Origin of the sequence: Nocardioides albidus, from assembly GCF_006335005.1 — a bacterium.
GTDB classification, from domain to species: Bacteria; Actinomycetota; Actinomycetes; order Propionibacteriales; family Nocardioidaceae; genus Nocardioides; species Nocardioides albidus.
On the sequence record NZ_VDMP01000021.1, the window covers coordinates 81,760 to 131,508 of the forward strand.

Here is a 49,749-nt window from a genome sequence, read left to right on the forward strand (position 1 = left end):
GATGTCCTCGGCCGCGCGGGCCGTGAAGTCCTCGAAGGACAGGCCGACCCTCTCGGCGGTCTCGGCCGTCATCTCCGTCTCGATGAAGCCCGGGGCCACGGCGTTCGCCGTGACACCGAACCTTCCGAGCTCCAGCGCCAGGGTCTTGGTGAAACCCTGCAGGCCAGCCTTGGCCGCCGAGTAGTTCGCCTGCCCACGGTTGCCGAGCGCCGAACCGCTGGAGAGGTTCACGATCCGGCCGAAGCCGGCCGTCACCATGTGTCCCTGCACCGCCCTGCTCATCAGGAACGCGCCGCGCAGATGCACCTCCATGACGCTGTCCCAGTCGGCGACGCTCATCCGGAACAGCAGGTGGTCGCGGATGATCCCCGCGTTGTTGACGAGCACCGTCGGCGCGCCCAGCTCGTCCGTGACCCTGGCGACCGCCGCCTCGACGACGTCCTCGTCGACCACGTCCGCACCCACCGCGATGGCTCGCCCGCCTGCAGCCCGGATGTCCTGCACCACGGGCTCACAGGCGGCGCTGTCGAGGTCGAGGAGGCCGATGGCCAGGCCGTCAGCGGCGAGGCGACGGGCGACGGCTGCGCCGATTCCTCGCGCAGCGCCCGTCACGATCGCGACCCGGGAGCCCGGCACGGATGACGTCACGAGAGCCGCTCGAGAACCATGGCCATGCCCTGCCCCCCGCCCACGCACATGGTCTCCAGGCCGAACTGCTTGTCGTGCCATTGCAGCGAGTTGATCAGCGTGCTGGTGATCCGCGCTCCGGTCATGCCGAACGGGTGGCCGACCGCGATCGCGCCTCCATTGACATTGAGACGGTCCTCGTCGATCCCGAGCTCGCGTGCGGACGCGATGACCTGCGCGGCGAAGGCCTCGTTGATCTCGACCAGGTCGATGTCGCCCATACTCAGGCCCGCGAGGTCCAGAGCGCGCTGCGACGCCTCGACAGGACCGAGCCCCATGATCTCGGGTGACAGGCCGCTGACGCCGGTGCTGACGATCCGGGCCAACGGAGTCAGTCCGAGCTCCCGGGCCTTGACGTCCGACATGATCACCAGCGCCGCCGCGCCGTCGTTGAGCGGGCAGCAGTTGCCGGCCGTGACCGTTCCGTCGGGCCGGAAGACCGGCTTCAGCCCCGAGACGCTCTCCAGCGTGACCCCGGCCCGCGGCCCGTCGTCGGCGTTGACGATCGTTCCGTCAGGGAGGGTCACCGGAGTGATCTCACGCGCCCAGAATCCCTTGGCGATGGCCTCCTCGGCCCGGTTCTGGCTCCGTACGGCGAAGGCGTCCTGGTCGGCACGGCTGACTCCGGCCACCTGCGCAACGTTCTCCGCGGTCTGCCCCATCGCGATGTAGACGTCCGGCAGGTCGTCGCCGATCGTCGGGTCCGACCAGACCTGCCCACCTGCCGCGAACTTCTCGGTCCGCGCCTGGGCCTCGGCGAACAGCGGGTTCTCGGTGCCGGGAGGGCCGTCGGCGCCACCGTTGGAGGTACGGCTCACGGTCTCGACGCCGCCGGAGATGAAGACGTGGCCCTCACCCGACCGGATGGCGTGCAGCGCCATCCGGGTGGTCTGAAGGCTCGCCGAGCAGTACCGGTTCACGGTGACTCCAGGCAGGTGGTCCATACCGGCGAGGACCGCGACAGCCCGTCCGATGTTGTAGCCCGCCTCGCCGGCGGGCTGCCCCACGCCGAGCATCAGGTCCTCGACATCGCGCGGGTCCAACTCGGGGACCTTCGCGAGGGCCGCGTCGATCATCTGCACGGTCAGGTCGTCGGGACGCATCTCCTTCAACGACCCCTTGAAGGCTCGGCCGATCGGCGAGCGGGCGGTGGCGACGATGACGGCTTCTGGCATGACATGCTCCTTGGATCGATCGGCCGGGTGAGTACCCGGCTTCTGGAGGCGCTCGGCGCCGCCGGACGGGCGACGCGATGCGGACGGGACCAAGGGTGGCGCCACCGGCCTCGCCCGCCGTAGGGGAATCGCGAAGAGTTTGGGGGGCGGTCGTGGCGATTACGTCAAACGCCCACGCGCGAGTGTGACGCGCACCGCGCCGAGCACCGCTATGCCACGTCTGCGACGACGCGAGAGGCCGCCGCGGCCGCCTGGACCAGCGCCTGCGCGCGCTGCCGGATATCGGCAGGCGAGGTCAGTCCGGGCCTGCCCCAGAGCGTCAGCATGTAGGCGATACGGCCGTCAGGGCCGAAGACCGGCGCACTGAGCGAGCGCAGCTCGACATCGCCGTCCGGATCCTCAGGCCGGTTGTAGCCGGGGAGTGCGGAGAAGAAGGCCTTCCGCAGATCATCCGGGGACGTGCCAGGGTCTCCCGCGTTGATCCGCGTCGCCACCGACTCGAGATGGGCGCCCTCCCGGTGTCCGACCGCGATCGCGTAACCACGCTGACGGACCAGCTCCGGCACCCCGCGCAGAGCGGCCAGCTCGGCGGCATCCATCCCGTCGGCGACCCGGGCGATCCACCTCTCGCACAGCTCGTCGTCACCCCACGCTGCGAAGCAGCTGCCGATCGGTGCCATGAAAGGCAGACGCTGACCCACGCGCGTCGGCGACACGGCGATGTCGGTGTGTCCCGCTGCCGCGGCGAGGATCATCTCGTCGCCGACCAGGGCGATCGCGGTCACCTCGGTGTCCAGGTCGGCGGCCAATGACTCCATCTGCGGGCGCGCCAGGTCGATCAGGCCGAGGTGCGACAGCAGGTCCGAGTCGCCCGAGACCAGGGAGGAGGGGCGGAACGAGCCGTACCCGCCGCGGAAGAACAGCAGCGGATCGCCGGACGATCCGAAGTCGAGATCCACCACGCGTCCCACGACGATGTCGTGGTCGCCGCCGTCGTGGATCCGGTCGGTAACGCAGTCGATCCACACGACCGCGTCCTCGAGCACCGGGTTCCCGGCCGGCGATCGGTGCCACTCGAAGCCGGCGAACTTGTCGCTCTTGCGCATCGCGACCGCACGGCACAGATCCTCCTGGTCGGCACGGAGCACGTTGATGCAGAACCGGTCGCCCGTCGCCCGCAGGGCGGCCCACGAAGAGGACGTCTTGCTCGGCAGGAAGGCCACCAGCGGAGGATCGAGAGACACCGAGGTGAACGATCCGACGGTCATGCCGACCGGTTCCCCCGCGGTGTCCGGCGCGGTCACGACGACCACACCCGTGGGGTACTGGCCCAGCACCTCGCGGAAGTGGCGTGCCTCGATCCGGGTTCCGCCTTGCGTCCGGTCCGACATGGACCCTCCGTCCATTCAGCGTGCGCTAAAGCGAGCGCACTTCGATTTGATAGTGCACTCTCATTAGAGCACCGGTGTCGTGCCGCCGCAAGGATCCCGAGTTCGGAAAGGGTCTAGACCGCTCCGACCGGTGTCCGGCGCGCGAGGTTCTCCAGCGCCGGCCCCCTCCACTTCCTCGACTCCTCCAGGGCTGCGCTCACCTCGGGATCGCCCACGTGCTCGCTCATGCCTCGAGCCGGGTTGAGCCGGGTCTCGCGGGACCACGAGCGGAGCTCCGGGATCGCATTGCGTCGCGCGGCACTCTCCAGATAGGTGTTGGTGAACGACATCAGGTCGTCGATGTGACCGGTGTAGACGACCGGGAGAGACAGATGCTCCTTGAGCGCGTCGTCATCGAGCAGGGCCTCGATCACGCCGAGCGTGGCAGCACTCCAGCAGGCGAACCCGGGTGTCACGTACTGGACCGTGATCCGCCCGCTCTCGAACACGGGCTGGGGGTCGATAGTCCGCAGGCCGGTGGCCGTGCAGTCGACGTAGATCCTCCCGGCGGGCTGGGCGACGCGCGTACCGTTCTCGAACTCCATGCCGGCGCCGGTCAGGCGCCGGACCCGCCCGGCGCGCACGACGTCGTCGATCCGGCGCAGGCCGTCCATCTCCGCGGGGCTGATGGTCGCCCCTCGGTAGCCCGTGGGTGCGACGGAGCGGTCGACCCGGAGGAACAGGCCGGCCTCCTCGAGCCGCAAGGCCATCTCTGCACCGCTGGCCGACTCGGCCGCGGCCCTCATCCAGGCCGCCCCGTATCGCGCCTGGGCGAGCACGAGATCCAGCGGTTGGGTCCATTCCCGGTTCACCGACCACACGTCGCGGGAGCGGACCCACGTGATGGAGCCCGGAGGGACGCCGTGCTCGAGCAGCCATGTGCACACGTCCATGGCGGTCTTGCCGGCGCCGAGGACGGTGAATCCCGCGGGCACGGATCCGAGCGTGACGAGGTCGTTGGGAGGAACGACCTGGACACCCGGCTCGATCTCATACGGCGGCCGGCGGGTCGCCGGGATCTCGGGCTCGATGAAGGTCGCGTCGACCAGCCGCTTCCTGACCTTGACCTTCACCTTCTCGCCGGTGAGCAGGGAGACGATGCGGTGATCACCCGGGGCCACCTCTCGGTACTCGGACATGGCGAGGAACCTCACCTGGCCCGAGGGCAGCAGCACCCGGTCCATCACTTCGGAGAAGTAGCTGCAGATCTCGGCCGCCGACGACAGCTCGTACATGCCGGCGTTGACCCCGGCGAGATCGATGCGGTCGCCGCCCAGCATGGTCGACGAGACGCCGTAGGCGGCAGCGGGCTGGTGCAGGCGTACGAAGGGGTAGGCGTCGTGCCAGTGTCCGCCGGGCTTGTGCCGACGATCGACCATGATCACGTCGGCGTCCGAATGCTCGATGAGGGCGTCGACGAACGCCATGCCGGACGCGCCGGCTCCCACGACGAGGTAGTCGGTCTCAAGCTGCATGGTGGTGATGTCCGTTCCGAAGTGGTGAGTGACGACGCTGGCCGGACGGACCTACGCGACAGGACTCGAGGGCTGCTCCGGATGTTGACCGGCGTCGAACCGCCGCGAGCGCCGTCGTATGAGTGCGCCGATCACGAAGCACATTGGCGTGGCTCCGATCATGAGTGCGTTCGGCAGCGGGTCGGTGTAGCCGCTGAGATAGCTGAAGTTGGAGATCATCAGGTACAGCGCGATGGCGAGGCCGACGAGGCCCAGGGCGGGTGCCACCAGGACCCGCAGGGCACTGTGGCCGCGACGGTCCCGGAGGAAGTAGGCCACGACCGCGAGTGCGCAGACGGCCTGTGCCGCCACGACACCGATCACCCCGGAGGCGTAGAGCCACGTGCCGAGCTGGAGGTAGGGGTCCAGGCCGGCGATCATGGCCACGATCACGACCACGTAGGTGATGGTGGTCAGCACGAGGCTCGCGATGTGTGGCGAGGACATGCGTGGGTGCGTGCGCCCGAGCGCACGCGGCAGCATGCCATCGCGACCCAGCGAGAACATGTAGCGAGTGCACGCGTTGTGGAACGCGATGACGGTCGCCAGGAAGCTCGTCACGATGAGGATGCGCAGGGCGGTCACGAGACCTCCGCCGACATACTGGTCGGCCTGGGCGAAGACCATGTTCAAGAAGTCGTCCCTCTGCGCCGCCTCCAGGGCGCCGTCGACCCCGTAGCCGTAGACCACCACCCAGAAGCTGAGCGTGTAGAACAGCGCGAGGAATCCCACGGCGAGGTACGTCGCGCGCGGCACCGAGCGCTCAGGACTCTTCGCCTCCTCGGCGTAGATGGCCGTTCCCTCGAAGCCGATGAAGGCGCCGAACGCCAGGAGGAAGAGGGTCCCGGATCCGTCCGCGAAGAAGACGTTGTCCACCGACAGCGGCGCCACCGAGGGGCTATCGGCGCCGCCCTGGAAGAGGACCGCGACGAGCAGCACCACGATGACGCCGATCTCCAGGGTCAGCAGCACTCCCAGCACCTTCGCGCCCACGTCGATCTGGCCGTAGCCGACGATGCCGACGACCGCGGCGAAGAGGAGCGACCAGACCTGCCAGGGCAGGTCGAGGTGCAGGATGTCCGTGGCCGACTGGTCGGCGAAGACGCCGAGGTAGCCGATGAAGCCGATGACGCACAGCCCGTAGGCCGCCATCGTCATCAGCGCGGTACCGGCACCGGGGCGCGGGCCGAGCCCCTCGCCGACGTAGGCGTAGAAGGCGCCGGCGTCCCTGACGTACTTCGACATCGCGGTGAAGCCGCAGGCGAACAGGATCAGCACCGCTCCGGTCGCCAGCATGGCGCCGGGAGCGCCGATCCCGCCGAAGCGGAGCGAGAAGGGGCCGGTGCTGAGCACGACGGTGAGAGGCGATGCGGCCGCAATGACGAAGAAGACGATCTGGAGCGTCCCCAGCCGTCCCCCGGCGAGACGACCCCTCGCGGTGTCGGCGCTCTGCTGCGCCGCACCGCCGCTGACGGATCCGGTTGTCATGAGAACTCCTCGAGTGCCGACAGCGCGTGGCCGCATCCCGTGACCCGTGCCACGGTCAAAACTGATAGTGCGCCCTCAGAATAGGGTGCGCTATGGGAATGCTCCAGACTTTTCCGCGATTCTTCGCGGTTCTCCCGAGGATTGCGGATCCTCGCAGATCTGACACCTGATCTTGTCGGGTTGACCGTCGCGCTCGGGCTCGTCGTCTGCGTAGCGTCGCGGTGATAGTGAGCGCGGTGCGTCCGAGCACCGACAGCGGCTGTGCGCTCGGGCGCCCGAGCGGAGGTGCGGGAAGATGTCTCCAGTGACCGACGTCGTGGGGTACGACGAGGTCTCCACCGCGGTCCGCCTGCTCGGTGACCGATGGTCGCTCCTCATCGTGCGCGAGATGTGTGCCGGCAACAGCCGGTTCACCGAGATCGCCGAAGCGCTGCCCGGCCTGTCGAGGAGTCTCCTCTCGAGTCGCCTGCGCTATCTCGAGCGCCACGGCATCGTCGAACGACGCAACTCGACCGATGAGGACCGCCGACGCAAGCAGCACTACGCGCTGACCGAGATCGGTGCGGGCCTGGCTCCATCCCTGCAAGCCCTCGGAGAGTGGGCGACCACCTGGGACGCGCGCTTCCGCGGCGACGACGCACAGGGCGCCGCAGATGTCGTGGATGCGATGACGGAGAACATCGAGGTCGCCGCCCTGCCGCGCGATCGCATGATCATCCAGCTCTTCCTCGCCGACACGGCCAAGGGCGCGGCCTACCTCCGCGCCAGCAGAGGGGTGGTCCGCGGTCGGCTGGGCCGCGCCGAGGAGACCCCCGATCTGGTGGTCAGGGCCACGCCCGCGACGTTGAACGCTCTGCACTGGGGCCACATCACCTGTGCTGAGGCGATCTCGCGACGCGACATCGTCTTCGAGGGTCCCACGGCGAACATCAGGGCTTTCCCCGACTGGTTCCCGAACCGGCCCGCCCTCGCGGGGCCGATCACACGGGCTGGGTCTGCACGTCCCTGATGGTGCGGAGGATCCGACCGCGCAGATCGGCGAACGTGCTCATCTCACGGGTGTGGATCTGGTCGCGCTCCGCGCCGAGCGGGACGTCGACGACCTCGACCAGGCGCGCCGGGTTCTTCGACAGCACGGCGATCTGGTCGGAGAGATAGACCGCTTCGTCGATGTCGTGGGTAACCAGGACGATCGTCATCCGGTGGTCCTGCTGGAGACGGCGGGTGAGGTCCTCAAGGTCCATCCGGGTCTGCGCGTCCACCGAGGCGAAGGGCTCGTCCATGACGAGGACCTCCGGCTCGGTCACCAGGGCCCGCGCGATCGCCACGCGCTGCTGCATGCCGCCCGAGAGCTGCCATGGGTACTTGGCCTCGACTCCTGACAGGCCGACCTCGGCCAGCACCTTCGCGACGCGGCTCGTGCGCTCGGCGCGGGGGACGCCGCGCGCACGCAGAGGGAGCGCGACGTTCTTCCCGATCGAGGCCCACGGCATCAGCGAGCGGGTGTACTCCTGGAACACCAGGGACATCTTCGGGCTCGGCTCCGAGAGCGGAATGCCGTCGAGGGTCACCTGGCCATCGGTGGGGCGCATCAGCCCGGTCAGGCAACGCAGCAGGGTGGTCTTGCCGGCGCCCGAGGGTCCGACGATCGAGAAGAACTCGCCTGCGCCGACGGTGAGGCTGATCCCGTCCAGGACGGGCGTCGACCCGTCGTACGTCTTCGAGAGGTCGGTCAGCGCGAGCCGAGGCTGGGAGGTGTCTGACATGGGGTTCCTTAGGAAGAGGCGCGCGAGACGCGCATGCCGGTGTGCCAGGAGAGAACACGGTTACGAATGGCCACGAACACGGCGTTCGCTGTGAAGCCGAGAAGGGCGAGCAGCAGGGTGCCGGCCCACATCGTCACCGAGTCGAAGGTGACCTGCGCCTGCATCGTTAGATACCCGATGCCACGGTAGGCGGCGAGCATCTCACTGGCGACCATGAGGACGAAGGCGGCCTGCAGTCCGATCTGGATCCCGCCGAGGATCGCGGGAGAGCCCGCGCGCAGATAGATGTCGACCATGGTCTTGAGCGGTCCGAGCCTCATCGCTCGGGCCGCGTCGACGAGGGTCGGGTCGGCCTGTCTCATGCCGTCGGCGGTGGCGACGCAGACCGGGAAGAAGCTGCCCACCGCGATGATCGTCACCTTGGCGGAGTCCTCGATCCCCAAGATCAGCACCAGCGGTGGGATCAGCATGATCGGAGGAACCGATCGCCAGAAGTCGAGGAGCGGGCCGAACATCTCCCCCATCCATCGGATCCTGCCGAGGATCGCTCCGCAGGGAATGCCAGCGATGACAGCCAGGAGGAGGCCCAGGCCGAGATTCTTCAGGCTCGGCAGGACGTCGCTGGAAACGAGGTCGAACAGCCACAGCTCACGGAAGCGCGTCAGGATGACGTCCAGAGGGGGGAAGTACGGGCTGGCCGCGTTCGCCGACCACAGGGCGTAGGACACGACGATCGCAACCGGAACCACCAGGCCCAGTGCGACGCGGGAGCGGAGGGACATCTCACCGACCCCCTCGGTGCTGGCGCAGGAGTGCCTCACCGGCGGTGAGGATCGAGTTGAAGGTCAGCCCGAGGAGGCCGGACCACAGCACGAGACCGAAGACACGGGCCGGATCGCCGGTCTGCTGGGCGACCAGGATCAGCTGGCCGAGGCCGGGTGCTCCGCCGAGGATGCCGGCACCGATGACGAGCATCAGGATGAAGGCGGCCGAGATGCGGATCCCGGTCGCGAAGTAGGGCACGGCGCTCGGCAGCACGATCGTCGACAGGGTCAGCCGCCGGGGCAGGCACATCGCCCGGCTGGTCTCCAGAATCACCGGGTCGATGTCACGCACACCGACCTGTGCCTGCACGAGCACCGCCCAGACGCCACCCAGGAAGCCCATCGCGATGCCGAGCTCCGGGGCCGGTCCCAGCACCATCAGCAGCAGGGGCAGCCAGACCACGGCCGGGATCGGACGAAGGACCTGCGAGATCGGGTCCAGCAGGGCGCTCACGACCGGCGAGAATCCCATGGCCACGCCCGCCGCGATGCCGGCAACCACGGCGAAGGCGAGCGCGATCGCGACCAGCCACAGCGTCGTACCGAGGCTGGACCACAGCTGCGAGCTGCCGGCGAGCTCGAGCGTCGAGGAGAGCGTCCGGGACGCCGTGGGCAGCCCGTCGGTGTCGGCCATCGGTCCGGTCGTCGTCATCCACTGCCAGAGCCCGAGCCAGACGACGAACCCGGCGGCTGCCAGCCCGACCTGGCGGAGCTTGACGCCACCGGTCGGGCGCCACAGCAGCGTGCTCGTCGCCTCGCTCATCCAGCCTGTCCTTCGAGGACGGGCGCGGCCATCAGGTCCTCGGCCGTGCGCTTCTTCTTGAGCTGGCCGAACTCGAGCATGACGTCCTGGACCCGGTCGAGGCTCTGGAAGTCCGGCTTCTCGAAGAACCACGACACCTTCTGCGCTGCGTACGTCGCCGGGTCCACGCCCTGCTCGCGGGCGATCGCCATACGGACCTCGTCCGGGTGCTCGTTGGCGTAGCGATCGGACTCGGCGATGGCGCAGGCGAAGCGGGCCACGACGTCGGGCTTCGCGTCGATGAACTTGTTGCTCGCCGCCATGTAGGACATCGCGCCGTCGTGGAAGACGTCGACCTCCAGCCAGGAGAGGTTGCGCAGGCCCTTCTTCTCGAAGCCGGACATCAGCGGCTCGAAGCTGTAGGCCGCGTCCACCTTGCCCGCCTGGAGCGCGGGGTAGGCGTCGACCGCTGGCATCAGCACATAGTTGACCTTGTCGGGGTCGCCGCCGTCGTGCTTGATGACCCACTGGACCATGAGCTTGGTGAACGCCGGGTCCTGGACGGCGACGGTCTTGCCCTCGAGATCCTTCGGAGAATCGATGCCGCTGTCGTCGTGCACCAGCAGGCCGTTGATGCCGGTCGTGTAGCCCTCCTCGCCGGCCTGCATCTTCTCGTAGTAACCCGGCTCGATGCCCGCGAACTGAGCCACCCCACGGATCGCCTGGCCCTGGTCGATCGCGCTGAGCATGCTCGCCGTCGCGACGAAGGCGAAGTCGACATTGCCGCCCACGAGCGAGGCGATCGCACCCTGGGCGTTGGGGACCAGCTCGATCTCGGGATCGAGTCCGTGCTTCTCGAAGAAGCCCTGGTCCAGGCCGGCATAAAGGGCGCCGTTGGTCAGGATCGGCAGCCCGGCGACACTGACCTTGGTCGTCGAGTCGGCGTCCGGCTTGCTGCAGTCGTACGTCGACGACGCGGTGCCGCCGCTCGACCCACTCCCGCCGCCGCATCCGCTGAGGGCAGCGGCGGCGAGGCAGGACGCAAGGAGGGCGGATGTCAGCTTCAAGTTCATGCGAGGCTCCTCAAGCAGGGGGAGATCCGGGGAGGGAAGGGATGGATCCCGAGATGGTCGTGCCGGCTCGTCCTCTTGGAGCTCACGCGTCGGCCGAGGTGGCGGTCGGATCGAAGACCTCGACGACCTTGCCGTAGTTCGTCATCGGCACGCCCAGGCTGCGGCCGAGCCGGTAGGGCTCGAGGAACATCGTGCGCCACTCGGTCGGCTTGCCCGCGAGGAAGTCGTACATGAGCGAGGTCTTGTAGTTCGGGTCGATGCTTCGCGCGAGCTTCAGATTCTCCGCGAGGACGTCGAAGTCGGCCGGGAACGGGCAGCCGGCCGCCTCGGCCACGGCGATGATCTCGCGGGTGAGCGTCTGGCTGAACTCGAACTTGACCGGGTCGTCGAGGATCTCGGCGTTGCTGGCTCGGAAGTAGACCATGCCGGCCGACCCGACCGAGACCCGTGCGAACTTCAACAGGGCTGCCTGCAGCATGTCCTCGGCGATCTCCGCCGTGGCCCCCATATCCTCCAGGTCCTGTCGGATCGCCGGCGCCAGCTCGATCGCAGGACCCCCGGGACGAGCACCGAGGACGATGCGGAAGAACGCCTCCTTGTGCTTGCACCTGCCCGGCGCGACGAGCTCGCACGCGACGTATGCGACGCCCTGGGCGACCGTGGCCGGCTGCGTCATCGCGTCAGCGATCTCGTTGCCGATCGTCAGTGCGTTCATCAAGGGCAGGATCACGGTCTCCGGGGTTGAGATCCGGTCCAGGAGCGGGTAGATCGACTCCAGGGAGTAGGCCTTGGTCGCGATGATCACGACGTCCGGCTTCTCGTCGTACTCCTCCTCGCTGGCCACGGCGACGGGGACCCGGTCGGTCTTGTCGTCGGGGGCGTAGTGGACCTCGAGCGCACCGTTGGCGCGGATCGTCTCCAGGTGCTTGCCGCGGGTGAGCAGAGTGACGTCCTTGCCGGCACGCGCCATGTAGGCCGCAATCACCGATCCCATGGCGCCACCGCCAACAACCAGGTACTTCACGTCTCATTTCCTTTCGGGATGACTGCGTCTCGCTGTGATCGCAGGTCAGTTGACGAGGAGGGTCTCCGACTTCGCGTAGGCCTCGGGGGTGAGGTCCTGACCGATCCCCGGGAGATCCGGCACGGCGTAGTAGCCGTCGACCGGCTGGTAGTCGTAGAGGCAGGACGCGACGTTGTCCGGCATCAGACTCGTGTTGTTGTGCTCATGGATGACGAAGTTCGCAAGCACGGCCTCCAGCTGGAGGGCGGCCGCGGTGGAGATCGGGCTGCCGATCAGGTGCAGTTGCACGCCGATGTCGTAGACGGCTGCCATGTCGGCGATCTTCTTCGTCTCGGTGAAGCCGCCGCTCGTGCCCAGATCGGGCTGAGCGATGTCGACGACCTGGTTCTCGATGAAGGGACGGAATCCGAACGCCGTGTAGAGCCGCTCGCCGGTCGCGATCGGGATCGACAGCTCGCGCTTGACCTTGGCCATCGCCTTCCAGTTGAGCGGCGCGGTCGGCTCCTCGTAGTAGAGGATGCGGAACCGCTCGAGCTCGCGGCCGAGCTGGACCGCCGTGCCGGCGTCGGTGTGGCAGTGCAGCTCGATGATGATGTCGAGGTCGTCGCCGCCCGCCTCGCGCACCGCCGCGATCCGGTCGACGGCCGTGCGGACCTGCTCGGCGGTCAGGACGCCCCGGGTGTTCCATCCCATCCACGTCCCGGCCAGGTCGAAGCCGATCGGGTTGACCTTCACGCAGTCGAAGCCGTCGGCGAGGGCCTTGCGGGTGGCCTCGGCGTACTCCTCGGGCTTGACCATCGCGCCCATGCGGGGCGACCAGTCGAACTGGATCTGCGAGGCATAGCTGCGCAGGCGGGTGTTGGTCTGCCCGCCGAGGAGGCGATGGACCGGTACGTCGAGTGCCTTGCCCTTGATGTCCCACAGCGCGATGTCGATCGCGCTCATCACGGCGAAGATGAGGGTGCCACCGCCCATTCCCCAGAAGGTGGACCGATAGAGCCTCTCCCACACGGCGGTCGTGTCGAACGGATCCATCCCGAGGACGAGGGCACAGAAGTCGCGGGCCAGGCCGACCTGGCCGTGCGCGGCGTTGCCCATCGGCAGGCCGATCTCGCCCACCCCATGGATGCCCTCGTCGGTCTCGACGCGCAACACGGTCGGACTCCAGGCGATCCCGAACTCGCCGGCGCCGGTGTCCAGTCGAACGATCTTCACAGCAGTGATGCGCATGGTCTCCCTTACCTGTCGGACAACTGACAACCTATGACCTACATTCAGCCTGTGTCAACGGTCACAGCCGAGATCCGACGCTGGATCCGCCTCCGGACGGGCCTGCCTGAGGTGCTGCTCCAACGCAGACCCGTCCGGTCCCGGCTAGCGGCGCCCGGCCGTCGGGTCCGCGGCACCCAGAAGGTGGACGGTGTTGCCGAAGACCTCCTCGCCGCGGCCCATCTGCGCGTGCGAACGAGGGATGTCGGTGAACGGGAGGACGCGTCCGACGACCGGATCGACGCTCCCCGCCCGCACCAGCTCGTTATAGGCGTAGGCTTGCGCGTCGTTCGTGCCGTGCGAGCCCTGGAGTCGCTTCTGGCGCGTCCAGTGGTAGCGCAGGTCGACCATGGCGTCGAAGCCCGTGGTGCCGGCGCAGATGACCACCATGCCGCCAGGCTCACAGAGGAAGATCGACGTCGGGATCGTCGCAGCCCCGGGGTGCTCGAAGACGATGGCGGGGTCCTCCCGTCCCCCGGCGACCGCCCACAGATCCTTGCCGAACGCGCGGACGCCGGCCGTCCAGGCCTTCTGGCCGGCCGCGTCGTCGACGAGCGGAGGGATGCCCCAGTGGTCGTACTTGCGGCGGTCGAGGTAGCCGATCGCGCCATGCTTCATCGCGTACTCGCCGCGATCGTCACCGGACACGACGGCGACCGCCCGGCCACCGGCCGCCTGAACGAGCTGGCAGGCCTGGGTGCCGAGTCCGCCGGAGCCGCCCCAGACGAGGACCAGGTCACCGTCCTGCACGGTGTTGCCCTGCCAGCCGTGGAGCATGCGGTAGGCCGTCGTACCGACGAGCGTGGGAGCCGCCGCCTCGGCCCAGGAGAGGTGCTCGGCCTTGGGCATCAGCTGATGGGACTGCGCCCGGGCGAACTGGCCGAAGGACCCGTAGTTCGTGTCATAGCCCCAGATGCGGGCGCTGGGCGCGATCATCTGGTCCTTGCCGGCGGCGATCCAAGGATCGTCCCGGTCCCACACACCCGGGTGCACGACGACCTCGTCGCCGACCTGCCAGTCGGTGACGTCCGCCCCGACGGCGTACACGATGCCCGACGCGTCGGAGCCGCCGACATGGAAGTCCTCCGGCTCGCCGCGCTTCTGGCGGGTCGCGACCTGGTCCACGGGATAGCCGCGCGCCGCCCAGACGTTGTTGTAGTTCACGCCGGCCGCCATCACGGCGACCAGCACCTCGTCCGGGCCGATCCGGGGCGTGGGCACCATCTCCGGGACGAACGCCGTCGCGGGATCGCCGAAGCGGTCCTGCCGCACGACCTGCGCGTGCATGCGCTCCGGTACGACGCCCAGCGGCGGAAGGGAGCCGATCTCGACCGGCGCGGCACCCGGAGTGACCACGGAGACGCGCTCCTCGTCGCCAACCATCATTCGAACCTCTCCTCTCAGTTCCTGCGCGCGTCGCGCAGGAGGCGGGGACCGCGGCCCGGCACGGGGCTGCGGTCGTCCACAGAGAGTGCCGAGGTCGATGCGGTGACCTCTATGGGAAGAGAGAGGACTTATCGCGAGACTGGTTGGGGTGTTCCTGAACCGCCGGCCTCAGACCGCCAGTACGCGGGAACGAGCCCGGCGTCGATCGGCGGCGAGCATCGCGAGGATCCCCACGGCGGGACCGATCGCCAGCGCGACCAGCGCGGCGCGCCAAGAGAAGTGCTCGACCAACTGCGGGACGAGCCACAGCGACACCATCGTGGTGACATAGCCGAAGGCCAGTTGGAGGGACAGCGCCCCGCCGACGTAGTCGGGGTCCGCTGTCTCGGTGACCATGGCGGAGAACTGGGCCGAGTCGGCGATCACCCAGAACCCCCAGAACGCGCAGAGCAGGACGGTGACGGTCAGCGGCAACACGTCGTACGTCGTGGCGAGCACCAGCGCCGTGCCTCCCGAGCAGATCAGCGCGGTCAGCGCCGCGCGAGGACGACCCCATCGGTCCCCCAGCACGCCGCCCAGGAGACAGCCAGCGGCTCCGGTCCCGATACACACGAACGCGAGCAGCGCGGCGAGACTGTCGCCGTCCGGACGCTGGGCGACGGACGGCAGCGCGGCGATGAATACGCCTACACCGGCCCACATCGCGTAGAGCTCCCACATGTGCCCGACGTAGCCGAGGTTGGCCAGCACCACGTCCCGGTTGCGCATCGACCGGAATCCGGCCGCGAGGCTGACCGGACGTCGAGGGAACGGGTGCGCGCCCTCACCCCGGACGACGCAGACGACGAGGCCACCGGCTGCCGAGAGCAGGCTCGTGGTCGCGATGACCACGCGCCAGTCCACGCCGCCGACGGCGCCGACGAGGTGCGGGAGTGCCGAGCCGATGGTGAGCGCACCGATCATGACGCCGAGGGCCTTGCCGCGGCTGCGCAGGTACCACGTCGAGACCTCCTTGAGCGCAGGGGGATAGACGCCGGCGAGGAAGATCCCGGTCAGGATCCGCAACGGGAGGGCTGATCCGACGCCGTCACAGAGGAGCAGTCCCGCATTGCATGCCGCGGCCCCCAGTCCACCGATGCACATGAGCATCCGTCCGGGCACGGCGTCGACGAGGCCGGTCGCTGCGGAGAGCAGAGCTCCGACCACGAAGCCGAGCTGGACGGCGATCGTCAACGCGGACGTCTCCGCGGCCCCGAGTCCCCACTCGACCCGGAGCTGAGGCACCACGAAGGTCGCCGAGAACCAGGCGCTCATCGAGAGCAGGGTGCTGGCCGCGATCAGGCCCACGGCCACGACCGGTCGCATGGAGATCCCGGGGGCTCGGGACATCCTCAGCTCTGCCCGGAGAGGTGAGCCGCGACGACGGCGTCCAGGCGGTCCTGGAGGTCTCGCGGATGGTCCGGGTAGGTCGCGGGGCGCTTCTCCAGGAAGGCCGCCACTCCCTCCTGGCCGTCGGCGAGCGGTCGGATCGCCGCGGCGAGCGCCGGCTCGAGAGCCATGCCGACGTCGAGACCTTGACTCCGGGTCACCCGCAGCCCGGTCTTCACGGCGCGCACGACCGCCGGGGACGCCGACGCGATCTGCTTGCCCAGCTCGACGGCGCGGTCGACCGTGTCGGCCGGATCGCAGACCGCGGCGACGAACTGGCAGGCGAGTGCCTCGTCGGCGTCCATCGGCACTCCCGTCGCGAGGAGCTTGAACGCCGTCGGATAGGTGAGGACGTCGAGGATCCGGCTCAGCTGGCCGCCGACCGGCACCAGTCCGATCTTGGCGCCGACCGCACAGAAGCGGGCATTGCGACCGGCGATCCGCAAATCGCAGTTCAAGGCGAGGATGAACCCGGCGGCGTACGCATTGCCGTTGATCGCGCCGATGACGGGCGTGCCGAGCTCGGGTGGAGTGGTGAACGCAGCGTTGGCGACCGGGTCGCCCGCGGTCTCGGGATCCTCGAGCACCTCGCGGAGATCGTGACCGGCGGAGAACGAGGAGGTCCCGGCACCGGTCACCACGATGCACCGCACCGCAGGATCGGCGTCCGCCTCGTGCATCAGCTCCTTGAGGCGGGCGGCCATGTCTCCGCTGAAGGCGTTGCGCTTGGGCTCGTTGCAGAGGGTGAGCACGCGAACCGGCCCGTCGTCGTGAGCGTCGACCCTGGGGACGGTGACCGGTTCTACGGTTGTCATGTTCGTGTCTCTCCAGTTGCAGCGCGGCCGATGCCGCTCGGTACTGTCGGCACGTGATCGTGCCTACTTGCCGTTGGCGCCTGCTAGCGCAAGTCCGACAACTTCCGATGCCATCCCTTGCGTACTTCCTGAACTCCCGCCGAGCCGAAGGGGCGTCCGCTCATGGATGAGGGCCACGCCGCGATTCCGCTGCCCGCGACCGAGCTGTCCCCTGACGCGCGTCGACTGGTGGAGCGCCTGCTGCTGCGCCGCGAGGAGTTGGCGCGGGCGATCGTGGCCGCCGTCCGGCACGAGGTGGTCGACTACAGCGGCCTCGGACGGCTGACGGTCTCCGACGACATCCTGGCGACGGCCCTGCTCACGATCAGCGATCTCCTCGAGGGCCTCTTGGAGGAGGACACCGCGATGCGCGCGAACGTGGAGGCCATCCGGCGCAGCGCGTCCCGACGGGTCCACCAGGAGGTGAGCCTGCCGGCACTGCTCCACAGCTATCGGATCTGGGGTGCGAAGGTCTGGCAGGCGGTGCTCACGGAGGCCGAGGCGGACCCTGCCCTGCAGCAGGGCGCGCTCGAGCTGGTCACACCGATCTTCGCCTACGTCGACCTGCTCTCGATCACGTTGGCGCAGGTCTACGTGGAGGAGTCGGCCGGCGCCTTCCGCGGACGCGACGTGCTGCGCAGCGACGTCCTCGAGAGCCTGCTGCTGGGCAAGGCCCTCTCCGACCGGGCCCGGGTCGAGCTCGCCCGGCTGCACCTCTCGGGGGAGAGCGAGGTCGTCGTGATGCTCGTCCGGCTCACCGATGTCGCGCCGGAACGGCTGCGGGCGGAGTCCCTCGATGTGCTGCAGGCCTGCCGGGACCTCCTCGCCGCCGAGGTGAAGATGCTGCTCGGCGTACGCGACAGCGACGTGCTGTGCCTGGTCCGGCTGGCCAACCGGATGGAGGGCGATCGCCTGGTCGCCGCGGCTCACGAGCTGGCTGCGCGCAACCCGCTCTGGAGGGTCTGCGTCGGACGCCCCCACCAGGGCCTGGACGGCATCCCCCGCTCGTTCCGCGAGGCCCAGGACGCTGCCGCGGTCGCCGCCGCACAGCACCGGCGCGGCCGGGCCGTCCTCTTCTCCGAGGTGATCCTCGACCGGATCCTGGTCCACAGCGAGTACGCCGAGGAGCTGCTCGAGGAGGCGATGCGGCCGTTGGTGGCCTACGACGAGCGGCACTCCGCGGACCTGGTGCCGACGCTGCGCGCCTACGTGACCAACGACCTCAACATGACGCGCACGGCCAAGGACCTCCACGTCAACCCGAACACCGTCGCCTACCGGTTGCGGCGGATCGCGATGCTCACCGGGTACGACCCGACCCACTCGAGCGGAATGGTGACGCTGGCGTTGGCCCTGCGGCTGCTCGACGCCTGAGGGGGCGCGACCACCCGCTGATCAGACGGTCACGGAGATCGTCTCGCCCGGGCGTACCGGCAGGAAGCGATCGCCGAGACCGGCCGCCTCGAAGGCCGCCTGCATCGAGTCGGCACCCTCGGTGAAGTGCCGCCAGCCCTCGGTGTGGCACGGGACGATCCGCTTCGCCTCGACGAGTCGGGCGACCTCGACCATGCCGTCGTTCGGCATCGTGATCATCTCCCCGTCGTTCACCCCGTCGAAGCAGGCGCCACCGCCGTACATCACCACGACGTCGACCGGAGCGATGCGCGCCGCGACCTCCTTGGAGACGTCGAGTGAGTAGTTGTCACCGGTGAGATAGACGGTCGGAGCACCGGGCGCCTCGAGCAGGAAGCCGAGGACCTGTCCCATCACCTGGCACAGGGGCTCGGGACCATGCTGCGCGGGGAGGCCGGTGATCGTCATCGCGCCACCGCCGGGGAGCGGGACCTGCATCGACTCGAACTCGGCGAGCCCGTTGACCTCACCGCCGAGTCGTCCGGCACCGTCCGTGGTGGTGACGACGGTCGCGACGGCGAGCGCGACGGCGCGGCCCGCCGCGTCGAGGTGGTCGATGTGATGGTCGTGGGTGATCAGCACCAGGTCGACGGCGCCGATGTCGCTCGCCGCGATCGCCGGCGTCGTCGTCCTGACCAGTTCGACGCCGTCGTGGTGGTAGGTCTTCGGCGCGTCGAAGGTCGGGTCGACGAGGATGCGCAGTCCGGCGTAGTCGATGACATTGGTCGCTCCGCCGACCAGGGTGTAGGTCAGGTGCACGGTTGTTCCTCCGGTCCGGGGTTCCATCGATGAGGGGATCTGTCAGTTGTCGGACAGCCTACGACTCACCGAACCATGGCCGCACCGGTCTTGTCCAGCGCAGGCGCTACCGGTCGGCGCCCGGCTCCACGAGCGACGGGGGCAGATTGACGATCGAGTGGATCAGCGCGAGGGCGCCCGCCTCGTCACGACGTCGAAGCGCCTGCGCGAAGAGCTGATGGGTCTGGGCGCTCGCCTTGAGCGCGTCCGGGTAGGCCTCGGCCGTCTTGTCGAGATTCGAGCGGATGCGCAGCTTGAACAGGTCGCGGATGCTGCCGTACATCCACTCGTAGAGCGGGTTGTGACTGAGCTTGCACAGCGCCAGGTGGAACTCGTAGTCGTCGTCGAGATAGGTCCCGAGATCGTGCTCGCCCGCGCGAGCCAGCAGACTGTCGGCGAGCTCGACGAAGCGGTCGAGCTCCGCGTCACTCGCCCGCTCGACCGCCAACGACGTCGACGCCCTCTCGATCAGCTCCCGGAACTCGGTGACATGCGGAGTCATGGAGTCGCGCGCGACCAGGGGGCTGACCTCTCGGGAGAGCGACTCGAGCGAGCTGTCGCGCACGAAGGTGCCCTCGCCGACCCGGCTCTCGACCAGACCGAGCGTCGCGAGCTTCTGCAGTGCGGCCCGAACGGACGCGCGGCTGACGCCGTAGCTCTCCGACAGTGCATGCTCGGCCGGCAGCCTCACCCCGGGCTCGAACTCGCCGGCCAGGATGCGCGACATGAGATCGCTGAACACCTGCTGCGCGACGCTGTCGCGATTGATCTTCTCGATCGGGCGTACCACGTTGTGTCTGCTCCTCGGGCGACCGCGCATGTCCGTTGTCCGACAGGAGAGTACGACCTCCGCCGCCCCCAGGGATCGCTGGCTCCCCCGTCGGGCGCCGTGCGATGGTCCAAGTCTAGAACTTTCCGCGCGGACGACGGCGCCGTTGAATGCAGGCATCCATGCCGGACGGTGCGCCGGCCTGCCCTTCGAAGGAGTTCCCATGGACGACATCACCCTCCCCGACACCGCGGTCGACGACTGGGGGGTCCTGAGCGACGGCTACGCACCCTGGCCGCTCGGCGGCCTGGGCGAGACCGGCAGCGTCGCGGCGACGGTCTCCTTCGTCCGCAGCGGCGACCAGCGGATCATCCACGATCCCGGCCTGATCCGGAGCCGCTCGGCCGTCCTCGGCCCGCTCACCGAGCGGGGATTCTCCGCGGCGGAGGTGACCGACGTGGTCATCAGCCACCACCACCCCGACCACGCCCTGAACATCGCCATGTTCGAGAACGCGCGCACCCACGACGTGTGGGGCATCTACAAGGACGACCAGTGGCACAGCCGGATGGCGGACGGCGCCGAGGTCGCGCCGGGCGTCAAGCTCATCCAGACCCCTGGCCACACCGAGCAGGACATCACCACGCTCGTCCTCACCAAGGACGGCCCTGTCGTCTTCACCCACCTGTGGTGGACCGCCACGGTTCCCGAGGAGGATCCGTTCGCGGTTAACGCGGACCTTCTCCACCTCCACCGCGAGCGGATCCTGGGCCTGGACCCGATCCTCATCGTGCCCGGCCACGGCCCGGCGTTTGAGCCCACCAGCAGCACGCCTCGCTGAGCTCATGGCGACGACGCCCGGTCGGCTCCCCTCGGGGAGCGACCGGGCGTCGTTGCGACCAGCGGGAGTCAGCCGAGAGCTGCGAGTACCTCGGCCGCCGCGCGCCGTCCGGAGCGGACGGCGCCCTCCATGTAGCCGTTCCAAACCTCGGCAGACTCGGCGCCGGCCCAATGGATCCGGCCCACCGGCTTGGCCAGGGCTTCGCCGAAACTGGTCCACGCGCCGGCCCCGAGGCGTCCCCCGTAGCAGCCCCGGGTGAACTCCTCGGCCATCCAGTCCTGCTCGACGTAGTCGATGGGGTCTGCCGCCTCCGGGCCGAAGAATGTGACGAGCGACTCGATAGCCAAGTCCTTGCGCTGCTCCGGCGTCAGGTCGGCGACCGCGCGCGCCTCTGCCCCCTCGAAGAAGCCGACGATCACCCCACAGGAGCCGTCATGCGGCGAGTTGTCGAGAGTGACGCTGAGCCCGCCGTCGTCGAAGTTGCTGGCGAGGCCGTTCAGGCCCGCCTCACGCCAGAAGGGCTTCGGGTAGGCGATCTGCGTCTTGATGACCGAGCCCATCGGCATCTGCTGGGTCAGCGCGTCGCGCTGCGCCGGCAGGGCGGGCTCGTAGTCAATCCGCCCGGCCAGAGCCGGCGGAACCGTCACGATCACCCTTCGAGCAGTCACCTCTGCACCGTCTGCATGCACGTGGACGCCGTTGTCGGTCTGCACGATCCGGGTGACGCGCCTGCCGAGTCGAACCACGTCGCCCAGACCTTCGGCCAGGCGTTCGGAGATCTGGTGAGTGCCGCCGACGACACGCTGCTCCTGCGCGCCGCCCGTCGTACTGATGAGGACCTCCAGGCTGGTGTTCGACTTGACGTAGAACAGGAAGTGGAGGAGGGAGAGCTCCGCCGGCTCTGCGGCGAAGACACCACGCACCAGCGCCTGCCAGTGCGCCACCGCCTCAGGCTCGGTGGTGTTCGAGCGGACCCACTCCGCGAAGGTGGTGGCGTCCAGCGTGGCCGCCTCCTCGGTGAGCCACGGGGCTGAGAGCGAGACGGTCTCCGCCAGCTCCGCGAGCAGTCCGGCCATCCGGTCGACCTCCGGGGCGGCCGTGGGCGTGAGGCCAAGCTGACTCAGGTCGGTGGCCCGGGTGACCTGACCGCGGAAGAGGGTGATCGGAACGCCGTCGTCGTACGACGCGAAGGTCTTTAGGCCGAGCTCGCCGACCAGCCCGAGCACCTCGGTGTGGCCCTCAGCGATCCACTGCCCGCCCATCTCGACGGCGACGCCGTTCTTGAGATGGCCGCCCAGGTTACGTCCGGCGACGCGGTCTCTCGCCTCCAGCACGATCACCCTCTGGCCTGCTGCCAGGAGGTCCCGTGCGGCCGTCAGCCCTGCCAGCCCAGCACCTACCACTACGACGTCGCAATCCATCTTGTCCTCAATTTCGGTCGGTTGTCCGACTTACGTTAGGAGGATCACGTTGTCCGTGCAAGAGTTCTCCGGCATTCGAAAAGAGAAGGAGTCCCGTGGCCTACGTCAGAGCAGCCGAGCGCGAGGAGCAGATCGTCGCCGCGACCCTCCGGGTCCTGAGAGCGACCGGCGTCGCGGGTCTGACCCTTCGCGCCGTTGCGACCGAAGCGGGCGTCCCTCTGGGAACGTTGCACTACGTGTTTCCGACGAAGGAGCTGCTCCTGCGGTCCGTGATCGACACCGTGATCCGCGATCTTGCGGCCGTGCTGCGCACGGACGTGGATCTCGATCGCGGCCTCGAGCACGCACTGCGCCAATCGATGATGAACTACTGGCGCCACCTGGTGGAGTCGGATACGAGCGGTCAGATCGTGCAGTACGAGCTCACGACCTACTCCGTGCGTTCAGAGAGCGCCCTGGCTCGCCTGCAGTACGAGTCATACGTGTCGGTCGCGAGCGAGCTGTTTGAGCAAGCAGCGACCGCCGCAGGCGAGGTTTGCGCCATCGCCTTCGATGAGTTGGCCCGGCTCTCCGTGGCGGGCACCGACGGTCTCATTCTCCAGTACCTCGCCGACCCCGCCCACGACCGCGCGATGATCGACTTGGAACGACTTCTCAAGATGTTGCACTCCCTTGCAGCCCCGCAAGCAGGCGGCTGACAAACTGCGAACCGAGATCTGACCTGCCGCGGTCGTCGCGATGCCCGGCATCTCGGCTGCCCGACACGTCCCAAGGCGCTGACGTGCACATGCCCCGCGCCTGAGCACGCACACTCGAAGAGACGTTCAGCTCGGTGCGTTCGTTTCGCTCCTGGCAGTCGCCGCTGTCCGGGAGGACGGCGGCCCGACTTACGTAAGCCATGGCCCTGGCGTTGGAAGTCGAGCAGGTTCTAGATCCCGAGTCTCGTCGTAAGACCTCGGAGCCGCCAGCACGATCGCACCAGCACGCTTCGGATCGTTGTCGTCTCGCCCCTCATGACGTCCATTGACGAGTTCACCCACCACTTCCGGCAACGCCCTTCACAACCTCCCCACCGAGCGGCACGCATGCTACGAAGGTTCGTAGTTCGGTCCGTCCCCTTGGGACGGGCCGTGCGTCATTTCTGGCGTGATTGACGAGTTGTGACGGGCGGTGACTCGGGCCATGCACGGTGGGGTGAAGTTCTACCGCGGCTGCGCGAAGGCAGCCCGGACCTACGTGGAGGCAGACCGCTCGCGGGCCGATGACTACTACCTGACTGAGGGTTCCGGGGTGGCGCAGCGCTTCGTCGCGACGCGAATTCCTGACGGTGGCACGACCGTCGCCGCGACCGGCGACCTCGACGGGGACGGGTACGAGGCATGGGTCGCGGGCTACGACACCAACCGGCATCCGAAGGGCCGGCTGCGCACGGACGAGAAGGGGCTGCGGTTCGTCGAAGTCGTTGTCAATGGTCCGAAGACGTGGTCGCTGGCCGCGTCGCTGCACCCTGAGATCGGTGACGTGTACGACGCCGTGCAAGAGCGGGCAGCGGTCGAGATCATCGGCTGGCTGGCGGAACACTCGACGACCCGGATCGGACCACGCGGACTGCAGGTCCAGGTCCCCGTCGAGAAGCTCGAGGCCGCGGTCGTGCGGCACTACACCTCCCGCGCTGGCGACCCGCACCGCCATCTGCACCTCCAGATCAACGCCCGAGTGTTCGCCCAAGGACGGTGGCGAGGTCTGCACTCGGTCGGGGTCGTGGACTCGATCGAGGCCATCAACGGCATCGGTCACGCCGCTGTCATGTGCGACCTCGAGTTCCGTCAGGTTCTTGCTGCCTACGGGTACACGCTCGCCCCCGACTCCGGCGAGATCGCGGAACTGGCTCCGTTCGCCGGCGAGTTCAGCCACCGCGCGGCGCAGATCGGCCGGCACGTCGACCGGTACGAGGCCCAGTGGCGCGCCGAGCACCCCGGCCAAGAGCCCGGCACCGGGCTGCGGCGGGCCTGGGACCGGCGGGCGTGGGCCGAGGCGCGGCCGGACAAGGTGGTCCCGACCGACGGCTCCGAGCTGGTCGCCCGGTGGCGCGAGGAGCTCCACGACCTCGGGTTCCGACCGCCCATCGTTGCCGCAAGGTTGTCGACTGCCTCGGTCGGAGGGATCGATCGCGACGGCGTCACCGATCTGGTGCTCACCCGGCTCGGGTCACGTCGCTCGTCGTGGAACAGCGCGGACGTCCGCGGCGAGGTCGAACGGATCGTCGCGACCGCCGGCGTCGTCGTAGAACCGGTCGTGCGACGCGAGCTGGTCGAAGACCTCACCGCCCGAACCGTCGGCGCCTGTCTTCGGCTGGTGGACCGTGAAGACGTTCCCGATCACATCCGCTCGCTGACCTCCGAGCGGGTGCTCGCGGTCGAGACGGACCTGATCGGCCTCATCGCGCGGCGCGCTGACCAAGGCGGTCAGGATCCGTCGGCGACGCGACCGGTCCGGATCGGTCCCGTCGTCGCCCGGCGGCGCCTCGACGCCGGTCAGCGGCAGGTGGTCGCGACGCTCGTTGGTCGCAGCCCGTTGGTAGTCGTCGAGGGCGCCGCCGGCGCGGGCAAGACCACCACACTTGCGGCGACCGCTGCAGTCCTCGGGATGGAGGAGCGCCGGATGATGGTGGTGACGCCGACCCTGCGCGCCGCGCGAGTCGCCGAGGCCGAGGTCGGCACCCCGGCGTCGTCCGCAGCTTGGCTGGCCCATCAGTACGGCTACCGGTGGGACGCCGATGGCCGCTGGACACGCGAACCATTCGACGCCCGTGCCGGCCGACATCTCCTCGACCCACGAGCACGACTGACGCCCGGCGACCTGCTGCTCGTCGACGAGGCCGGGATGCTCGACCAGGACACCGCCCACGCACTGTTCACCATCGCCGACGAGACCGGCGCCCGGCTCGCTCTCATGGGTGACCGCCACCAGCTACCCGCCGTCGGCCGCGGCGGTGTTCTCGACCACGCCACCCGTTGGGCACCCGCCCATGCCCAGGTCGCGCTCGACACGGTCCACCGGTTCACCGATCCGGCCTACGCCGAGCTGTCCCTGCTGATGCGCACAGGCAACCGCCCGGTGCACGTCTTCGACGAGCTCCTCGACCGCGGCGCCATCGTCATCCACCGTAGCGACGTCGAACGCACCGCCGCCCTCATCGGGGCCGGGGCCGACGGTGACACCGTCATCAGCGACACCCGGGACCAGGTCGCCGACCTCAACGCCGGCATCCGCGACCGCCGCCACGCCGACCACCGCTCCGGCCACGGTGCCGACACCAGCGACGCTCCGGTCGGTCGCACCCGGTCCGGCGAACCACTCTGGATCGGCGATCAGGTCACCACCCGACGCAACGACCGCGACCTCGACGTCGCCAACCGCGACCGCTGGACCATTACCGGAACCGATCACCATGGCACCCTCCAGATCCGAGGCGACCGAGGCACCCGAGCCCTCCCCCGCGACTACGCACAGGCCCATGTCGAGCTCGCCTACGCCACCACGGTCCACGGCGCCCAGGGCGACACCGTCGACCACGCCCACTTCGCCCTCAACGAGACCACCGGCGCCGCCGCGACCTACGTCGCCATGACCCGCGGCCGGCACTCCAACACCGCCCATCTCGTCGCCGACAGCGTCGAGGACGCCCGTCAGCAGTGGCTCACGACGTTTGCCCGTGACCGGGCCGATCTCGGCCCCGCCCGTGCGCGCGAACGTGCCCTGGACGACATCGACCGCTACGGCCCCACCCCACGCCCAAGGCGACCCGAGTATCAGCTTCCCCTACCCGTCCGGCAGGTTCCCCCCAGCCCGACCATCGGCTTCTGAACCTCCCCGCACCCGTCACCGGCACCGTCACCGGCACCGCGTCAAGACCATCCGCAAAACGACTTAGGGGAACCTGCTGACCTGCGCAAACACCAGGTTCCCCCCAGGTATCCCCCTCCTCGAGGCGCAAAAGGGGGGTACCTGCGTCGTCATCATCGGCCCGTCCGGGATCGCACCCGTCGAGATCACTCGTCAGGAACTGATCGCTCCCAGTGCCTCTCCGGACCTAGGTGACTATCCACGACACCGAAGGGACCACCTGATGAACCCGATCGACATCCCCACCGAGTGGAACGACAGCGCGCTGCTCACCTTCGAGGAGTTCTGCGCCCTCATCCACATCCCCCAACGCACCGTCCGCGACTGGCGCCGACGCGGCGTCGGCCCACGCTTCTGGCGCTTCAACGGCACCGGCCGCCTCTACACCACCGTCGCCGAGGTCCGGCGCTTCACCAACCCCGTCAACGCCGCCCGCTAGGAGCACCCGATGTCCACAGCCCGTCACGACCACGACGACCACGCCGACGACGAGATGCTCACCATCGATGAGGCCGCAGCCTTCCTCCGCGTCCCCGTCGCGACCATGCGCTACTGGCGCTACTGCGGCACCGGCCCGTTCAGCTTCAAGATCCAACGCCACGTCCGCTACTGGCGCACCGACCTCGTCCTCTGGCGAGCCGAGCAGGGTCGCCCACCCGCCGGTTCTCCACAGGCCGGCTCAAGTTCGCGACACGCCGCCGGCGACCACTGACACTGGAAGCAAGAAGGGAGCAGCCATGGCCGGCAACATCGCCAAACGGCCCGACGGGAGCTGGCGCGCCCGCTACCGCGACGAGCAAGGACGCGAGCGCTCACGCCACTTCGACCGCAAGATCGACGCGCAGCGCTGGCTCAACGAGATCGCCTCCACCGTCATCACCGGGACCTACGTCGATCCCGACGCCGGAAAGGTGACGTTCCAAGAGTTCTACGAACGATGGTCGGCCCGGCAACTCTGGGTGTCCTCGACCCGGACCAACGCCGACCTCGCCACCCGATCGGTGCCCTTCGCCGACCTGGCGATGCGAAGCATTCGTCGCTCGCACATCGAGGAGTGGGTGAAGGACCAGAGCAGTCGTCTCGCGGCCACGACCATCAAGACACGGTTCGTCGTCGTCCGCTCGGTCTTCCGGGCCGCGGTCACCGAGCGGGTGATCACCGCTGACCCGTGCACAGGCGTCGTCCTGCCCCGACGCCGCCGGGCAGACGCCGCGATGAGGATCCCCACGGCCGAGGAGGTGGGACGTCTGCTCGAGCACGCCGACAGCGAGCGGGTCTCGACACGCAAGGGCTTCCGCGCCTACGTCGCGCTCTGCGCCTTCGCCGGCCTGAGGAAGGCCGAGGCCGCCGCAGTACAGCTCGGCGATCTCGACCTGGCGCGCGGGCAGCTCGCGGTCACCCGGCAGCTCCAGCGGGAGGGGTCGACGTACGTCCTGCGTGCTCCCAAGTACGGCTCGGAGCGAACCGTCTACCTGCCCGACCAACTCGTGGGCATCCTCGCCCGTCACGTCCGCGACCACGTCAGGGAGCGCACCACGGAGCACTGGCTGTTCACCGTCGGCGACGAGCCGATGTACGACAACGCCATTCACTGGCGGTGGCGGGCCACCCGCTCAGCCGCCCACCTCGCCCGCATCCGGCTCCACGACCTGCGCCACTTCTACGCCTCCGGCCTGATCGCGGCCGGGTGTGACGTCGTCACGGTGCAGCGGGCACTCGGCCACTCCAGCGCGACCACCACGCTCAACACCTACAGCCACCTGTGGCCGACGGCCGAAGACCGCACCCGGGCGGCAGCCGCTGACCTGATGCGGCAGGCGCTGGCGACGCCCGCCGGAGGCGCGTCTGAGGGCCCAGCGGAGGGACCTCTCTCGGATTTTGCGGACTCTTTGCGGACTAGAGAGGGTCCGCAACGCTCTGACCTGCGCAAACAGGCCGATTCAGTAGTACCAGGGGAATGGCGACCAGTCGGGGTCCCTCTTCTCGAGGAACTGGTCGCGCCCCTCCTGTGCCTCGTCGGTCATGTAGGCCAGGCGGGTGGCCTCGCCGGCGAAGAGCTGCTGGCCGACGAGCCCGTCGTCGAGGAGGTTGAAGGAGTACTTCAGCATCCGCTGGGCCGTGGGGCTCTTGCCGTTGATCAGCCGGCCCCACTCGAGGGCGGTGGCCTCGAGCTCGGCGTGGGGGACGGAGCGGTTGGCGGCGCCCATCCGGACGGCGTCGTCGGCGGAGTACTCCTGGCCGAGGAAGAAGATCTCGCGGGCGAACTTCTGGCCGACCTGGCGCGCGAGGTACGCCGAGCCGTAGCCGCCGTCGAAGGACCCCACGTCGGCGTCGGTCTGCTTGAAGCGGGCGTGCTCGGTGGAGGCGAGGGCGAGGTCGCAGGTGACGAACAGGCTGTGGCCGCCGCCGGCCGCCCAGCCGGGTACGACGCAGATGACGACCTTGGGCATGAACCGGATCAACCGCTGGCACTCGAGGATGTGCAGCCGAGCGAGCTTCGCCTTGTCGATGGCGCTGGGCTCCTCGGCACCGGTGTCACCCGAGCCGATCTCCTTGTCCTCGTACTGGTAGCCGGCACGTCCGCGAATCCGCTGGTCGCCGCCGGTGCAGAAGGCCCACTTGCCGTTCTTCGCGCTCGGGCCGTTGCCGGTCAGCAGCACGCAGCCGACGTCCGCGGACTGACGGGCGTGGTCCAGGGTGCGCAACAACTCGTCGACCGTGTGCGGACGAAAGGCGTTGAGGACGTCGGGACGGTCGAAGGCGATGCGGACCGTGCCGTGCGCCTTCGCCCGGTGGTAGGTCAGGTCGGTCAGGTCCTCGAAGCCCGGGACGACGTCCCACTGGCTCGCGTCGAACGTCTCGCTCACGCCCTCGATCGCACTCATGGGCCGAACCTATGACATCGGTCGTGTGCCTGAGACCCCGGATATCCGGGTTGTGGGGCACACGACTCCACGCGGGTCGGCGAAGATGCCTGGAATAGCGGGCGGTCACGTGCTCTTGTGGGGACATGACCCTTGAAGGTGAGTACGAGCCGAGCAGCCAGCAGTGGGTCCGCGACCAGGTCGCGGCGTACGAGGCGTCCGGCGGCCGCGAGGCCAACACGCTCCGAGGCAGCGACGACCCGATCGTCGTGATCACCTCGGTCGGATCGAAGTCCGGCAAGCTCCGCAAGAACCCGGTCATGCGGGTCGAGAAGGACGGCGTGTACGCCGCGATCGCGTCCAAGGGCGGCGCCGCGGACAACCCGAGCTGGTACGCCAACTTCGTCGCCCACCCGCTGGTCGACCTCCAGGACGGGCCGGAGCCCAAGCCCTACAAGGTGCGTCTGGCCGAGGGCGAGGAGCGTCAGCGGTGGTGGGACCACGCCGTCGCGACCTGGCCCACCTACGCGTCGTACCAGGAGAAGACGGACCGCGAGATCCCCGTCTTCCTGCTGGAGCCGGTCGCGGACTGATCTCGCGCGGCCGAGGTGCCAGGAAAGTACCCACGAGATGCCAACCCTGGACCACCGAGGTGCCAACCCAGGTCACAGCCCATGCACTCGGATTGGCACCTCGGCGGTACTTGCCTGGCACCTCGGCGGTACTTCCGTGGCACCTCGGCGAGATCAGGTGTTCGCGATGGTGACGGCCAAGCCGCAGAGGTGACCGAGGCGGGCGATCTCGGAGTCGGCGAACTCCGGGCCGCCGCGCCGACCGATGACGACGATCTCGTTGCCGTCGAGACGGGCCGCGGCGAAGAGGGTGACCTCGTCCTCGGGGGCCTCCAGGCGCACCGGGGCCTCGATCTCGACGAACTCGAAGTCGTCGGGCGCGGCGCTGGTGCGGTACACGACGCCCTTGGCGCGGTGGACCCGCGCGGCCCAGTCGACGCGGAAGGTCGCGGGCAGGAGGTCGATCAGCTTGTCGAAGGCTCGCTCGGGGGACGCGGTGAGCTCCTCCACCGCCTCGAGGTCCATCACCAGGTTGCCGCCGGCGGGATAGCGGCTGATCCAGAGCACCTCGACGTCCTCGAGGACGTTGCACGCCGAGACCACCGAGTCGGGCATCATCCCGGGGTCGAGCTCGAGCAGGACGTCGTCGACCGCGGTGCCGTCGTCGCGCTTCTCGACGATCTCGATCGCCTCGATGTCGCCGCCGGCCATACCGATCGCCGTCGCGACGCGACCCAGCGAACCGGGGACGTCGGGCAGCAGCACGCGCAGCAGGAACGGCATGGCCTCGACACTAACCGGCCCAGGTTTCGGGCCGGTTGCGGGCCCACCGGTTGGGCCGGCGACCGCTGCGGGCACTACGCCGGCGGCGCGAGACGGTGGCGCAGGCCGGTGGCGCGCTGCGCCGTCGTCGTCACCGCGGCGCGTACGGCGGCCTCGGACCCGACGACGAGCAGGCTCTCGCGCGCCCGGGTGACGGCGGTGTAGAAGAGCGCGCGGGTGAGCAGACGCGAGTCCTCTTCCGGCAGGAGGACGGCGATCCGGGTGGCCTGGCTGCCCTGGCTCTTGTGGATCGTCATGGCGTGCATCGTCTCGATCGCGTCCAGGCGCCCTGGGGCGAACGGGCGCGGGGCGCCGGCGCCGGCGATCCACGCCCGGGGCCGGCCCGCGGGATCGGTGACGACGACGCCGGTCTCGCCGTTGTAGACGTCGAGGGCGTAGTCGTTGCTGGTGACGAGGAGGGGGCGTCCGGCGTACCAGGCCGAGCCCAGGGGCGCGCCGATCTCGGCCGCGAGCCACTGCTCGACGTACCGGTTCCAGACCCGGACGCCGTAGGGGCCCTCGCGGTGGGCGCAGAGCAGCCGGAAGCCCTCGATCTCGGCGAGGGCGGCCTCCGGGCCGTCGGCGACCGCCGCCGCGCGGACCCGCAGCGCCGCGGCCGTGCACTCGGCCCGGAGCGCCGTGACCGGGTCGTCGGTCTCGATCCAGGTGACCTCGCCGGTGCCCGCGCGCAGGACCTCGAGCACCCGGTCGGCCGTCTCGTCGAGCGCGGGCGAGTCGTCGCGCAGGGCCGCGGCGAGGCCCTTGATCTCCTCGGTCGAGCGATGGTTCTCGGTGAGTGCAACGACCGGAGGGTCGGGGTGTACGGCGAAACCCGCGACCAGGTCGGAGAGGACCGCTCCGGCGCCCACCGAGGTGAGCTGGCGGGGGTCGCCGACCAGGACCAGCCGGCTCTCGGGGCGCACGGCCTCCAGCAGGCGGGCCATCATCGTCAGGTCGACCATCGACGCCTCGTCGACGACCACGAGGTCGTACTTGAGCCGGTTGCCGCGATCGTGGCGGAACCGGGTCGCGTTGTCCGGGCGCCAGCCCAGCAGCCGGTGGAGGGTGACCCCGGTGGGCGACGGCAGCTGGTGGGGGCCGTCGCCGAGCGCGCCCAGGCCGCGCAGTTCCTCCTCGACGGCCTGCTCCAGCCGGGTGGCCGCCTTGCCGGTCGGCGCCGCCAGGGCGACCGACATCCGCCGCTGGTGGGTGAGGGCGAACTGGTCGGCCAGCGCCAGCACCACTCGCGCGACCGTCGTGGTCTTGCCGGTGCCGGGACCGCCGGTGAGCACGGTCGTGCGGTGGCGCACCGCGTGCTCGACCGCCGTGGCCTGCTCCGCGCTCAGGTGGGCGTCGCCGACCCGCCGCAGGGTCGCGGCGAGCACGTCCTCGTCGACCGCCGGCGGGCCGAGCTGCCCCCCATGGTCCAGCCGGGCCCTGAGATCGTCGGCGACCTGCCGCTCGAGCCGGTGGTAGCGGTCGAGGTAGACCAGGTCGTGCTCGACGTGCAGCACCTCGGCGGCGGCCAGCGCGGAGCCCTCGATCGCCGGCACCCACTCCTCGGGCGCGGGCCAGGCCAGCCCGGTCCCGTCGAGGTCGGGGAGCGCGTCGAGGTCGAGGCCGACGGAGCCGGCGCGGACCGATCGCACCGCGAGGGCGGCCGCGAGCAGGACCCGGTCGTCGTCCTCGCCGGCCAGGGCGGCGACCCGCTCGGCGACCCGGACGTCAGCGGCGTCCACCACGCCGGCGGCGTTGAACGCCCCCAGCAGTCCGTCCACGCCGCGCGCCAGGCGCGGGTCGTGGGCCGAGGTGGGCTCGAACAGCTCGGTCACGGCCTTCTCCCGTCCAGCAGGTCGGACAGCGCGACCACCAGCGCGACCGGCGGCTGCCAGGTGAAGATGCCGCACGGACGGCCGTCGACCCGCGGGGTGTCGGGACCGCACATGCCGCGCAGGTAGAGGTAGGCCACCCCACCGAGGTGGCGGGCGGGGTCGTAGCCCGGCTGGCGCCAGCGCAGGAAGCGGTGCAGTACGACGGCGTACAGCAGGGCCTGGAGCGGGTAGTCGGAGTGACCCATCGCCTCGTCGAGGGCGGCCGGTCGATAGGACCCGGCCGTGAGCGGCCCGTCGACGGGGCCGAGCCAGTTGGTCTTGTAGTCGATGACGACATAGCGCGGGTCGTCCGCGCCCTCGCCGTCCGGAGGGCGGAGCCGCAGCACGACGTCGATCGAGCCGGTGAGGTAGCCGCGCAGCACCTGGCCGCCGAGCAGCGGGTTGTCGAGCGCGTCGGCGTAGGCACGCACCGGGTCGCCGTCGGGCAGGTGGGTGCGCAGCAGCCGGGCGATGTCGCCGAGCAGCACCTCCTCGTCGGGGCGGTGGTCGGGCTGGTGCTCGGGATGGTCGCCCCCCGACAGCGGAAGCTCGAAGTCGAGCTCGCAGAGCCGGTCGACGGTGCCGACCCGGCGCAGCGTGGTGTCGTCCATCAACGGACCGAGCGGCGTGTCGAGCACCGCGACGAGCGCGTCGGCGAGCTCGTCGGCGTCGAGGGGGACGGGCCACCAGGTCACCTGCTCGGCGATGTGGCCGAGCAGCTCAGCCTTCAGGTCGGGGGCGCCCGGGTCGGCGTGCTCGAGGACCGCGTGGACCAGCGAGCCGAAGGTCGCGCCGACGGGGAGTCCGGCCATGGGGGAAGGTACGTCGGCCCCGGAGGTTTCGAGGCTCGTCGCTGGTGCTCCTCGCTCCTCGACCACCGGGAGCACGTCAACGGACGGAGTCAGCTGCTCGTCGTCCTTCGGCTGGATCTCCGGCTCGCTGCCCACCGCGGGCACGGGCGTCCCGAGGTCGACATGGCTGAGGGCGGAGTACGACGTACGCCGCCAGCCGGTGTCGACGGACCGGGTGAACTCGCGGGCGCCGAGGTCGGCCGGCGCCTCCCTCGGGACCGGAGGGAGGTCGGCGACGGGCTCGGCGACCTCGGGGACGAAGGCGCCCCGGTCGCGCCAGGTCGCGAACAGGGTGGTCGCGGCGTCCTCGTCGGGCACCGGCGGCCCGACCGGCACCTCGCTGCGAAGACCGGGTCCGTCCGCGTCTGGCTTCCGCATCAGCAGCCGGTGCAGCGGCGAGGCCTCGGCATTGCGGGTCGGGGCCCACCACGCGACGACCTGGCTCTGCGCGCGGGTGAGGGCGACGTAGAGCAGGCGCAGCCACTCGCCGTTCTCCTCCTCGGCCCAGCGGCGGCAGTGGTCGGCCCAGCGCGGGCCGGAGCCCCCGACGTCGAGGCAGCGCCGGCCGTCGGCGTCGTGGAACAGCGGCTTGTCGGGCTTGCCGACCCAGCGGTCGGCGAGCGAGGGCAGGTAGACGACGGGATACTGCAGGCCCTTGCTGGCGTGGATCGTCACGAGCTGGACGGCCTCGGCGTCGGAGTCGAGTCGTCGGGTGCGCTCGGCACCGCGACCCTCCCGCGCCTCGAGCACCTGCTGGCGCAGCCACGCCAGCAGCGCGACCGCGCCCATCTGCTCGCGCAGGGCCGCCTCGTGGAGCACCTCTCCGATGTGACGGACGTCGGTGAGGGTGCGCTCGCCGCCGACCTGGCCGAGGAGCCGCTCGGGCATCCCGCCGGACATCGCGGCCTCGACGACCGCCGCGACGCCACGCCGGGCCAGCGCCTCGGACCAGGACCGCAGCCGGTCGCCGAGATCGTCGCTGAGCTCGTCACCGCCCGCGTCGAGGGTGGCCGCGTCGTAGCCGAGGAAGCAGGTGAGCGCGGCGGCCCGCACCCGGGGCGTGCGGTGCGGCTGCTCGAGGGCCTCGAGGAGCGAGAGCCACTCGACCGCGGCAGGCGTGGCGAACACGCTGCCCCCGCCGGCGATGACGGCGGACACGCCGACCTCCTGCAGGGCGGCGCGGGCGGCGGCCAGGTCGGCGTGGCGGTAGCAGATGACCGCGATGTCGTCGGGCCGCAGGGCCCGGCCCTCGAAGGTGGCGTCGCTGGCGATCAGCGCCCGGATGTCGTGGGCGAGGTCGCGGGCGATGTGAGGCCGGACCTGGTTGACGGGGAGGGCGGTTCCGCCGCGCTTGCCGAAGGTCTCGCGGCGCACCACCCGCACCCGGAACGGGGCCGGCCGGGGCGCGCCGGCGAGCCGGGACTGCTGGTGATGGGCGGCGACGTCGTGGACCACGATCCGCGGGTCGCCCAGCTCGGCTCCGCCGAGCAGCCGCCCGAAGCCGGCGACGAGCGCCGCGTCGCTGCGACGGTTGACGGCCAGCGTCTGCCGGGTGGTGGCGGTGTCCGCGGCGGTGAGGTACGTCGTGACGTCGCCCCCGCGGAAGGCGTAGATCGCCTGCTTGGGGTCGCCGATGAGCACCATGGTCGCCTCGCCCGTGAAGGCGCGGTCGAAGACCTTCCACTGGACCGGGTCGGTGTCCTGGAACTCGTCGACCAGCACGATCCGCCAGCGCGCCCGCATCCGCGCCCGGGCCGGTGAGTCGGGGTCCTCGAGCGCGTCGGCGAGCTGGTCGAGCAGGTCGTCGTAGGACAGAACGCCCAGGCGTCGCTTGCGCCGAGCCATCTCCTTGCGCACGGCCGCGGCGAAGGCGACCTTGCGTCCGGCGGGATCGTCGCGCGGCAGGTCGGCGGGCTCGAGATCGGCCTGCGGGTCGGCCACGACGCGGCGCGCGATGGCGAGGGCCTCGGTGTGCGAGAAGGCCGGGGCGGTGCCCGCGGGGAGATGGGCGAAGGCGCGCAGGTAGAGGTCGTCGACCACCTCCACGAGGAGGTCGTCGAGATCCTCGACGAGCCGGGCGCGCGCGTCGGTGTCGCCGGCGACGCCGAGGGAGTCGAGCACGAGCGAGCAGAACTGGTGGATCGTGGCGATGGTGGCCGCGTCGAAGTCCGCGAGCGCCTGACCGACCCGGCGGTGCCGCGATCGTCGCTCCTCGGGCGAGCAGTCGAGGATCTGCTCGATGACCTCGGTGGGATCCTCCTCCGCCACGCCGGCGAGCGCGCGCTCCGCCTCGACGAGCTGGCGGCGTACCTGCTCGCGCAGCTCCTGACTGGCCGCCCGGCCGAAGGTGACCACGAGCAGCTGCTCCAGCGGGACGCCCTCCTCGGCGACGTAGCGGGTCACCAGGGCGCCGATGGTCCAGGTCTTGCCGGTGCCGGCGCTGGCCTCGAGGAGGGTGGTGCCGGTGGGCAGCGGGCCGCGGATGTCGAACGGCGACATGCTGTTCGAGTCGCGGTCGGCGGAGAGACCGGGGTCCCCGCGGCGTTGGTCGGGGGAATCTGCAACCGATGAGTTCATAGCGGTCCCACCCGCTCGGCGCCGGTGAGCAGCGGCTCCCACAGCGTCCAGGCGTACGCCGGGAGGCCGGCGTCGATCAGGACGGAGACGGGCGCGGCGTGCCCCCAGATCCGCCGGTGCACGGGATCGTCGTCCTCGCCCTTGATCCCCCACGCGTTGAACGGGTCGGTGGTCCAGGCGCCGGCGGCCGCGTCGATCGGGTCGATGTCCATGCCCCGCAGCTGCTTGGCCCGGGCCTCGGCCCAGGCGTGCGCGGTCCTGAGCGGCAGCGGGAGCGGTCGGGCGGCGCCCTCGTCGTAGAGCGCGACGAGGGCACGCAGCCACTCGACCGCACGGTGGTCGAGGGGACCGGCGAGGGCCCGTTGAGGGCCGCTGCGGGCGCGGGCGACGGCGTGGCCGGTCCAGTTCTCGTCGGGGTGGGCGGCGGTGAGGGCGACGACCCGCAGCCAGGACGTGAGACGCTGGCGCGGCCCGGGCCGGGAGTAGCTGACGTCGACGACCTGGTTGCCGTGGACGCGAGGGACGGTGCCGGTGAGCCGGCGTCCGTCACCGAGATCGACGTCGACGTCGACGCTGCGGGCCGGGGTGGCGCGCAGGCCGACGCTCTGCTGCAGGAGGGCCTGGCAGTCGCGGACGACGTCGGTGAGGGCGCCGTGGCCGAGCCCGAACGGGGGCAGCGAGCCGCGCAGCTGCTCGGCCAGCATCACGGCCTCGCCCGTCGCGGCCGGGTCGTCGGAGGACAGGACGGCCTTCAGCAGCCGGTCGCCGATGGCCCACCTCTCGAGGCTGTCGAGGTCGACGGGGATGGCGTCGGCGACCTCGCCGGGCTCGAACGGCGTCGCGACGTCGAGGCGACCGCGCAGGAACGCGCGGGCCGGGCGGTGCACGAAGTCGACCAGGTCGGCGAGGGAGACGTCCTGCGCGGGCCGCGCGGGGAGGGTCTCGGCGAGGAACGGCGGGACGGGCGTCCGCTCGCGCACGGACGCGCGGGCGCCGGCCAGGGAGGCGCGGTCGAAGCTGAAGGGCCCGCTGCCGACGAGCGCTCCGGGGCGGTGGTTGCGCGGATCGAAGCCCTGCAGCGGATGGCGGACCACGACCTGCGCGCGCACCGGCTCCGCGGCCGTGCGGTCGAGCGCGTCGATCAGCTCGCCCAGAGGGACGGCGGGTGGCCGCTCCTGGCCGGTGTGCTCGGCGGCTCCGGTGTAGGTGATGACGAGCCGCTCCCCCGCCGCGAGGATCGCGTCGAGGAGGAGCTGCCGGTCCTCCCCGCGCAGGTCGCGCTCGCCGACCCGCGGGCCGCGCGCGAGGACGTCGTCGCCGTGGACTCCGCTGGTGCGGGGGAACACGCCGTCGTCGAGCCCGATCAGGCACACCACGCGGTGCGGGACGGAGCGCATCGGCACCATCGTGCAGACCGTCAGCGTGCCCGTGCGGAAGTTGGCGCGTGTGGGCCGTCCGGAGAGCCGCGCGTGCAGCAGTGCGCGGACGTCGGCGAGCCGCAGCGGCACTCCGGGATCGCCCTCGTCGGCGCTGGCCCGGGCGCGCGCGAGCTCGCGCTCGAACTGCGGCAGCTGCCAGGCGTCGTCGGGATCGACCTCGCACAGATCGCGGACGCCCGCGGTGATCGCGGCGAACCACTCGTCGGCGGCGCTCGCCACCTCGAGGGCGGACAGGCACGAGCCGAGTCGCGCGACCGCCTCGCTGAGCCGGCCGACCAGCTCGATCTCGCCGCTGGCGATGTCGTCGACGGGCAGCCCGCGCCCCACGTGGCGGTGGTCGTCGTCGCTCATCGCGACGCCGAGCAGGAGGCGGTCGAGCCCGGCACGCCAGGTGTTGTGCTCGAAGCCGTCCATGGCGTACGCCGCCCGCTGGGTGGCGTCGATCCCCCACCGGACCCCGGCCTCGGCGACCCAGCGGGTCATCCGGGCGAGGTCGTCGTCGGTGAACCCGAACCGGCGCCGGCACACCGGGCGGGCCAGCAGGTCGAGGACCTGCGAGGCGGTCACCCGCCCGCCTGCGAGCTCGACGAGCACGACGGCGACGGCCAGCAGCGGGTTGGTGCTGCTGGTGGCACGGTCGGCGAGGCGCACCCGCAGCTGGTGGGCGGGATGCAGCCCCGAGCCGGGGCCGCTCGCACCGGCGCCCTCGCCGAGAAGCTCGCCCATGCCGAAGCCGGCCGAGATGAGGGGGGCGTAGGTCTCGACGTCGGGACACATGACGACGATGTCGCGCGGCTCGAGGGTCGGGTCGTCCTCGAGCAGTCCGACGAGCAGCTCGCGCAGGACCTCGACCTGGCGCGCCGGGCCGTGGCAGGCGTGCACCTGCAGGGACCGGTCGTCGGCGCGCAGCACCCGCCGGGCGCGGACCTCGGCCGCCGGCGCGGCGTTGGCGCGCAGGTCGGTCTGCAGCCAGCCGAGGAGGTCGTCGGGCGCCTCCGGGTCGGGCGCGGATCCGGCGTCGTGCGCCTGGCCTGCGCGGACCCGGGCGCTCAGCACCGTCGCGAGCTCCCGGGAGTCGCGGCCGAGGGAGGCGAGCAGGGGATGGTGGGCGAGCTCGGCCGAGGCCGCGATGGCCCGCGGCCCGACCTCGGCGCCCGCCTCCGCCACGGCCTGCCACAGCGCGGCGGAGGGCTGGGCCAGCCAGAGGTGGACGTCGCGGTGGGCGGCCAGCGCGACGAGCAGGTCGATCTCGGTCTCGGGCAGCCGGGTGTGGCCGAACAGCGAGAGCCGGTCCGGAAGGTCGAGTCCCTCGGCAGAGCCGGACCGCAACGCCGCGCAGACCCGGTCGTGTCGCTGGTCAGGCCCTTCGACGTGCCCGGCCGCGGCCATCCGGGCGAGGAGCCGGCGCCAGAGCTCGGCCTCCCAGGCGAGGTCCGCGGCCAGACGCCCCCCGGCGCCGTCGGTGTCGCGGCCCGCACGCCACTCGCGCACGAGCGCAGGCCGCTGGACGGCGTACGACGCGAACAGCTCGGCGAGCCGGCGCGCGACGGACCACCGGCGGCTGCGGCGCAACTCACCCTCCTCGGCGTCGAGGCCATGCCCGAGGTGGGTCGCCAGCGCCGCGCACCACGGCTCGCCGAGGGACTCGTCGATGGTCGCGAGCAGCGGCCACACGAGGGCGTCGGGGTGCCACGGGTCGTCGCGGTCGCGGCCCAGCAGCAGTCCGACCAGCGAGGCGGGCTGGAGGAAGCGCACGCCCGCGCACACGCCGTCGCCCCTGCCCGGGCCGGCGCCGAGGCGGTGGGACAGGCGCTGGGTGAGCCAGCGCTCGACCCCCTTGGCCGGCACCACGACGACCTCGCTGGCGAACGGATCGGCCAGCGGCGTCGCGAGCAGCTCACCGAGCTCGTCGGCGAGCAGGTCGGTGCGCGCGGCGCGGTGCAGGTGGAGGGTCATCGCGGCCGAGGTTAGTCGTCGCCCTCGACGGAACCGTCCCGGTGTGCCGGCCAGCTCCCAGCGACCTCGCTATCCGCCCGGATAGAGGTACGGCGGGTCAGGCCGCTCGGTCGGCTCGACCCGCGCGTCGTCGAGCCGGGGCAGTCCCTCGTCATCGAGGGCGAGTCGGCCGGTGACCCGCACCCACGCGTTCTCCTCGAGCTCCTCGAGCTCCTCGAGCGAGGCAGCGTCTCGCGGGCGCATCTGCACCTGGGCGACCGTCGCGTCGACGACGCAACAGGCCACGACGAACCGGGTCAGCAGGAAGCCCGACCGCTCCGGCTCGGTCACCAGTCCGACGAGCTCGACCTCCTCCCCCTCGCGGTCGGCGAGTGCGGCTCTGGTCTCCTCGGACCCGCTCGCTGCCACCAACTGCTGGAAGGTCAGGCTCTCGCCCTTCGCCGGCGGCGCCACCGAGGCGAAGGTGGCACTGGAGTACGCCGAGCGGCGCTCGGCCGCGAAACTCGACAGCGGGTCGATCGGGACGGCCAGCACGACCAGCACGGGCAAGCACCGTCCGGCGACCACGTGGGCTCGTCGTCCCCCGCGTCGTCGGTGACCCGCACCGGACGCCCGCCCGGCTCGACCTGCCAGATCGCCAGCCTCCTCCCCTGCCGCCAGGAGAAGGCGATCCGGGTGCCGTCCGGCGACCAGGCCGGGTGGTAGGTCGCGCCCTGGTCGTCGAGGGCGGTGCGCTGGTTGCCGCCGTCGACGGCGACCGCGTCGATCGAGGTCGTCGCGCTGATGCCCGCCGCACCGGCCGAGGCCTGGAGGGACGCCTCGTAGTAGAGCTCCGCGTCCGCATCGGCGGTCCTGGAGAGTGTCCCACAAAACTGAACGCGTCGATAGGTGTATTTAAAGGTTCACCAAACCGTGGGCATGTCGCCGGACCGTCGCGAGGGGCTCGTCACGAGACGGGCACACCCGACGACGAGACGTCGCGCACGAACGCGTGAACCCGGTGCGTCTACGGCGCACCGAGCGACGACAGCACGAGGTCGAGCGCGGCTCGCGCCTGCTGGGCGTCGATCACCCCGGCGAGCCAGCGCTGGCTCAGTCCCTCGACGGCACAGGTCAGGGCCTGAGCGACCAGCCGCGGCTCGAGGTCGGCGCGCAGCGAGCCGTCCACCATCGCGCGCAGCACGCCGACCGCCATCTGCTGGTCCCACAGCGAGGTGACCCGGTCCAGGGTCGACTGCAGCTCGGGGTACTGCGCCGACAGCGTCGCGACCTCGTTCCAGAGCACGTTGAGGTTGCGGACATTGGGCGCGTCGTCGAACTCGGCCAGGAGCGCGGTCCGCAGCGCGTCTCGCCCCTTGCTGTCCGCGTCGCTGAGCAGCAGGTTGACCGAGGGCGCCTGCTCGTTGGCGTATTCCAGGGCAGCCGCGACCAGCGACTCGCGGTTGGGGAAGTAGTAGTAGAGCAGCTGAGCCGTCACCCCAGCGGTCCTGGCGACGTCCTTCACCGCGAACGAGGCGATCCCCCGACCTCCGATGACCTCGCACGTCGCCGCGAGGATCCGGTCACGGCTCGACGCCGCGGAAGCCCGGCTCATCCGGCAGGTCCGGCCAGGAGGACCGGCACGATCGTCGCCACCATCCGCCGGGCCTCGTCGCGCGCCAGGGTCCCCGACAGGACCCGCTGGCGCAGCCCGTCGGCGATCGCGGTGAGCGCCTCGGCCACCCCCGCCACCTCCACCGGATCTCCCCCCTCACCCCGGGCACGCTCGATCAGGCGAGCCACGCTCGCCTCCCAGAGCTGGGTCGAGTGCACCAGAGCCGGAAGCAGCTCCGGATCGAACACCGCCGCCTCCATCGCGGCGGTGCGCACCCGCCCGCGGCCCTCGCCGCCGTCCTCGGGCAGCCCGATGTGTCGCTGCAGCTCGTCGACCAGGTGCGCCACGGAGTCACGACCGCCCGGCGAGCGGGACTGCGAGGTGTACCGCTCCAGTGCCTCCACCAGGCCTGCGCGCACCAGTGCCTGCCGGTTCGCGAAGTGGTAGTAGATCAGGCCCGGAGAAACCCCTGCGGCCGCGGCAACGGCATCGATCCTGATCCCGGCCACTCCCTCCCGGCCGATCGCCTCGACAGTCGCGTCGAGGATCTGCGCACGGGTCACCGCACGCTTGGAAGCAACCGAGGCGGAGCCCATGGCACCCATGGTAGGAGCAGGGCTACGGCCGGGGGCTGAGCGTCGACCTCCACCGTCTCCGGCACCGAGGAGACCTCCGGCTCACGGCTGAGCACCAGGTAGGCGACCGCCGCCGTGACCCCCGCAAGGACACGATGGCGAGCGGGCCGACCAGCAGCGAGCCGGCGAGGGTCCCGGCCACCTGAGCGGTCACGCTCTCCCAGAAGCTCAGGCCGAAGGTCGCCGGCAGCCAGCCGAAGATGACCACGCCGAGGCAGAGGTTCGACCCGATCACGATGTTGACCACGTCGCGTGGGCGCCCCGTGCGGTCCTGGTCGGGGATCGTGTCGACGCCGTGTTGCTCGATCGCGATCGAGGCGTCCGCGTGATCAGTCATGTCACTCCGGCTAGCCAGATCGTGGTGAGATGCGCCACACTAGGAAGGAACTGAACATGTCACTAGTAATTCTTCATTGCGCGTTCGAGACGTCGTCCGGTACGCCGACCCCGTCGGGTACGGTGCGGCAGATCGTTCCGCCGACCAGCGACCCCGAGGTGTCCGAATGACCTGGCGCATGCCCGCTGAATCCGCTCCGCACGAGCGCACCTGGATGGCGTTCCCGTGCGAGGGGCCGACCCTCGGCGAGACCGCACAAGCGGCCGAGGAGTGCTACCGCGCGTGGACCGCGGTCGCCCGCACGATCGCGGAGTTCGAACCGGTCACGATGGTGGCCGACCCGCGTGAGACCTCGCGTGCGCGCGATCTGCTGGGCTCGGACGTGACCATCCTCGAGGCGCCGCTCGACGAGTTCTGGATGCGCGATGTCGGCCCGACCTTCGTCCTGGACGCCGACCGGCCCGGCGTCCTCGGCGCCGTGGACTGGATCTTCAACGGCTGGGGCGACCACGAATGGTCGCAGTGGCACAAGTCCGCGGGCATGGCCCGGATCGTCGCCGAGGCCAGTGGCGCCGAGCTGATCAGCTCACTCCTCGTCAACGAGGGCGGCGGCATCCACGTCGACGGCGCCGGGACCGTGCTGCTGACCGAGACCGTGCAGCTCGACCCCCGCCGCAACCCGTACGCCGACCGGGCGCGGGTCGAGGCAGAGCTGGCCCGGACCATCGGCGCGACGCACTTCATCTGGCTGCCGCGCGGCCTGACCCGCGACTACGAGCAGTTCGGCACGAACGGCCACGTCGACATCGTGGCGGGCATGCCGGCCCCCGGACGGGTCCTGCTCCACCACCAGCCCGACCCCGACCATCCCGACCACGACGTGACCCGCGACCTGCGCACCTTCCTCGCCCAGCAGACCGACGCCGCCGGACGGCCGCTCGAGATCATCGACGTGCCGGCCCCCGAGTGCCTCACCGATGCCGAGGGATTCGTCGACTGGAGCTACCTCAACCACCTCGTCGTGAACGACGGGATCGTGGTGTGCGGGTTCGGCGAGGAGAAGGCCGACGCGAGGGCACGGGAGATCCTCCAGCAGGCCTACCCGGGCCGCCGAGCGGTGACGGTCGACTCGCGAGCGATCTTCGAGCGCGGTGGCGGGATCCATTGCATCACCCAGCAGCAGCCCGCCCTCCTCCCCACCGCCCTCCCGACGGGCGTGGCGCGATGATCGAGGTCGTCGAGGCGAGCATCGCCCAGCTGCGCGCCGCCCTGGAATCGGGCGAGACCACCAGCGTGGAGCTGGTGCGTGCCTACGAGGCGCGGATCGACGCCTTCGACGCACCGGAGACGCCGACCGCCCTGAACGCCGTCGTCGTGCGCAACCCCGACGCCCTCGCCGAGGCCGCCGAGTCCGACGCCCGGCGAGCGCGCGGCGAGTCGCGCGGTCCCCTCGACGGCATCCCCTACACGGCCAAGGACAGCTATCTCGTCCGGGGCCTGACCGCGGCCTCGGGCTCCCCTGCCTTCGCCGACCTGGTCGCCCAGCGCGACGCGTTCACCATCGAGCGACTGCGAGCCGCCGGCGCGATCTGTCTCGGTCTGACCAACATGCCGCCGATGGCGAACGGCGGCATGCAGCGCGGCGTCTACGGCCGCGCCGAGAGTCCGTACAACGACGCCTGGCTCACCTCGGCCTTCGGCTCAGGCTCGTCCAACGGGTCCGGCACCGCGACGGCGGCGTCGTTCGCGGCCTTCGGGCTGGGCGAGGAGACCTGGTCGAGCGGGCGGGCGCCGGCCTCCTGCAATGCGCTGTGCGCCTACACACCCTCCCGAGGCGTGATCTCGGTTCGCGGGAACTGGCCGCTGGTCCCGACCATGGACGTCGTCGTACCGCACACCCGCACGATGGCCGACCTGTTCGAGGTCCTCGACGTGATCGTCGCCGACGACCACGAGCAGCGCGGCGACTTCTGGCGCGCGCAGCCGTGGGTCGAGGTCCCGGCATCCTCCGACGTCCGTCCCCACTCCTACCTCGACCTGCGCGGCTCGCTGGCGGGCAAGCGCCTCGGCATCCCCCGGATGTACGTCAACGCCGACCCCGAGGCGGGCACCGGTACGACGATCGGCGGCGCGACGGGCGAACGGATCGAGACGCGGGCCTCTGTCATCGCGCTGTGGGAGGCCGCCCGCCGCGACCTCGAGGCCGCGGGCGCCGAGGTGGTGGAGGTGGACTTCCCGGTCGTGACCAACTACGAGGGCGACCGGGCCGGCGCCCCGACGATCAGGACCCGCGGCCTGGTCTCCCCCGAGTTCCTGCAGCACGAGATCGTCGACCTCTCGGCCTGGGCCTGGGACGACTTCCTGGCCGCCAACGGCGACCCGAAGCTCCCCGGCCTCGCCGGAGTCGACGGGGCGCTGATCTTCCCGGCCCCGGAGGGTGCGCTCCCCGACCGGTACACCGGCTTCGACGACGACATCGCGTCGTACCCCGCACAGGTCCGCGAGCACCCGTACGCCTCGTTCATCGACATCCCCCACCTCGCCGACGGCGTGCGCGGACTCGAGGAGACGAGACGCCTCGACCTCGAGGAGTGGATGGACGACCTGGGCATCGACGCCGTGGTGTTCCCCGCGATGGCCGACATCGGCCCCGCCGACATGGACGTCAACCCGGCATCAGCGGATCTCGGCTGGCGCAACGGCGTCTGGGTGGCCAACGGCAACCTGGCCATCCGCCACCTCGGCATCCCCACCGTCACCGTGCCGATGGGCACCATGGCCGACATCGGGATGCCGGTGGGGTTGACCTTCGCCGGCCGCGCCTACGACGACACGGCACTGCTCGAGCTCGCCGCGGCCTTCGAGGCGACCGGCGTGCGTCGGACCGTGCCGCCGCGCACGCCGCCGCTCGGCTGATCCGGCGGGCCGCACCGTCGTCGACGGCTGGCTCCTGAGCGCCCTCAGGAGTCAGCCGACAGCTGGCGCAGGAACGCCGCCATCACCGCACGTCCGCGCTCGATCGCGTCCTCGACGTCGGCGAGGTCGGCGCCGAGGCGGGACACGTCCGGCGAGCCGAGCGGCGGACGCACCTCCACCAGCGTGGGAACCTCCGCCACCGAGCTCTCGGCGAGCAGCACGTCGTCGGCCGCGTAGGTCCGGTGGCGCTCGACGTGGGCACGCCCCGCGGAGCGGCCGTGGCGCAGGAAGTACGGCGTCAGCGCCAACCGCTCGAAGAGCGAGGGCGGCACGGCGCGCTGGTCCGAGCGTCGGGTGCGCAGCACCAGGACATGGGTCGCGCCCTGGTCCAGCGCCGTCCGGAAGGGCACCCCCTCCGACAGCCCGCCGTCGACGAAGGTCCGGCCGCCCAGACGCACCGGGCGGCCGGCGAGCAGCGGAAGGCACGAGCTCGCGCGCAGCGCGGTCTGCAGGCTCGGCCGGTCGACGACGTACGACGCGAGGTCGGTGGCCCGCCCGCTGCGCGCGTCGGTCGCGATCGGGTGGAAGCCGATCGGGCTGGCGAGGATGGCGTCGAAGTCCATCGGCGTGATCGACTCGTAGACGTGGTGCACGAGCCGGCCGAGGTCGACGACCGGCCCTCCGCGCAGCACGCGCCGCGGATCGGTGACCTTGGCGTCCGCCACCTCGGGCCACGCCCAGCTGCGGATCCACCGCTGCGCCTCACCGGTGAGCAGCCAGGCGCCGTTCAGCGCACCGCCGGAGGTGCCGTAGACGTCGTCGAAGCAGCCGGTCAGACCGGCCTCGTCGAGCGCCAGCGCCATGCCGGCGGAGTACGCCGCCCGGCTGCCGCCGCCCTCGATGGCCAGCGCGATCCGCAGACCGTCGTCGCGCTGCCCCGGACGGCTGTCGGAGTGCTGCCGGTCGAGGAGGGCGCGTAGGAGGGGAACGCTCACGGCCCGAGCTCCCTCACCACCCGGGCCGGGTTGCCGACCGCGAGCACGCCCGCAGGCAGGTCGCGGGTCACGACGGCGCCCGCTCCGACGACGGTGTCCGCGCCGATGGTGACGCCGGGGCACACGACCACGCCGCCGCCCAGCCACACGTTGTCGCCGATGGTGATCGGCGCGGCGGACTCCCACTTGTCGCGCCGGGGACCGGCCTCGAGCGGGTGGATCGGCGTCAGGAGCTGCACGTTGGGCCCGATCTGCACGTCGTCGCCGATCGTGATGGCCGCGACGTCGAGGGCGACGAGCCCGAAGTTCACGAAGGCCCGAGCGCCGATCCGGATCTGGGAGCCGTAGTCGACGTGCAGCGGCGGGCGGATCGCGGTGTCCTCGCCGATCGCGCCGAGGAGCTCGCCGAGGATCGCCGTACGCCGCTCACGCTCGCGGACTCCGGTCGCGTTGTAGGCCTCGGTCAGCTCCTGGGCGCGGACGTAGGCGTCGACCAGCTCGGGGTCGTCGGCGAGGTAGAGGTCGCCGGCGAGCATCCGCTCCTTCATCGACCGCGGGTCGTCCGCGGTGCTCGTCATCTCTCCTCCTCGTGCTCGTGGTGGCGCCGCTCGTCGGCCTCCTCGATGCGGCCCTCGAGCGCGGCGCGCGCCTCCGGCTTGCCGTGGAAGCGTCGGTACGAGTAGACGAGCAGGGCCAACGCGATCAGGCTCGACGCGATCAGGGTGATCCCGGTGCCCGCGCCGCCGAACAACCACCACCTGTCGGCGATCGGCCACCAGGACGGCGCTTCCGGCCTGACGATCCACAGCGCCCCGAACGCCGCGAGCCCCAGGGCGCCGATCGTCGACATCACGATCCGCGGCCAGGTCTCCACTCCGTCGGCCGCGGCGCGAAGCGCCCGCAGCAGGACGGGGTCGAGGAGCCGCTCGGCCCAGGTGTACTGCTGGGAGAGCACGGCGAGGCCCGCCGCCATCAGCAGCAGGCCGGGGCCGGGCAGGATCATCGCCGCGATGCCGGCGAGCAGCAGGAGCCAGCCGAGGACCTCGAGGAGGACCCGCTTCGCGGCGCCGGTCACCGCCCGCCCCCGAAGCGGTCGAGCCAGGCCAGAACGTCCTCGTCGGCGTTGTCGTGCTGCGCCGCGATCCGCGCCCACCGCTGCGCCATCGCGTGGAAGCGCAGCGGGTTGTAGACGTCCTCCTCGCGCGAGAAGAGGCCGTCGCCGGCATACGTCATGATCGTGATGTTGGGCTCGGTGAGCATCGTCCCGTCGCCCGGGTCGGGCATCGAGTTGAGCACCTCGCAGACCAGCCGGCCGTGCTCGGGGTCCACGACCTGCCAGGAGAGCGGGAAGCCGGTCATCACCCGGCCCGGGTACGACGTCATGGTCCGCACCGCCCACGCGCGGATCTCGTCGCGGCCGCGGAAGGTGCCCATCGCGTGCTCGACGTACTCCGCGTCGAGCGTGAACAGGTCCGCGTAGCCGTCCCATTCGCCCGTCGCCGTGAAGCCGGCCACCTGCTCGTGGAAGGCGGCGTAGGCCTCGGTGATCTCCTCGGCGGCGAAGGAGGGGGCTCGGCTCATTCCGGGGTCCCCGCGGAGTTGTTCGGGGGAGCGAAGCGGAGGAGGGGAACTCCGTGGGGTGGCCTCATGGGTCGATCCAAGCAGGTCCCACCAACGACGGCACCCGAACATCGACGCTTCGGCCGGGGCCGAGGCGAGCGCACACGCCGTCGCCCCGGCCCGGGTCACCCGACCACGGTCAGGCGCGCAGCCCGGCCGGCGCCTTGAACACGTTGCACGCCTTCGGGCGCCCCGTCGCGAACCCACGGTCCATCCAGAACATCTGGTTGGCGTCGGTGCCGTGCGAGGCCAGGCGGATCAGACGCCACCTCCAGTCGGCCAGCACCGCGTCCTCGATGGGATAGGTGGCACGGATCGAGTGCAGGAAGACCAGCGCCAGGCAGGAGGCCTGCAGCTCGGTGGCGGGCGTGCTCGCCGCCCAGGTCGTCCTCCCGGTGCTCACCTTCCTGGCGATCGCCTTCCAGACACCCATCTGGGTCTGGATGTGGTGGCCGTACTCGTGCGACAGGACGAAGGCGGCGCGCAGCCACCCCAGCCGACCGCCGAGGCCGTCCCTGGCCGGATCCCTGGCCCAGGCCAGCACCTCCTCGACATTGAGGTACATCGTGCGGTTGACGGGGCAGTAGGTCGACACGTAGATCTCGCCCGGCCCACACGGGGTCGAGACCGCCTGGGACCAGACCACCATCGCCGGCTTCCGCCAGCGCAGACCGGCCTTCTTGACCTTCTTCCGCCACGCCTTGTCGAGGCAGCCCTTGAGGACGGTGTAGTACTCCGTCACATGCGCCGCGGTGTCGAGCGGCACGGCGTGACGGATGCAGGCGCGGTCCTTGAGCGCCTTGACCCGATAGATCGGGTTGTGCTTGAGCACCCTGTTCGGCGACGGCGGCCTCCGGGCGCTGGGCAGCGCCACGCGGGCCTCCGGCGCGGAGGCGAGCGGAGCGGCATCGGCCTTCGCGGGGCTGCTGAGCGAGACGGACAGAAGGGCACCGACGAGGGCCGTCACCACGAGGTGCACGGCGGCGAGGAACGGTCGCGGGATCCGGGTCATGGCTCGCCCCTACCCCCTCACGGCCGTGCCGAACCCGCGGTGAGTGGACCGGCTCGGCGATCCACAGCGCCCCGACTCCCCCGAACATCTACGCTTCGGCCATGGCCCGCGCGAGCTCCCGACCGCGCAGCCCGTTCGGCTCACGGCTGCTGGGACCTCGCGACCAGGGACCGCGACAGCTGCGGGTCCGGATCCAGGTCCTGCTGACGGTGATGCTGGTGACGACCAACCTGGTCGGCGCACTCGTCGTCTTCGTGATCAACACCTGGGCGATCCCCTCCCCGCCGCCGACGCGGGGCATGGTCCTGGCGCTGGCGATCGCGATCCCGACCTACGTCGTCGCGGCCGCGATCGTCGGCGCGATCTGGGGCACGACGTCGTCGCTGCGGGCGCTGCGCTGGGCCACGCAGCCGGACGCGGAGGTCGACGACGCCCAGCGGGCACGGGCGCTGCGGGTGCCGCTGACCCTGACCTTCGCGCAGCTGTGGATCTGGGTGGTCGGGACGGCGCTGTTCACCGTCCTCACGATCCTGCTGCAGCCCTCGCGCGCGGTCGGCACCGCGCTCACCGTCGGCATCGGCGCAATGGTCGTGTGCGGGATCGCCTACCTGCTGCCCGAGTTCACGCTGCGCCCGATCGCCGCCCGGGCGCTGGAGGACGCCACGGTGACCGAGCGGGTGCGCGGGGTCGGCGTGGGTCCGCGGATGGCGATCTTCTGGACGCTCGGCACGGCCGCGCCGCTGGTCGGGCTGCTCATCACGGCGATCCTCGCGCTCCCGCCGGCCGGCTCCGACGCCACGCTCGACCAGCTCGCGGCCGTCACGATCATCGTGTGCGGGATCGTCCTGGTCTTCGGGTTCCTCATCACCGATCTCAACGCCCGCTCCGTCGTGGCCCCGCTGCTGTCGGTGCGCGACGCGATGCAGGAGGTCGAGGCGGGCCGGCTCGACGCCGACATCGTCGTGTACGACGGCACCGAGCTCGGACAGCTGCAGACCGGCTTCAACTCGATGGTCCACGGCCTGCGCGAGCGCGAGCAGATCCGCGACCTCTTCGGCCGCCACGTCGGCCAGGAGGTCGCTGCCGCGGCCGCGGCGCTCGGTGCGGGCGAGATCGAGCTGGGCGGCGAGACCCGCGTCTGCTCGGTGCTCTTCGTCGACCTCGTCGGATCGACGACGTACGCCACCGAGCACGGGCCGACCGAGGTGGTCGCCGTCCTCAACCGCTTCTTCGCGGTCGTGGTGGACGAGGTCGACCGTCACCACGGCCTGGTCAACAAGTTCATCGGCGACGCGGTGCTCGCCATCTTCGGCGCCCCCGTCGAGCACGCGGAGCATGCCGCAGCCGCGCTCTCCGCGGCCCGCGCGATGGCACGACGGCTCGCCGTCGAGGTGCCGGAGGTGGGCGCCGGGATCGGCGTCGCGACCGGCCAGGTGGTCGCAGGCAACGTCGGCCACGAGCAGCGGTTCGAATACACCGTCATCGGCGACGCGGTGAACTCCGCCGCCCGGCTGACCGACCTCGCCAAGGACGTCCCCGGCCGGGTGCTCGCCTCTTGGGACTCCGTGGCGGCCGCCGGCGATCCGGAGGCGGCGCACTGGACGGCGTACGGCGAGGTGGTGCTGCGCGGACGGAGCGAGCCGACCCGCCTCGGGGTGCTCGCCGCCGACACTTCGGGTCTGGCAGGCTCCCCCGGGTGAGCCAGGGAGTGGAGCAGGGATTCGAGCCGGACGCCATCGTCGTGGGAGCCGGCCTCGCCGGGCTGGTCGCGACCTACGAGGCCACCAGGGCCGGCAAGCGGGTGCTCGTCCTCGACCAGGAGAACCGCGCGAACCTCGGCGGCCAGGCGCACTGGTCGCTGGGCGGGCTGTTCTTCGTCG

General features: G+C 70.8%; 43 protein-coding genes and 1 pseudogene (1 of these 44 only partly in view). 13 read left to right on the forward strand and 31 right to left on the reverse strand.

From position 1 onward, the window contains the following. The 5 genes from FHP29_RS08090 to FHP29_RS08110 form a co-directional block, all read right to left on the reverse strand. Positions 1 to 648 carry the 5' portion of an SDR family oxidoreductase gene (locus FHP29_RS08090; protein ID WP_240044388.1) on the reverse strand. It extends 120 nt beyond the left edge of the window, so the window shows 648 of its 768 coding nt (coding positions 1–648); its start codon is at positions 646 to 648; its stop codon lies off the left edge, out of view. After that, positions 645 to 1,862 carry an acetyl-CoA C-acetyltransferase gene (locus FHP29_RS08095; RefSeq protein WP_139622364.1) on the reverse strand — a complete coding sequence of 406 codons (1,218 nt, stop codon included), beginning with the start codon at positions 1,860 to 1,862 and terminating at the stop codon, positions 645 to 647. Before FHP29_RS08095 ends, FHP29_RS08090 begins: the two co-directional genes overlap by 4 nt. A 209-nt stretch (positions 1,863 to 2,071) precedes the next feature. Beyond that, on the reverse strand, positions 2,072 to 3,268 hold the full coding sequence (locus FHP29_RS08100) for a flavin reductase (RefSeq protein WP_338036842.1): 1,197 nt from the start codon (positions 3,266 to 3,268) through the stop codon (positions 2,072 to 2,074). Between the two features lie 98 nt (positions 3,269 to 3,366). Beyond that, positions 3,367 to 4,767 (reverse strand): NAD(P)-binding protein, encoded by a 1,401-nt coding sequence (locus FHP29_RS08105; protein ID WP_139622366.1) that lies wholly within the window; start codon positions 4,765 to 4,767, stop codon positions 3,367 to 3,369. Between the two features lie 51 nt (positions 4,768 to 4,818). Further along, positions 4,819 to 6,294 carry an APC family permease gene (locus FHP29_RS08110; protein ID WP_139622367.1) on the reverse strand — a complete coding sequence of 492 codons (1,476 nt, stop codon included), beginning with the start codon at positions 6,292 to 6,294 and terminating at the stop codon, positions 4,819 to 4,821. Positions 6,295 to 6,589: 295 nt separating this feature from the next. Between FHP29_RS08110 and FHP29_RS08115 the strand changes: the two genes are divergently transcribed. Beyond that, entirely contained in the window at positions 6,590 to 7,303 is a 714-nt protein-coding gene (locus tag FHP29_RS08115; protein ID WP_139622368.1) for a winged helix-turn-helix transcriptional regulator, read from the forward strand. Here FHP29_RS08115 and FHP29_RS08120 read toward each other — a convergent pair. The 9 genes from FHP29_RS08120 to FHP29_RS08160 all read right to left on the reverse strand — a co-directional run bounded on the left by FHP29_RS08120 (position 7,275) and on the right by FHP29_RS08160 (position 16,621). Next, positions 7,275 to 8,060, reverse strand: coding sequence for an ABC transporter ATP-binding protein (locus tag FHP29_RS08120; protein ID WP_139622369.1), 786 nt, complete (start codon positions 8,058 to 8,060; stop codon positions 7,275 to 7,277). The genes FHP29_RS08115 and FHP29_RS08120 overlap by 29 nt on opposite strands. An 8-nt stretch (positions 8,061 to 8,068) precedes the next feature. Continuing rightward, positions 8,069 to 8,842 carry an ABC transporter permease gene (locus tag FHP29_RS08125; RefSeq protein WP_139622370.1) on the reverse strand — a complete coding sequence of 258 codons (774 nt, stop codon included), beginning with the start codon at positions 8,840 to 8,842 and terminating at the stop codon, positions 8,069 to 8,071. A 1-nt stretch (position 8,843) separates the two neighbouring features. After that, positions 8,844 to 9,647, reverse strand: a complete 804-nt coding sequence (locus FHP29_RS08130) for an ABC transporter permease (RefSeq protein ID WP_139622371.1) — start codon at positions 9,645 to 9,647, stop codon at positions 8,844 to 8,846. Continuing rightward, positions 9,644 to 10,699 carry an ABC transporter substrate-binding protein gene (locus tag FHP29_RS08135; protein ID WP_139622372.1) on the reverse strand — a complete coding sequence of 352 codons (1,056 nt, stop codon included), beginning with the start codon at positions 10,697 to 10,699 and terminating at the stop codon, positions 9,644 to 9,646. Before FHP29_RS08135 ends, FHP29_RS08130 begins: the two co-directional genes overlap by 4 nt. Before the next feature lie 82 nt (positions 10,700 to 10,781). After that, on the reverse strand, positions 10,782 to 11,723 hold the full coding sequence (locus tag FHP29_RS08140) for a ketopantoate reductase family protein (RefSeq protein ID WP_139622373.1): 942 nt from the start codon (positions 11,721 to 11,723) through the stop codon (positions 10,782 to 10,784). A 45-nt stretch (positions 11,724 to 11,768) separates the two neighbouring features. After that, positions 11,769 to 12,953 carry a mandelate racemase/muconate lactonizing enzyme family protein gene (locus FHP29_RS08145; RefSeq protein WP_139622374.1) on the reverse strand — a complete coding sequence of 395 codons (1,185 nt, stop codon included), beginning with the start codon at positions 12,951 to 12,953 and terminating at the stop codon, positions 11,769 to 11,771. Between the two features lie 144 nt (positions 12,954 to 13,097). Next, positions 13,098 to 14,378 carry a crotonyl-CoA carboxylase/reductase gene (ccrA, locus tag FHP29_RS08150; protein WP_205013955.1) on the reverse strand — a complete coding sequence of 427 codons (1,281 nt, stop codon included), beginning with the start codon at positions 14,376 to 14,378 and terminating at the stop codon, positions 13,098 to 13,100. Positions 14,379 to 14,546: 168 nt separating this feature from the next. Beyond that, positions 14,547 to 15,743, reverse strand: coding sequence for an MFS transporter (locus FHP29_RS08155; protein WP_205013957.1), 1,197 nt, complete (start codon positions 15,741 to 15,743; stop codon positions 14,547 to 14,549). A gap of 26 nt (positions 15,744 to 15,769) precedes the next feature. Beyond that, positions 15,770 to 16,621, reverse strand: coding sequence for an enoyl-CoA hydratase/isomerase family protein (locus tag FHP29_RS08160; RefSeq protein WP_139622376.1), 852 nt, complete (start codon positions 16,619 to 16,621; stop codon positions 15,770 to 15,772). A gap of 162 nt (positions 16,622 to 16,783) precedes the next feature. On the opposite strand from FHP29_RS08160, the gene FHP29_RS08165 reads away from it, so the two are divergent. Further along, positions 16,784 to 18,034, forward strand: a complete 1,251-nt coding sequence (locus tag FHP29_RS08165) for a PucR family transcriptional regulator (RefSeq protein WP_139622377.1) — start codon at positions 16,784 to 16,786, stop codon at positions 18,032 to 18,034. 21 nt (positions 18,035 to 18,055) lie between these two features. Here FHP29_RS08165 and FHP29_RS08170 read toward each other — a convergent pair whose 3' ends face one another. Next, complete coding sequence (locus tag FHP29_RS08170; protein ID WP_158296519.1) at positions 18,056 to 18,832, reverse strand: MBL fold metallo-hydrolase; 777 nt, start codon at positions 18,830 to 18,832, stop codon at positions 18,056 to 18,058. A gap of 106 nt (positions 18,833 to 18,938) precedes the next feature. Further along, positions 18,939 to 19,661, reverse strand: coding sequence for a FadR/GntR family transcriptional regulator (locus tag FHP29_RS08175; protein ID WP_158296520.1), 723 nt, complete (start codon positions 19,659 to 19,661; stop codon positions 18,939 to 18,941). Positions 19,662 to 19,863: 202 nt separating this feature from the next. On the opposite strand from FHP29_RS08175, the gene FHP29_RS08180 reads away from it, so the two are divergent. Beyond that, complete coding sequence (locus FHP29_RS08180) at positions 19,864 to 20,481, forward strand: MBL fold metallo-hydrolase (protein WP_139622380.1); 618 nt, start codon at positions 19,864 to 19,866, stop codon at positions 20,479 to 20,481. A gap of 68 nt (positions 20,482 to 20,549) precedes the next feature. On the opposite strand, the gene FHP29_RS08185 is transcribed toward FHP29_RS08180, so the two are convergent. Then, positions 20,550 to 21,914, reverse strand: coding sequence for a flavin monoamine oxidase family protein (locus FHP29_RS08185; RefSeq protein ID WP_275669437.1), 1,365 nt, complete (start codon positions 21,912 to 21,914; stop codon positions 20,550 to 20,552). Between the two features lie 83 nt (positions 21,915 to 21,997). On the opposite strand from FHP29_RS08185, the gene FHP29_RS08190 reads away from it, so the two are divergent. The 5 genes and pseudogenes from FHP29_RS08190 to FHP29_RS23345 form a co-directional block, all read left to right on the forward strand. Further along, positions 21,998 to 22,600 (forward strand): TetR/AcrR family transcriptional regulator, encoded by a 603-nt coding sequence (locus FHP29_RS08190; RefSeq protein ID WP_139622382.1) that lies wholly within the window; start codon positions 21,998 to 22,000, stop codon positions 22,598 to 22,600. Positions 22,601 to 23,084: 484 nt separating this feature from the next. Next, the gene (mobF, locus tag FHP29_RS08195) at positions 23,085 to 25,769 is read left to right on the forward strand and encodes a MobF family relaxase (RefSeq protein WP_139622383.1); all 2,685 of its coding nucleotides are present in this window, start codon (positions 23,085 to 23,087) and stop codon (positions 25,767 to 25,769) included. Positions 25,770 to 26,031: 262 nt separating this feature from the next. After that, entirely contained in the window at positions 26,032 to 26,247 is a 216-nt protein-coding gene (locus FHP29_RS08200; protein ID WP_139622384.1) for a helix-turn-helix domain-containing protein, read from the forward strand. A gap of 9 nt (positions 26,248 to 26,256) precedes the next feature. Beyond that, the gene (locus tag FHP29_RS08205) at positions 26,257 to 26,520 is read left to right on the forward strand and encodes a helix-turn-helix domain-containing protein (protein ID WP_139622385.1); all 264 of its coding nucleotides are present in this window, start codon (positions 26,257 to 26,259) and stop codon (positions 26,518 to 26,520) included. Between the two features lie 25 nt (positions 26,521 to 26,545). Next, a pseudogene (locus tag FHP29_RS23345) lies at positions 26,546 to 27,511 on the forward strand (tyrosine-type recombinase/integrase); the annotation flags it as partial. A gap of 237 nt (positions 27,512 to 27,748) precedes the next feature. Here the strand turns inward: FHP29_RS23345 and FHP29_RS08215 are convergent. Continuing rightward, complete coding sequence (locus FHP29_RS08215) at positions 27,749 to 28,693, reverse strand: 1,4-dihydroxy-2-naphthoyl-CoA synthase (RefSeq protein WP_139622386.1); 945 nt, start codon at positions 28,691 to 28,693, stop codon at positions 27,749 to 27,751. A gap of 125 nt (positions 28,694 to 28,818) precedes the next feature. On the opposite strand from FHP29_RS08215, the gene FHP29_RS08220 reads away from it, so the two are divergent. Next, on the forward strand, positions 28,819 to 29,265 hold the full coding sequence (locus FHP29_RS08220; RefSeq protein ID WP_139622387.1) for a nitroreductase family deazaflavin-dependent oxidoreductase: 447 nt from the start codon (positions 28,819 to 28,821) through the stop codon (positions 29,263 to 29,265). Positions 29,266 to 29,418: 153 nt separating this feature from the next. Here the strand turns inward: FHP29_RS08220 and FHP29_RS08225 are convergent, their stop codons facing one another. From FHP29_RS08225 to FHP29_RS08265, 8 genes are all read right to left on the reverse strand, one after another. Next, positions 29,419 to 30,018, reverse strand: a complete 600-nt coding sequence (locus tag FHP29_RS08225; RefSeq protein WP_420813400.1) for an ACT domain-containing protein — start codon at positions 30,016 to 30,018, stop codon at positions 29,419 to 29,421. An 83-nt stretch (positions 30,019 to 30,101) separates the two neighbouring features. After that, positions 30,102 to 31,898 carry an exodeoxyribonuclease V subunit alpha gene (gene recD, locus FHP29_RS08230; RefSeq protein ID WP_139622389.1) on the reverse strand — a complete coding sequence of 599 codons (1,797 nt, stop codon included), beginning with the start codon at positions 31,896 to 31,898 and terminating at the stop codon, positions 30,102 to 30,104. Beyond that, the gene (locus FHP29_RS08235) at positions 31,895 to 35,287 is read right to left on the reverse strand and encodes a UvrD-helicase domain-containing protein (protein WP_139622390.1); all 3,393 of its coding nucleotides are present in this window, start codon (positions 35,285 to 35,287) and stop codon (positions 31,895 to 31,897) included. The genes recD and FHP29_RS08235 overlap by 4 nt, the downstream gene beginning before the upstream one ends. 74 nt (positions 35,288 to 35,361) lie before the next feature. Beyond that, entirely contained in the window at positions 35,362 to 38,760 is a 3,399-nt protein-coding gene (gene recC, locus FHP29_RS08240; protein ID WP_139622391.1) for an exodeoxyribonuclease V subunit gamma, read from the reverse strand. Positions 38,761 to 38,829: 69 nt separating this feature from the next. Beyond that, positions 38,830 to 39,303: a TIGR03943 family putative permease subunit gene (locus FHP29_RS22625; protein WP_139622392.1), complete on the reverse strand. Its 474-nt coding sequence runs from the start codon at positions 39,301 to 39,303 to the stop codon at positions 38,830 to 38,832. Positions 39,304 to 39,766: 463 nt separating this feature from the next. Further along, the gene (locus FHP29_RS08255) at positions 39,767 to 40,354 is read right to left on the reverse strand and encodes a TetR/AcrR family transcriptional regulator (protein ID WP_139622393.1); all 588 of its coding nucleotides are present in this window, start codon (positions 40,352 to 40,354) and stop codon (positions 39,767 to 39,769) included. After that, a complete protein-coding gene (locus tag FHP29_RS08260; RefSeq protein WP_158296521.1) occupies positions 40,351 to 40,950 on the reverse strand; it encodes a TetR/AcrR family transcriptional regulator in 600 nt (199 codons plus the stop codon). Before FHP29_RS08260 ends, FHP29_RS08255 begins: the two co-directional genes overlap by 4 nt. A gap of 22 nt (positions 40,951 to 40,972) precedes the next feature. Then, positions 40,973 to 41,326, reverse strand: coding sequence for a cytosine permease (locus FHP29_RS08265; protein WP_139622395.1), 354 nt, complete (start codon positions 41,324 to 41,326; stop codon positions 40,973 to 40,975). A gap of 178 nt (positions 41,327 to 41,504) precedes the next feature. On the opposite strand from FHP29_RS08265, the gene FHP29_RS08270 reads away from it, so the two are divergent. After that, complete coding sequence (locus FHP29_RS08270) at positions 41,505 to 42,554, forward strand: agmatine deiminase family protein (protein ID WP_240044390.1); 1,050 nt, start codon at positions 41,505 to 41,507, stop codon at positions 42,552 to 42,554. Next, a complete protein-coding gene (locus FHP29_RS08275) occupies positions 42,551 to 44,242 on the forward strand; it encodes an amidase (protein ID WP_139622397.1) in 1,692 nt (563 codons plus the stop codon). The genes FHP29_RS08270 and FHP29_RS08275 overlap by 4 nt, the downstream gene beginning before the upstream one ends. Positions 44,243 to 44,286: 44 nt before the next feature. Here FHP29_RS08275 and FHP29_RS08280 read toward each other — a convergent pair whose 3' ends face one another. The 5 genes from FHP29_RS08280 to FHP29_RS08300 form a co-directional block, all read right to left on the reverse strand. Further along, the gene (locus FHP29_RS08280) at positions 44,287 to 45,237 is read right to left on the reverse strand and encodes a patatin-like phospholipase family protein (protein ID WP_139622398.1); all 951 of its coding nucleotides are present in this window, start codon (positions 45,235 to 45,237) and stop codon (positions 44,287 to 44,289) included. Further along, positions 45,234 to 45,815: a sugar O-acetyltransferase gene (locus tag FHP29_RS08285; protein WP_139622399.1), complete on the reverse strand. Its 582-nt coding sequence runs from the start codon at positions 45,813 to 45,815 to the stop codon at positions 45,234 to 45,236. The genes FHP29_RS08280 and FHP29_RS08285 overlap by 4 nt, the downstream gene beginning before the upstream one ends. Beyond that, complete coding sequence (locus tag FHP29_RS08290; RefSeq protein ID WP_139622400.1) at positions 45,812 to 46,312, reverse strand: PGPGW domain-containing protein; 501 nt, start codon at positions 46,310 to 46,312, stop codon at positions 45,812 to 45,814. The genes FHP29_RS08285 and FHP29_RS08290 overlap by 4 nt, the downstream gene beginning before the upstream one ends. Further along, a complete protein-coding gene (locus FHP29_RS08295; protein ID WP_139622401.1) occupies positions 46,309 to 46,818 on the reverse strand; it encodes a nuclear transport factor 2 family protein in 510 nt (169 codons plus the stop codon). The genes FHP29_RS08290 and FHP29_RS08295 overlap by 4 nt, the downstream gene beginning before the upstream one ends. A gap of 178 nt (positions 46,819 to 46,996) precedes the next feature. Further along, entirely contained in the window at positions 46,997 to 47,869 is an 873-nt protein-coding gene (locus FHP29_RS08300; protein ID WP_139622402.1) for a neutral zinc metallopeptidase, read from the reverse strand. Between the two features lie 101 nt (positions 47,870 to 47,970). Here FHP29_RS08300 and FHP29_RS08305 point away from each other — a divergent pair, with 101 nt between their 5' ends. Continuing rightward, positions 47,971 to 49,569: an adenylate/guanylate cyclase domain-containing protein gene (locus FHP29_RS08305; protein ID WP_139622403.1), complete on the forward strand. Its 1,599-nt coding sequence runs from the start codon at positions 47,971 to 47,973 to the stop codon at positions 49,567 to 49,569. Then, positions 49,566 to 49,749, forward strand: a 184-nt coding sequence (locus tag FHP29_RS22630; protein WP_240044391.1) for an FAD-dependent oxidoreductase, incomplete at its 3' end; no start/stop codon positions are given. The genes FHP29_RS08305 and FHP29_RS22630, both read left to right, overlap by 4 nt.

Bases quoted from the DNA above. Each gene is read 5' to 3' on its own strand.
- FHP29_RS08095 (WP_139622364.1), bottom strand. From the start codon at position 1,862: ATGCCAGAAGCCGTCATCGTCGCCACCGCCCGCTCGCCGATCGGCCGA.
- FHP29_RS08100 (WP_338036842.1), bottom strand. From the start codon at position 3,268: ATGGACGGAGGGTCCATGTCGGACCGGACGCAAGGCGGAACCCGGATC.
- FHP29_RS08105 (WP_139622366.1), bottom strand. From the start codon at position 4,767: ATGCAGCTTGAGACCGACTACCTCGTCGTGGGAGCCGGCGCGTCCGGC.
- FHP29_RS08110 (WP_139622367.1), bottom strand. From the start codon at position 6,294: ATGACAACCGGATCCGTCAGCGGCGGTGCGGCGCAGCAGAGCGCCGAC.
- FHP29_RS08115 (WP_139622368.1), top strand. From the start codon at position 6,590: ATGTCTCCAGTGACCGACGTCGTGGGGTACGACGAGGTCTCCACCGCG.
- FHP29_RS08120 (WP_139622369.1), bottom strand. From the start codon at position 8,060: ATGTCAGACACCTCCCAGCCTCGGCTCGCGCTGACCGACCTCTCGAAG.
- FHP29_RS08125 (WP_139622370.1), bottom strand. From the start codon at position 8,842: ATGTCCCTCCGCTCCCGCGTCGCACTGGGCCTGGTGGTTCCGGTTGCG.
- FHP29_RS08130 (WP_139622371.1), bottom strand. From the start codon at position 9,647: ATGAGCGAGGCGACGAGCACGCTGCTGTGGCGCCCGACCGGTGGCGTC.
- FHP29_RS08135 (WP_139622372.1), bottom strand. From the start codon at position 10,699: ATGAACTTGAAGCTGACATCCGCCCTCCTTGCGTCCTGCCTCGCCGCC.
- FHP29_RS08145 (WP_139622374.1), bottom strand. From the start codon at position 12,953: ATGCGCATCACTGCTGTGAAGATCGTTCGACTGGACACCGGCGCCGGC.
- ccrA (WP_205013955.1), bottom strand. From the start codon at position 14,378: ATGATGGTTGGCGACGAGGAGCGCGTCTCCGTGGTCACTCCGGGTGCC.
- FHP29_RS08155 (WP_205013957.1), bottom strand. From the start codon at position 15,743: ATGCGACCGGTCGTGGCCGTGGGCCTGATCGCGGCCAGCACCCTGCTC.
- FHP29_RS08160 (WP_139622376.1), bottom strand. From the start codon at position 16,621: ATGACAACCGTAGAACCGGTCACCGTCCCCAGGGTCGACGCTCACGAC.
- FHP29_RS08165 (WP_139622377.1), top strand. From the start codon at position 16,784: ATGGATGAGGGCCACGCCGCGATTCCGCTGCCCGCGACCGAGCTGTCC.
- FHP29_RS08180 (WP_139622380.1), top strand. From the start codon at position 19,864: ATGGACGACATCACCCTCCCCGACACCGCGGTCGACGACTGGGGGGTC.
- mobF (WP_139622383.1), top strand. From the start codon at position 23,085: ATGCACGGTGGGGTGAAGTTCTACCGCGGCTGCGCGAAGGCAGCCCGG.
- FHP29_RS08200 (WP_139622384.1), top strand. From the start codon at position 26,032: ATGAACCCGATCGACATCCCCACCGAGTGGAACGACAGCGCGCTGCTC.
- FHP29_RS08205 (WP_139622385.1), top strand. From the start codon at position 26,257: ATGTCCACAGCCCGTCACGACCACGACGACCACGCCGACGACGAGATG.
- FHP29_RS08215 (WP_139622386.1), bottom strand. From the start codon at position 28,693: ATGAGTGCGATCGAGGGCGTGAGCGAGACGTTCGACGCGAGCCAGTGG.
- FHP29_RS08220 (WP_139622387.1), top strand. From the start codon at position 28,819: ATGACCCTTGAAGGTGAGTACGAGCCGAGCAGCCAGCAGTGGGTCCGC.
- FHP29_RS08235 (WP_139622390.1), bottom strand. From the start codon at position 35,287: ATGTCGCCGTTCGACATCCGCGGCCCGCTGCCCACCGGCACCACCCTC.
- recC (WP_139622391.1), bottom strand. From the start codon at position 38,760: ATGACCCTCCACCTGCACCGCGCCGCGCGCACCGACCTGCTCGCCGAC.
- FHP29_RS08255 (WP_139622393.1), bottom strand. From the start codon at position 40,354: ATGAGCCGGGCTTCCGCGGCGTCGAGCCGTGACCGGATCCTCGCGGCG.
- FHP29_RS08260 (WP_158296521.1), bottom strand. From the start codon at position 40,950: ATGGGCTCCGCCTCGGTTGCTTCCAAGCGTGCGGTGACCCGTGCGCAG.
- FHP29_RS08265 (WP_139622395.1), bottom strand. From the start codon at position 41,326: ATGACTGATCACGCGGACGCCTCGATCGCGATCGAGCAACACGGCGTC.
- FHP29_RS08270 (WP_240044390.1), top strand. From the start codon at position 41,505: ATGCCCGCTGAATCCGCTCCGCACGAGCGCACCTGGATGGCGTTCCCG.
- FHP29_RS08275 (WP_139622397.1), top strand. From the start codon at position 42,551: ATGATCGAGGTCGTCGAGGCGAGCATCGCCCAGCTGCGCGCCGCCCTG.
- FHP29_RS08285 (WP_139622399.1), bottom strand. From the start codon at position 45,815: ATGACGAGCACCGCGGACGACCCGCGGTCGATGAAGGAGCGGATGCTC.
- FHP29_RS08295 (WP_139622401.1), bottom strand. From the start codon at position 46,818: ATGAGCCGAGCCCCCTCCTTCGCCGCCGAGGAGATCACCGAGGCCTAC.
- FHP29_RS08300 (WP_139622402.1), bottom strand. From the start codon at position 47,869: ATGACCCGGATCCCGCGACCGTTCCTCGCCGCCGTGCACCTCGTGGTG.
- FHP29_RS08305 (WP_139622403.1), top strand. From the start codon at position 47,971: ATGGCCCGCGCGAGCTCCCGACCGCGCAGCCCGTTCGGCTCACGGCTG.